At 48.2% G+C, this 48,525-nt stretch carries 41 protein-coding genes; 26 read left to right on the forward strand and 15 right to left on the reverse strand.

Going from position 1 to position 48,525, the window contains the following annotated elements; translation table 11 throughout:
- Positions 1-55 precede the first annotated feature (55 nt).
- From GON05_RS34100 to GON05_RS34125, 6 genes are all read right to left on the reverse strand, one after another.
- A complete protein-coding gene (locus GON05_RS34100) occupies positions 56-994 on the reverse strand; it encodes a YusW family protein (RefSeq protein WP_157325947.1) in 939 nt (312 codons plus the stop codon).
- Between the two features lie 63 nt (positions 995-1,057).
- Positions 1,058-1,966 carry an HPr(Ser) kinase/phosphatase gene (hprK, locus tag GON05_RS34105; protein WP_181646654.1) on the reverse strand — a complete coding sequence of 303 codons (909 nt, stop codon included), beginning with the start codon at positions 1,964-1,966 and terminating at the stop codon, positions 1,058-1,060.
- Between the two features lie 238 nt (positions 1,967-2,204).
- Positions 2,205-2,375 (reverse strand): hypothetical protein, encoded by a 171-nt coding sequence (locus GON05_RS34110; protein WP_157325949.1) that lies wholly within the window; start codon positions 2,373-2,375, stop codon positions 2,205-2,207.
- Positions 2,376-2,523: 148 nt separating this feature from the next.
- Positions 2,524-3,906 (reverse strand): DUF4129 domain-containing protein, encoded by a 1,383-nt coding sequence (locus tag GON05_RS34115; RefSeq protein ID WP_157325951.1) that lies wholly within the window; start codon positions 3,904-3,906, stop codon positions 2,524-2,526.
- Positions 3,869-5,020, reverse strand: coding sequence for a DUF58 domain-containing protein (locus tag GON05_RS34120; protein ID WP_157325953.1), 1,152 nt, complete (start codon positions 5,018-5,020; stop codon positions 3,869-3,871). The genes GON05_RS34115 and GON05_RS34120 overlap by 38 nt, the downstream gene beginning before the upstream one ends.
- 3 nt (positions 5,021-5,023) lie before the next feature.
- A complete protein-coding gene (locus GON05_RS34125; RefSeq protein ID WP_246239695.1) occupies positions 5,024-5,980 on the reverse strand; it encodes an AAA family ATPase in 957 nt (318 codons plus the stop codon).
- A 226-nt stretch (positions 5,981-6,206) separates the two neighbouring features.
- Here GON05_RS34125 and GON05_RS34130 point away from each other — a divergent pair, with 226 nt between their 5' ends.
- The 8 genes from GON05_RS34130 (at position 6,207) to GON05_RS34165 (ending at position 17,489) form a co-directional block, all read left to right on the forward strand.
- Complete coding sequence (locus tag GON05_RS34130) at positions 6,207-7,865, forward strand: response regulator (protein ID WP_157325957.1); 1,659 nt, start codon at positions 6,207-6,209, stop codon at positions 7,863-7,865.
- A gap of 114 nt (positions 7,866-7,979) precedes the next feature.
- Entirely contained in the window at positions 7,980-9,674 is a 1,695-nt protein-coding gene (locus tag GON05_RS34135) for a cache domain-containing sensor histidine kinase (RefSeq protein WP_157326007.1), read from the forward strand.
- Positions 9,675-9,686: 12 nt separating this feature from the next.
- On the forward strand, positions 9,687-10,673 hold the full coding sequence (locus GON05_RS34140) for a substrate-binding domain-containing protein (protein WP_157325959.1): 987 nt from the start codon (positions 9,687-9,689) through the stop codon (positions 10,671-10,673).
- Positions 10,674-10,783: 110 nt separating this feature from the next.
- Positions 10,784-11,872: a galactose ABC transporter substrate-binding protein gene (locus tag GON05_RS34145; protein ID WP_127458212.1), complete on the forward strand. Its 1,089-nt coding sequence runs from the start codon at positions 10,784-10,786 to the stop codon at positions 11,870-11,872.
- 137 nt (positions 11,873-12,009) lie between these two features.
- On the forward strand, positions 12,010-13,527 hold the full coding sequence (locus GON05_RS34150; protein ID WP_157325961.1) for a sugar ABC transporter ATP-binding protein: 1,518 nt from the start codon (positions 12,010-12,012) through the stop codon (positions 13,525-13,527).
- 18 nt (positions 13,528-13,545) lie between these two features.
- On the forward strand, positions 13,546-14,577 hold the full coding sequence (mglC, locus tag GON05_RS34155; RefSeq protein WP_127458210.1) for a galactose/methyl galactoside ABC transporter permease MglC: 1,032 nt from the start codon (positions 13,546-13,548) through the stop codon (positions 14,575-14,577).
- 97 nt (positions 14,578-14,674) lie between these two features.
- On the forward strand, positions 14,675-16,405 hold the full coding sequence (locus GON05_RS34160) for a methyl-accepting chemotaxis protein (RefSeq protein ID WP_157325963.1): 1,731 nt from the start codon (positions 14,675-14,677) through the stop codon (positions 16,403-16,405).
- Between the two features lie 307 nt (positions 16,406-16,712).
- Positions 16,713-17,489: a type II toxin-antitoxin system PemK/MazF family toxin gene (locus tag GON05_RS34165; protein WP_157325966.1), complete on the forward strand. Its 777-nt coding sequence runs from the start codon at positions 16,713-16,715 to the stop codon at positions 17,487-17,489.
- A gap of 478 nt (positions 17,490-17,967) precedes the next feature.
- Here GON05_RS34165 and GON05_RS34170 read toward each other — a convergent pair whose 3' ends face one another.
- A complete protein-coding gene (locus GON05_RS34170) occupies positions 17,968-18,432 on the reverse strand; it encodes a RidA family protein (RefSeq protein ID WP_157325968.1) in 465 nt (154 codons plus the stop codon).
- 33 nt (positions 18,433-18,465) lie between these two features.
- The gene (locus GON05_RS34175) at positions 18,466-19,623 is read right to left on the reverse strand and encodes an alanine racemase (RefSeq protein ID WP_157325970.1); all 1,158 of its coding nucleotides are present in this window, start codon (positions 19,621-19,623) and stop codon (positions 18,466-18,468) included.
- 281 nt (positions 19,624-19,904) lie between these two features.
- Here GON05_RS34175 and GON05_RS34185 point away from each other — a divergent pair, with 281 nt between their 5' ends.
- The 6 genes from GON05_RS34185 (at position 19,905) to GON05_RS34210 (ending at position 27,694) form a co-directional block, all read left to right on the forward strand.
- Positions 19,905-21,701, forward strand: coding sequence for a cache domain-containing sensor histidine kinase (locus GON05_RS34185; protein WP_157325972.1), 1,797 nt, complete (start codon positions 19,905-19,907; stop codon positions 21,699-21,701).
- Complete coding sequence (locus GON05_RS34190; RefSeq protein WP_157325974.1) at positions 21,698-23,260, forward strand: response regulator; 1,563 nt, start codon at positions 21,698-21,700, stop codon at positions 23,258-23,260. Before GON05_RS34185 ends, GON05_RS34190 begins: the two co-directional genes overlap by 4 nt.
- A gap of 128 nt (positions 23,261-23,388) precedes the next feature.
- Positions 23,389-24,738 carry an extracellular solute-binding protein gene (locus tag GON05_RS34195; protein ID WP_157325976.1) on the forward strand — a complete coding sequence of 450 codons (1,350 nt, stop codon included), beginning with the start codon at positions 23,389-23,391 and terminating at the stop codon, positions 24,736-24,738.
- A gap of 79 nt (positions 24,739-24,817) precedes the next feature.
- Positions 24,818-25,693: a carbohydrate ABC transporter permease gene (locus GON05_RS34200; RefSeq protein ID WP_157325978.1), complete on the forward strand. Its 876-nt coding sequence runs from the start codon at positions 24,818-24,820 to the stop codon at positions 25,691-25,693.
- Between the two features lie 35 nt (positions 25,694-25,728).
- Complete coding sequence (locus tag GON05_RS34205) at positions 25,729-26,601, forward strand: carbohydrate ABC transporter permease (protein WP_127458202.1); 873 nt, start codon at positions 25,729-25,731, stop codon at positions 26,599-26,601.
- Positions 26,602-26,629: 28 nt separating this feature from the next.
- Positions 26,630-27,694, forward strand: a complete 1,065-nt coding sequence (locus GON05_RS34210) for a Gfo/Idh/MocA family protein (RefSeq protein WP_157325980.1) — start codon at positions 26,630-26,632, stop codon at positions 27,692-27,694.
- Between the two features lie 336 nt (positions 27,695-28,030).
- Here the strand turns inward: GON05_RS34210 and GON05_RS34215 are convergent, their stop codons facing one another.
- Positions 28,031-28,873, reverse strand: a complete 843-nt coding sequence (locus GON05_RS34215; protein WP_157326010.1) for an SDR family oxidoreductase — start codon at positions 28,871-28,873, stop codon at positions 28,031-28,033.
- Positions 28,874-28,970: 97 nt separating this feature from the next.
- Positions 28,971-30,587 carry a long-chain fatty acid--CoA ligase gene (locus tag GON05_RS34220; protein WP_157325982.1) on the reverse strand — a complete coding sequence of 539 codons (1,617 nt, stop codon included), beginning with the start codon at positions 30,585-30,587 and terminating at the stop codon, positions 28,971-28,973.
- A gap of 257 nt (positions 30,588-30,844) precedes the next feature.
- Here GON05_RS34220 and GON05_RS34225 point away from each other — a divergent pair, with 257 nt between their 5' ends.
- Both GON05_RS34225 and GON05_RS34230 read left to right on the forward strand, forming a co-directional pair.
- Positions 30,845-31,519 carry a MerR family transcriptional regulator gene (locus tag GON05_RS34225; RefSeq protein WP_157325983.1) on the forward strand — a complete coding sequence of 225 codons (675 nt, stop codon included), beginning with the start codon at positions 30,845-30,847 and terminating at the stop codon, positions 31,517-31,519.
- Complete coding sequence (locus tag GON05_RS34230; protein ID WP_157325984.1) at positions 31,512-31,943, forward strand: toxin-antitoxin system TumE family protein; 432 nt, start codon at positions 31,512-31,514, stop codon at positions 31,941-31,943. Before GON05_RS34225 ends, GON05_RS34230 begins: the two co-directional genes overlap by 8 nt.
- Positions 31,944-32,011: 68 nt before the next feature.
- On the opposite strand, the gene GON05_RS34235 is transcribed toward GON05_RS34230, so the two are convergent.
- Entirely contained in the window at positions 32,012-32,809 is a 798-nt protein-coding gene (locus tag GON05_RS34235; RefSeq protein WP_157325985.1) for a Cof-type HAD-IIB family hydrolase, read from the reverse strand.
- 121 nt (positions 32,810-32,930) lie between these two features.
- Between GON05_RS34235 and GON05_RS34240 the strand changes: the two genes are divergently transcribed.
- The 7 genes from GON05_RS34240 to GON05_RS34270 all read left to right on the forward strand — a co-directional run bounded on the left by GON05_RS34240 (position 32,931) and on the right by GON05_RS34270 (position 39,973).
- Entirely contained in the window at positions 32,931-33,623 is a 693-nt protein-coding gene (locus GON05_RS34240; RefSeq protein ID WP_157325988.1) for a DNA alkylation repair protein, read from the forward strand.
- 325 nt (positions 33,624-33,948) lie between these two features.
- The gene (gene add / locus GON05_RS34245; RefSeq protein WP_157325990.1) at positions 33,949-35,001 is read left to right on the forward strand and encodes an adenosine deaminase; all 1,053 of its coding nucleotides are present in this window, start codon (positions 33,949-33,951) and stop codon (positions 34,999-35,001) included.
- Positions 35,002-35,463: 462 nt separating this feature from the next.
- Positions 35,464-37,707, forward strand: a complete 2,244-nt coding sequence (locus GON05_RS34250) for a heavy metal translocating P-type ATPase (protein ID WP_157325992.1) — start codon at positions 35,464-35,466, stop codon at positions 37,705-37,707.
- An 86-nt stretch (positions 37,708-37,793) separates the two neighbouring features.
- Complete coding sequence (locus tag GON05_RS34255) at positions 37,794-38,123, forward strand: metal-sensitive transcriptional regulator (protein WP_157325994.1); 330 nt, start codon at positions 37,794-37,796, stop codon at positions 38,121-38,123.
- A gap of 36 nt (positions 38,124-38,159) precedes the next feature.
- On the forward strand, positions 38,160-38,363 hold the full coding sequence (locus tag GON05_RS34260; protein ID WP_127458195.1) for a copper ion binding protein: 204 nt from the start codon (positions 38,160-38,162) through the stop codon (positions 38,361-38,363).
- 5 nt (positions 38,364-38,368) lie between these two features.
- Positions 38,369-39,172 (forward strand): hypothetical protein, encoded by an 804-nt coding sequence (locus GON05_RS34265; RefSeq protein ID WP_338114254.1) that lies wholly within the window; start codon positions 38,369-38,371, stop codon positions 39,170-39,172.
- A 39-nt stretch (positions 39,173-39,211) separates the two neighbouring features.
- Positions 39,212-39,973, forward strand: a complete 762-nt coding sequence (locus GON05_RS34270; RefSeq protein ID WP_157325997.1) for a (S)-benzoin forming benzil reductase — start codon at positions 39,212-39,214, stop codon at positions 39,971-39,973.
- Positions 39,974-40,002: 29 nt separating this feature from the next.
- On the opposite strand, the gene mscL is transcribed toward GON05_RS34270, so the two are convergent.
- Together mscL and hisC are read right to left on the reverse strand one after the other, a co-directional pair.
- On the reverse strand, positions 40,003-40,473 hold the full coding sequence (gene mscL, locus GON05_RS34275) for a large conductance mechanosensitive channel protein MscL (protein ID WP_127458713.1): 471 nt from the start codon (positions 40,471-40,473) through the stop codon (positions 40,003-40,005).
- An 84-nt stretch (positions 40,474-40,557) separates the two neighbouring features.
- Positions 40,558-41,655 carry a histidinol-phosphate transaminase gene (gene hisC / locus GON05_RS34280; protein ID WP_246239700.1) on the reverse strand — a complete coding sequence of 366 codons (1,098 nt, stop codon included), beginning with the start codon at positions 41,653-41,655 and terminating at the stop codon, positions 40,558-40,560.
- A 203-nt stretch (positions 41,656-41,858) separates the two neighbouring features.
- On the opposite strand from hisC, the gene GON05_RS34285 reads away from it, so the two are divergent.
- Positions 41,859-44,567 carry an ATP-binding protein gene (locus GON05_RS34285; RefSeq protein WP_157326001.1) on the forward strand — a complete coding sequence of 903 codons (2,709 nt, stop codon included), beginning with the start codon at positions 41,859-41,861 and terminating at the stop codon, positions 44,565-44,567.
- Positions 44,568-44,656: 89 nt separating this feature from the next.
- On the opposite strand, the gene GON05_RS34290 is transcribed toward GON05_RS34285, so the two are convergent.
- Both GON05_RS34290 and GON05_RS34295 read right to left on the reverse strand, forming a co-directional pair.
- The gene (locus tag GON05_RS34290; RefSeq protein WP_157326003.1) at positions 44,657-46,810 is read right to left on the reverse strand and encodes a 5'-nucleotidase C-terminal domain-containing protein; all 2,154 of its coding nucleotides are present in this window, start codon (positions 46,808-46,810) and stop codon (positions 44,657-44,659) included.
- A gap of 142 nt (positions 46,811-46,952) precedes the next feature.
- Complete coding sequence (locus GON05_RS34295) at positions 46,953-47,231, reverse strand: hypothetical protein (RefSeq protein WP_127458709.1); 279 nt, start codon at positions 47,229-47,231, stop codon at positions 46,953-46,955.
- Between the two features lie 156 nt (positions 47,232-47,387).
- Between GON05_RS34295 and GON05_RS34300 the strand changes: the two genes are divergently transcribed.
- Together GON05_RS34300 and GON05_RS34305 are read left to right on the forward strand one after the other, a co-directional pair.
- Positions 47,388-47,609, forward strand: a complete 222-nt coding sequence (locus GON05_RS34300) for a hypothetical protein (RefSeq protein WP_127458708.1) — start codon at positions 47,388-47,390, stop codon at positions 47,607-47,609.
- Positions 47,610-47,770: 161 nt separating this feature from the next.
- On the forward strand, positions 47,771-48,160 hold the full coding sequence (locus tag GON05_RS34305; RefSeq protein WP_157326005.1) for a VOC family protein: 390 nt from the start codon (positions 47,771-47,773) through the stop codon (positions 48,158-48,160).
- The last annotated feature ends 365 nt before the right edge of the window (positions 48,161-48,525 follow it).

The following is a 48,525-nucleotide window of genomic DNA, read 5'->3' on the forward strand; positions in this document are numbered from 1 at the left end:
ACCCGCATGTACGGTGGTGTGAGAGGTCAGGGGCTAGCCGCCCCTATCTACTCGATTATTCGTCGTGCTGGCTGTTGCCACGTGGCTTATCCTTGTCTTTACGCTCATCTTTGTGATCGTTTTTAGCTTTTGGCCCGCCTTTTGGCTCATCTTTGCGCTTGTCGTCTTGATTATCGTCATGATCATCGCCAGGTTTCTTTGGAGCCTGCTGCGGCTGTTGAGGCTGCGGTTGCCATTTGGTTTTCATATGGACATTCAATTTATTCGCGTCCAAGTTATAGTGCTGGGCAAGCAGCCCTGCAATTTTCTGCTCAGCATCGGATGATTTGAGGTCGATAGAAGCGAGCAGATTCTGAATCCACTGGGCAGCTTCCTCCCCTTTGAGGTGAATCATCCCGGAATCTTCAGGCTTAACGCTCAGATCATACGTTGTTCCTTTATCATCCTTGGATTGCCCGATGTGCAGCTTGAAATGCTTGCCGTCCACATTAAGATCAAAGCCCTGCAGGTCTGGATAACTGTTTTTATCCGCTGAGGCTGGCTTTGTGCTAGACTCCGGTTTTGGAGCGGCGGACGTAGGTGTCGGCGTCTGCGTTGGCACAACCGTTGCAGCCGGACTTTGTGTCGGCTCAACCGGAGCCGCAGAAGCAGTCGGGGACGGCGTGGGCTCATTGGCAACCGAAGATGATGCTTTGACATAGGCCGCCTGCTGCTTACTATTAAGGATTAACTCGATCTGATCCCCTGCGTGTAAGTCGGCAAGCTGAGCTTTTTGATCATTTTTGAAAACCCACACAGATTTCGCTAAGGGTAGCGTTTGGTCCCCTGTATCCGTAGTGACAGTGACGGCTTCTGAACTAGCAGATTTGAAAGTGCCGTTGACTGAAGTAGAGATGGCAGAGTTAGTTGAAGTTGATGCGTAGGCTGTCCACCCGCAAACCAACAAAGCCACCAGCGTAATAGAAATAATAATAAATGGTAATCTTTTGCGCATAAGAAAACACCTCCACTAACACCTTTCGGCATAGGGGGGTGTTTTGGGACGGTCTTAGGGCTTTTAGTCGCTTTGCAGACGCTGCATGAATTCTTCAGCTGCACTGTATCCCTGCTGGCGCAAATACCAGCTGTTCGCCGCAGCCTCAACAAGTCCTGCAACGTCGCGTCCAGGCTGCAGTTGGATTTCAATATGCGGAATTCGAATATCCATATATTCCGTAAAAGCAGGCTCAAGCTCCAAATCGTTATTGAGCGCATGCTCCTGCCACTTGGTCAGCTCGATGTCGAGCACGATCCGTGTTTCATCTTGGAACGCTTTGCGGCCATAGAGACGCGACACGTTAATAAGCCCGATGCTGCGCAGCGCAAGGAATTCCTTCGTTTTTCCGTTGTGCGTGCCTAGCAGAGTTTCCGGGCTGATTTTTTTCAACACCACGATATCATCAGCCACGAGGCGATGTCCTCGGCGGATCAAGGTGTGGGCGGTTTCGCTTTTGCCAACACCGGATTTGCCACGAAGCAAGATGCCGATTCCTGATACATTGACGCAGACGCCGTGAATCGCCATCTCTTGCGCCAAGGATTTGCTGAGATATAAATCAACGAGATCCTGGAATTTACTTGTGGCTGCAGCTGTACGGAGCAGGGGAATGCGTTCTTCTTCGCAATATTTCGTTAAATATTTCAAGCCTTCCTGGTTTCTTGTGACGACGAAACAAGGCGGATGATATTTGACAATATTACCGATGTGCAGATTTCTTTCTGTTTCGGTGAGCTTGTGCAGGTAAGTAATTTCTTTCCTTCCTAAGAGCTGTACGTGCTCTTGCGGGAAATACTCGAAATAGCCGACAAACTCAAGGCCGGGGCGGTGCGCCTTCGTTTTGGTAATCGGACGGTGCAGTTCCGAGTGTCCGGCAAGTACTTCGAGCGAGAAGCGCTCGACTAAATCTTTGACTGTGACGGGCTTCACAATCTGTCCCTCCTTTATAAATTCATGCTAATCTCATATCATTCGCTTATATCCTGCAAGATTCCTGCTATGAAAGCGCTTGAATGTTGCATTTTTGTACAGAATGTGTCAAATTATGCGTTGCTTTAGAAAGCTGCAGAGATGGTCCTCGAACAAATAGTGAAAAAAAACGCCCTATGCAAGAAGCGCACAGAGCGTAGGCCATGTTGGTCGTTTCGTATGTTTATGTAAAAGCAGCTTACCTGTTGTAGCCGCATTTTTTCGCAAGTGTTGGCCATGTTGAGAGAAACATGTTTTCCCACCGGTCTTCAGGCAATACCATGATCCATCTTGCAATTTGATCCAAGCCCATGTCACACAAAGTTTGAACGACTTCTTCTCTTTCACAGCTCGTTTTTAATGCTAACATCTCAAAACCACCTCATCACTTGTATTCAAACAATTATGCATATGCGGCGAAGAGCCGGAATGTGACGATTTTCCATAAAAAAGTCAAAGAGGCCATGCCGTTGAATGCGGCACAGCCTCTTTTTGGTTTACAAAGTAGATCGATTCGGCTATTTTAAGTGATTGCGAAGGCTAGGCTCGACCGCTTGCAGAACTTGACCCAGCTGAGCGTCGGAGACGTCGGTTTCACCGTACCGCACTTGATTATAGGCCGTTGTAATGGCATGAACGGTTTCTGGTGAAAGCTGCTTTCCTAAACTTAAATCTTTTTCCGTTTCATTAGGAGTTAGAGCATCCTTATACGTATACCCGTTCTGAGCGGCCCGCTCGATCAAGAGGCGGTAAAGATAGCGGACGCGCTCCCGATTGTTCGGTAAAAGCGCCCATTTCTTCGCATGGCTTCTCTCCTTGTTTCTTCCTTTTCTCACTTGCTGCCACCACAGGCGCGGAAGTCCTTTCCAATCGAGAAGCGCTTCTTTTTCATCAATGAAGCCTTCGGATTCTCCATCTTGCTTGCTGCTGAGAGAGCGGTTCATTAAACGTCTTAAGAAAGCATTCACTACGGGCAGGAGCTTGGTTACAATTATGTAAACAGCAAGAACGATCAGCGCGACAACGATCAGATATCCGAAGATAACCTGAATATAGTGAAACAAGGTGTCCAACCAGCTCGGTTCTCTGGCCTCAGCCGGAGGTAGGAGCGGCGGCGGTGCGGACGGATTGGGCTCAGGCAGCGTTTCTGGCGGCGGACCGGATTGCAGGAGAGACACCAGCCATGCGATGGCAGCGCGTAAACCGGCAACGATGCCTTGTCGAAGCTGCTGAAAGTAGGCAACGACGAAGATAAGGGCAATTAATACCGTTAACCAAATTCGGCTCGAGCGCTTCACGGTTTCCGATAAGGAGGAAGAGGCGGCTCTCTCATCGCTGGCAAGTGTCGCTGTTAGCAGGCCTGTTCGCTGCATAGCAAAGAAAAAGATAATGAGCGAGATGAAGCCCAGACCATTCAACCAGCCCATATAAGGCTGAAAGGAAGCCTGATGTCCCATGATCGGTACACCGATGAAGTATACCGCTCCTGCAACTGCAAACGAGGCTCCAGGAAAGATGGCAGGCCAGCCGTCCTTCGTACAGCGAATACCGCGATAGGAGAGCAGCATGCCGATAGCGGCACAAGTCCAGCTATGCCAGTTGTTCCCTTGGAACAGATAGGCTGCTGCAAAACCGACTAGTGCACATCCCAGAAGCTCATAAAGCGTGCGAGATAGCCAAGTAATGCGTCCCAATAAGCTGCCTGCTATGAAAACAAGCATGAACTGCACGATCAACGGCCAGAGAGATATCTCTGACAAATAAAGGTGCGTAGTCACGACAAGGGGGGAAAATAGAATAAGTTCAGCTCCCGCGAATACAAGCGAATTTCCGATAACTCGAAGATAAGTATACCTAGTCTGATTAACTTGCTGAGCTTGCCCCTGAAGCGGTGTTGACATCGGATGGACTCGCCTCCTTTTCATGAAGGGTTAATAGCCCATGCTGCAAGGGAACGATAAAGACGGTATGCCCCTGCGCTTCAAGTCGCTGAATGCTATCTTCAATGGCATCGGATACGAAAGCGGTCAGCAGAATAATATCCAGGGCGCTCCCTTCCTGCAGAGTGCACTCATCCAGAAAATCACTGCAGGAGCGGGTGTAGGAAACAGTTAGCTTCGCCATTGTTTCGAACAGATATTCCAGATGCGGGTGACCGCCGGCCGGAGGAACATGCACCGTGACACCGGGCTGTTGAGCTAGAGACCCGTTATAGCCGAAGCCAACAGGAATTCCTTGGCTAATCGCATATTCGGCCAACGTGGCGGCGTACGATAAGCCTTTCTCAACCAGCTCCGGATCGCTAACAGCGTCCCACATGGTTGCGGTTATTTGGGTATTGACGATGATGAGCAGCCTCGGGTCCGCTGTGAATTCCCGATTATAGACCTGCAGTCTCTGGCTGCGAGCCGTGGCTTTCCAATGAATGCTGTTCATTGTATCCCCGTAACGATACTCGCGTACGCCCGAGACAAGGAACGGATCGGGCATAATCCAACGCTTCACCGTAACATCTCCTTGCCAACGGCTGGATAGAAGCGGGATGTCATCCCGGCTTACCAAGCGCGGATACACGAGGAGCTCCAAATCTGTGCGCTGGCTCTTCGTTGCCGCATGCATGCCGACAAGATCCCCGATGGATGCGGATACGGTCTCCAGCTTATACCAGCCACGCTGTGCGCAATATACCTGATGGCGTCTGACGATTCGGGTATACGGCATCAGGCTGAAAAGACTGCGATGATTCTGAAACATCGCGCCGCTGCTTACGGCAAGATTGCTTTGCTTGGCAAAATGAAGCCCGGCATGAATCGTGGATTCCAAACGCAGCCAAGGAACCGGAGCGAGCTTGCGGTTCTGAATCGTTTCGATCATTTCGATGCGATCACCAGCATGGCAGTGTGCTGTATTAAAGGATCGTTTAATCGTAAGACCACGAAAGCCCCAACGGTTGAAAATGGTGTGTTGGACTAGGTAGACAAGGCCAGCGATGATGAGGATCCATGAGATACCCATCCGCTACCTCAGCTTGACTTCGGTCGGCACAGGCGTCGCCGCAAGAATGCCCGCCAGCAGCGTCTGCACCTGCTGGTCCTGCTGGCGCGACCGTGTCCGCAGCAGGATGCGGTGCGCCCAGACGGGCCCGGCCAGCGCCTTGATGTCGTCCGGCAGCACGTAGTCGCGGCCACGCAGCGCCGCGTACACCTGCGCCGCCTTCATCAAGGCGCGCACGCCGCGCGGCGAGACGCCAAGCGCGGCATCTGCATGCGTGCGGGTAGCTTCCGCGAGCTGCACGAGGTACTGCAGCAGCTCGTCGCTGAAGCGCACCTGCACGAACAAGCGCTGCGCTTCAAGCAGCTCAGCGCGCCCTACAACCGGCAGCAGCTGATCAAGCGGATCCTGCTGTTGGTAGCGCTTTAAAATCTGCACCTGCTCCGCGGCAGACGGATAACCAAGCGAGAGCTTCATCAGGAAGCGGTCGAGCTGTGCTTCCGGCAGGGGGAACGTCCCCTGATTCTCGACAGGGTTCTGCGTGGCGATCACGAGGAACGGCGCTTCGAGCGCGCGCGTTTCCCCGTCGATGCTCACTTGACGCTCCTCCATGCTTTCCAGCAAGGCGGATTGGGTGCGCGGCGTCGCGCGGTTAATTTCATCGGCGAGCACGATGTGAGCGAAGAGCGGTCCCGGGCGGAATTCGAATTCGCCGAGTTTTTGATTGTAAAAGTTAATGCCGCTAACATCCGAAGGCAGGAGGTCCGGTGTGAACTGAATGCGCTTCATCGTGCCGTCCAAGGAGCGGGCCAGTGCTTTAGCCAGCTGCGTTTTCCCGGTGCCCGGCACATCCTCAAGCAGTACATGTCCGGAAGCGATGAGGGCGATAACCATCAGCTCGACCGTCTCGTCTTTTCCTACAATGACTCTACCTACATTTTCCTTGATGAGCGTAGCGATTTGTCCTATTCGTGTGAAGTCCAACGGCTGTTCCTCCCAAATCATTAATGTGGTGAACAATATGTAAATCGGGACATAAGAGTTGTCTACTTAAGTTTAACAGACACTAGGTGATTTTTACCATTACTTCCTTAACGCCTGCTAATCCTGTTGTGTATTCGATAGGCAGTTAGTACAATATGGATAAATAGCTTAATTACTAATTACTTACAAATCAGCACTTTATATGTAAATGTTTAGGGGGACCCTGATGTACAAGCTAATTTTAGTGGATGATGAAGAGGATGTCCGTGAAGGTGTCGTTCGCGAGGTGGACTGGGAAGCCATCGGTTTCGAGGTCATTGAAAAAGCGGAGAACGGCAGAGAAGCGCTGGAAATGGTAGAGCGACTACAGCCGGACGTCGTTGTAACCGATATTCAGATGCCGTTTATGAATGGGCTGCAGCTGGCCGAAGCGATTCGAGAGCGATTTCCAACCATTAAGCTGATCATTCTCACAGGGCATGATGAGTTTGAGTATGCCCAGAGAGCAATTAAGCTGCATATCGATGAGTACGTGCTGAAGCCTTTTTCCGCGCAGGAGCTTATCAATGCCTTGCTGAAGGTGAAGGGACAAATTCAGGAGGAAGTGGCGCACCGGGAGAATGTGCAGCTGCTCATGGAGCATTATCGGAAGAGCATGCCTGTGCTGAAAGAGAATTTCCTGGCAACGCTCATGAACCGGAAGCTTCCGCGCGAAGAAGTCTACGAGAAAGCGGCAAACTACGGGATTGAAATAGGCGGTCAAAGCTTTGTCGCTGCTGCTTTGAGTATCGATGGCGTACTCATTCCTGAAGAGGAGCTGGAGAATCGGGAAGAGCTGTCCAAGTCCGTTTCCTTAAAATATTCGCCGGATCAAGCGCTGAAATACTTTGCCTTATTAAATATCACAGAAGAGATTGTGGATAAACATCGGTTTGGCCTTGTTTTTATGCATGACGATCATGTGGTTGTGTTATCCGTAAGGGAGAGTGAGAACAGGGAAATCGCGCTGCAAGAGACGATGAAGGTGTTGGAAGAAGTTCGGCAGAATGTGGAAAAATATTTGAAATTCACCTTAACGGTTGGTATTGGTACTGTCATGAAGGATGTGACCAAAATCAGCTATTCCTATGAAGACGCTGTATTGGCGCTGGACTACAGACTTATTCTTGGCAATAACCGCATTATTTCCATCGATGACGTGGAGATGCGTACCGTGGAGAAAGTTCGGTTTGACGATGTGAAAGAGCACGCTTTGACGCGTTGTATCAAGGTTGGGACGAATCAAGAGATCCGGGAGACAATGGACGAGCTTTTTCAGGGAATTGAAGGAGCTGTTTCCGTTAAGGACTATCAGATTTATTTGCTGGAAATTCTGACTTGCATCCTGAAGGCGGCCAAGGATTCGAATTTGAACGTGGACGAGGTTTTCGGCGACAACTTCATTCCTTTTACAGAGATCAATAAGTTTAAGTCGTTGGAAGAAGCTAAGCACTGGCTTGCCGAGCTATGCGCCTCGATGATGAACCATATCGCTACGGATCGCCAATATACTTACAAGAATCTGGTTGAGATGGCCAAAGATTATACCAAAAATCATTATCACGAAGGCGACATTACGATTAATAAAGTGTGCAGCCATTTGCATATTAGCGCAGGGTATTTCAGCAGTATTTTCAAAAAAGAAACGAAAATGACCTTCGTCAACTACTTGAACCATATCCGCATGGAGGCGGCGAAGGAGATGCTGCGCTCTACAGATATGAAGGCGCTGGAGATCGCTGAGAAGGTCGGTTATGCCGATGCGAACTATTTCAGCTTTTCGTTCCGAAAAAATGTTGGCGTTTCCCCAAAGGAATATCGCAATAACAGCAGCAAAGGGCAGTAGGGGTCAAGGAGCGGGGGGTTAGTTTTGATACGAAAAATAAGGGCTCTATTCAAGGCTTTGTACGAGGTGCTGCTCGATACCATCCGGGTGAAAAGCATCCAATTTGCGATTACGATGTCTTTTATTTTCATCACCGTGACCGTTATGCTGATCATTTCACTGGTGCTCTATAATAAGTTCTCCAAGACGGCGGAAGAAAGTGCCTTTCTAAATACACAGCAGATTGTAGAACAGGTCCAGTTTAACTTGGAAAATTATATAAAAGGCATGGCGGACACGTTCGAGGTGGTCGATGCCAAGATTGCCAAAAGCCGCGGCATCCCCTCCGACAAGCTGACGGAACAGTTGGAAACGATCGCAAGCACGCGCGAGGATATCGTCTCCATTAATTTATTTGCTGCGGATGGCGAGCTGATTACGGGTCTCCAGAATGCCGGCATGCGCAAAAATACGAGGCTGATTGAACAGTCCTGGTTTAAGTCCGCTTTGGACAATCCGAACCATCTTTCCTTTTCGCTGCCGCATATTCAGAACCTATTCAAAGATCCGTACCGCTGGGTTGTTTCGATGAGTAAAGGGGTTACCATTGAACATGGCGGGAAGTGGGAGGACGCGGTGCTTCTGGTGGATGTGAATTTTAAAACGCTGGATGACGTGTTCCGCACGGTTTCTTTAGGCAAAAAAGGTTACGTGTACATCATTGATGATTCGGCAGGCAACATTGTGTACCATCCCCAGCAGCAGCTTATTTATATTGGCTTAAAGTATGAAAATGTGGAGCAGGCGCTCAAATTCTCCTACGGCAAGTATATGGATGTCAGCGAGGGGGAACCCCGGCTTAATGTCGTTAGGACCGTTAATAATATCGGTTGGAAAATTATCGGGGTCTCCTATATGGATGAAATGATCACGACCCGCAAGGAAATCAGCACGTTTATGATTTGGCTGTTGGTCATTGTTCTTATTTTTATTTTGCTCATCTCCTCCTTCATGTCAGCGCGCATTTCCAAGCCGATCAAACGGCTTAAGAAATCGATGGAAATGGTCGAGAAGGGGCATTTTGACACGTACATACATGTTCGCGGCGCAGATGAAGTGGAGCAGCTTTCACGAAGGTTCAATCTCATGGTTTCCAGGGTGCGCGAGCTGATGGATCAAAATATTCATGAGCAAGAGATCAAGAGAAAAAACGAGCTTGAGGTGCTACAATCGCAGATTAATCCGCATTTTTTGTACAATACGCTCAATTCCGTGGTTCGGATGGTTGGGAACGGGAAAAACGAAGAGGTTGTTACGACGATTACCTCCTTGTCCAAGTTTTTTCGGATTTCGCTCAGCAAAGGGAAGAACATCATTACGATTGCAGATGAGATCGAGCATATTCGGAATTATTTAATCATCCAAAAGATGAGGTATAAGGACAAGTTCGATTATGACATTGAAGTGGATGAAGAAGTGCTGCCTTATAAAACGCTAAAGTTAATTTTGCAGCCGTTTGTAGAAAATTCGCTCTATCATGGCATCGAGTATATGGTGGACGAAGGTCATATTCACATATCAGCTAGGAAAATAGGCGATAAAATACAGCTCCAGGTCCAGGACAATGGTGTTGGGATGTCGGAGGAAACACTCAAAAACATTATGATTGGCTCTGTAAAAAGCGATAAGGGCTCAGGGGTTGGTCTGCGTAATGTGCATGAGCGGATTCAGCTGTATTTTGGCGCGGATTATGGCGTTAAGGTGGAGAGCGAGCTTGAAGAAGGAACGATCGTGAAAATCTGGATTCCAGCCATATTGGAAGATGAATAGGGAGGATCAGCGATGGATAAAACAATGAAACTTGGCCCCCTCATATTCGCCATCTTGGCCGCTGCCTTCTCCATGTCCTCCTGTATGCGCAATACGGAGACTGAGAGTACACCGACCGAGAAGAAGAAGCATTTGGAAGTGGTGTTAAGAAGCCAGAACGGGGACTATTGGAAAACGGTTAAAATGGGAGCGGAAGTCGCCGCGAAGGAATTTAATGTAACTTTGGATTTCAGGGCGCCGGACGATGAAGGGGATGTAAAGGGGCAGATCGCCTTAATGGAGCAATCCGTTAATAGCGGTCCTGATGCCATTGTGCTCGCGGCTAATGACTATAAGGAATTGTCGGGAGTTGTAGACGATGCTGAGGGACGAGGCATTCCTGTTGTCGCGATCGACTCTGAAGTGGAGTCACGCAAAGCGAGAAGCTTCATAGGCGCCAACAATTATGAGGCCGGTCAAATGGCAGGTCAGCAATTAATTAAGCTTGTCGGACCCAAAGGAAATATCGCGATTGTGAGCTTTAAACAAGGGGAGCGCAATACGGAGCTTCGGGAGCAAGGGCTTTTGGATGAAATATCGAAATATCCGACCATGAAGGTTATTGCCAAGGTATACACGATGACAGACCGGGGGACGGCGGATCAACTTACGCAAGGCATCATTGAGAAGTATCCGCATTTGGACGGGATTGTTGCCCTGAATGAAATCTCCTCCATTGGGGTTGCCGATGCGATTCAACGAATGAATCTGCAAGATAAAGTGAAAATCATCACATTTGACAGCACATCGGAAGAGTTGGAGCTGCTGCAGGAAGGCGTTATCCAAGCTACGATTATTCAAAATCCGTTCAGCATCGGCTATTTAGGGGTTAAAAATGCGGTCGAAGCCTCACATGGAAAGAAGATTCCGGGCCGTGTTGATACCGGGATTAAGGCCATTGACCTCAACAATATGTTCTGGTCGGATAATCAAAAATTGCTATTTCCGTTTATAAAGTGATGAGAATTTCGATAGAAGATATGAGGATATTGCATTTGTTTCGTAGTCCGCATGCCGTATATTTAGAAATGTAAATAAACAAACAACAACCTTTTAGGGAGGGTCTTACCTTGAAAAAATTGATTACCCTTGCAGTAGCGAGTGCTTTGGTTGCAACCGTAACAGGATGTGGCGCTAAAACAGAAAAACCAGCAGCATCTCCAGCAGCTAGCGCAGCAGCAAGCACTGGTGCAGCGGCAACAGCAGCTCCTGCTAAAACAGACGGCAAAAAACCAACAATCGGTGTAGCTATTTATAAATTTGACGATACATTCATGTCCGGTGTTCGCGCGGCGATCGCTGATGCAGCGAAAGACAAAGCAACTGTGGATATCGTAGACAGCCAAAACTCACAACCAACACAAAATGATAAAGTTGACCTTTTCATCACGAAAAAAGTAAACGCTCTTGCGATCAATGCGGTTGACCGTACAGCGGCAGGCGTTATCATCGATAAAGCAAAAACAGCTAACGTACCGGTTGTCTTCTTGAACCGTGAGCCGCTGGCTGACGATATGAAGAAATGGGATAAAGTTTACTATGTAGGCGCGAAAGCTGAGCAATCCGGAACCATGGAAGGCCAATTGCTGGTTGACTACTTCAAAGCTCACCCAGAAGCGGACAAAAACAAAGACGGCAAAATTCAATACGTTATGTTGAAAGGCGAGCCAGGACACCAAGATGCTGAGCTTCGCACGAAGTTCTCCATCCAAGCAATCACAGATGCTGGTCTGGGCGTAGAGAAAGTAGCGGAAGATACAGCTATGTGGGATCGTGTAAAAGGTCAAGAGAAAATGGCAGCTTTCCTAGCTTCCAGTGAAAACAAAATCGAAGCTGTTCTTGCGAACAACGATGATATGGCTCTTGGCGCTATCGAAGCTCTGAAAGCAAAAGGTTACTTCAAAGACAATAAATTCTTGCCGGTTGTAGGCGTTGACGCTACGGCTCCTGCGCTTCAAGCACTTAGCGATGGTACGTTGCTCGGAACTGTTCTGAACGATGCGAAAAACCAAGGTGCTGCAACAACGAACGTAGCAACTGCTCTTGCTAACGGTCAAACACCAAGCAAAGAAACGACAGGCTACGATGTAACAGACGGTAAATATGTTTGGATTTCCTACAAAAAGATTACAAAAGCGAACATGAACGAAGCGAAGTAATCTGAATAGAAGCGGGCAAGAGCAATTATCCGCTCTTGCCTTCTTATTTGGAAACCCGTGCAAAGATACAGAGAAAAAGGCTTAGAACAATGGCTTCACTTTGTGGGGATTATCGTGAGCTGGTAGGGGGAGTTACCATGACATTACATGAGTATTTACTGGAAATGAATCAAATCTCCAAAGAGTTCCCCGGCGTCAAGGCGCTGGATAACGTTACCCTGAAAGTTCGCCCAGGAAGCGTGCATGCTTTGATGGGAGAAAACGGGGCTGGTAAATCGACGTTGATGAAATGCTTATTCGGCATCTACAAGCCGGATGGCGGAGAGATCAAGCTGAACGGCGAGACCGTGTCCATCCTTAATTCCAAGGATGCGTTAGCAAACGGCATTTCCATGATTCATCAAGAGCTGCACCCGGTTCCTCATCGCAACGTGATGGAGAACATTTGGTTGGGCCGCTTCCCGGAAAAAGGGATCGGACCATTGAAATTAGTGGATCACAAGAAGATGCGCAGAGATACAGAAAAGTTGTTTGAACAGCTTCAAATGGATATTAAACCGGACACACTTGTTGGCACCTTGTCGGTTTCGAAAGTGCAGTCCATTGAAATTGCCAAAGCCGTTTCTTTCAATTCGAAAGTCATTGTTATGGATGAGCCGACTTCGTCATTAACAGGAAATGAAGTTGAACAGCTATTTCGCATCATTCGCGACCTGAAAAGTCGTGGCGTCTCGATCATCTATATTTCACATAAAATGGAAGAAATTCTTGAAATCTCGGATGAAGTAACGATTATGCGTGACGGAACAAAGATTGGGACGTGGCCATCGTCAGAGCTGACAACCGATATGATCATCTCGAAAATGGTTGGACGTGATCTCAAAGAGCGTTTCCCTGAACGAAGCAATGTACCGAACGGTGTATTAATGAGTGTGGAGGGACTGACGTCGGTCATCCCAAGATCCTTTAAAAATGTTTCTTTCGACCTTCGTAAGGGAGAAATTCTTGGCGTGGGCGGTTTGGTTGGTGCACAGCGGACGGAACTGATGGAAGCTTTGTTCGGACTACGCGGTGTTGCATCCGGCCAAATTTCGATCCATGGCAAGCAAGTAAAGCTTAAATCGCCGATTGACGCCATTAAGCACAAAATCGCGCTGCTTACGGAAGAGCGCCGCGTGACAGGGATTTTCCCGGTATTGTCCGTGCTTGAGAATACGGTCATTGCGAATTTAGGCCGATACATGAACCCACTCGGATTCATTCAAGAGGCGAAACGGAAAGTCGAAGTAGAGAAAAGCATTGAGATGCTTCGGGTGAAAACGCCGAACATGCATGCATTGATCAAAAACCTTTCTGGTGGTAACCAGCAAAAGGTGCTCTTGGCCAGATGGCTGCTTACAGAGCCGGACGTGCTCCTGCTGGATGAGCCGACTCGCGGAATTGACGTAGGAGCGAAGTTTGAGATTTATTCCATCATTGCCGACCTTGCGAAGCAGGGGAAAAGTATTATCATGATCTCTTCTGAAATGCCCGAGCTGCTTGGGATGTCAGACCGAATCATGGTTATGTGTGAAGGACGCCTTACGGGGATCGTAGAAGGAAATAAAGCAACAGAAGAAGAGATCATGCGCCTTGCTGCACAGCATATGGCATAAATGGGGGGCCAAGAAACCATGAGTACAAAAACAGAAACATTAAAATCTAGAGACATTAGTGGGTTCGTGACCAAATACGCAATCTACATCGTTTTGGTCGTGCTCGTTATTGGGATCGCAATTTATGATCCGCGCTTTTTATCCGTTAGTATTCTACGCGACATTTTGCTGCAGTCATCCACACGTGTCATCATTGCTTTGGGTGCTGCCTTCATCTTGATCACGGGAGGCACCGACCTTTCGACTGGACGGATTGTCGGTTTGACGGCCGTTATCTCGGCATCCATGCTGCAAACGCAGGATTATGGCCGCAGATTTTTCCCGGATCTACCGCACTTGCCGCTGCTTGTTCCAATTATCATTGCGATTGTAGCTGGTCTTTTGGTAGGTCTTATTAATGGAATTATCGTCGCTAAATTGAAGGTTCCACCTTTCATCGCAACACTAGGAACGATGGTTGCCGTATACGGTGCCAACTCCTTATACTTCGATATGAAACCGAATCAGTCCCAGCCTATCGGTGGTTTGAGACCTGATTTTAGTAAACTGGGAACAGGTTCTATTGGCTCTGATGCCACGTACTCATTACCTTATATCGTTATTATTGCTGTTGCTGTAGCGATTATCGTCTGGATCGTGTTCAACAAAACCAAGCTGGGTAAATACATGTACGCAATCGGCGGCAACATTCATGCGGCAGTTGTTTCGGGAATTAACGTTAACCGTTACCTGATTTATATCTACTCCATCGCGGGTGCTTTGTACGGATTGGCTGGGGTGCTGGAAGCAGCAAGAACCGGAGGCGCAACGAACAACTACGGAAACATGTACGAGCTTGATGCGATCGCAGCTTGTGTAGTCGGCGGCGTATCGACATCCGGTGGTATCGGAACGGTTCCCGGCGTACTTGCAGGGGTATTGATTTTCAGCGTAATCAACTACGGTTTGACGTTTATCGGCATCAGCCCTTACTGGCAGCTAATCATTAAAGGTGTTATCATCGTGGCTGCGGTAGCGTTCGATATGCGTAAATACATGAACTCTAAATAATAAAGCAAAAAGGATAGCAGGCTGTCGCGTAAAGGGGCAGCCTGTTATTTTACGAAGACAATTGAAAACGGTTGCTACATAAAAAGGGGGCCCATGTATGCAGGAAAAAAAGATTTCCGCTACGGAAAAAAAGAGGTTTTCAATTTCTTTAAGAGGCAAAATTGTGGGAACCTTCGTTATTGTTTCATTACTTGTTGCGGTGACTAGCGGCTTGTCATACACCTATCTGAATAAAGTTGATCGCTCTTATTCGAAGCTTTTGAACGATCATGTAACGATTCTTCGGCATGTTGCAGAGATTAAGGAGAAGACGCAAATACAGAACAGTCTGCTGCTAGGTTATGTGCTTAATCCAACGAAAGAGAAAGAGAAGTTTTTAACGGAAACGAATGCTGGGCTATCTGATATTATTGGACAAATGAGTGAGTTTGCCAAAAATGAGGACGAGCAGGGCGCGATCCAGTCCATGGCGGATTCTAACCAAACGTTCATGCGTCTGGTTAACAAAGTGGCGGAATACGCGGATAAAGGGAATGTCGATTTGGCTAAAGCCGAAGCGATGCAGTGGGCGATTCCCACGACAGAAACGTTAACGCAGTCTGCAGCGAAGATCGAAGAATTGGAAAGAGCTGTTCAGGAAGTGGATACGGCACGCAATCATGACGTCGTGCAATCGACCGTACGAACGTTGATTTGGGTTAGTGTAGCTGCATTTTTATTTGCGCTGGCGATTGGCCTCTTATTATCCCGGACGATTGTGAATCCGATCCGTTCCATGGTAAGAGCTGCCGAAAGGATTGCGGACTGCGATTTATCGACCGGCAGCATCTACGTGAGCAATAGAGACGAATTAAGGGATTTGGCTATGGCCTTTAATGGCATGAAAGCTAATCTCCACAGCTTAATCAGCCAGGTGGGCAGCAGTGCCCAGCACGTAGCCGCAGCATCTGATGCGCTAAGCAATAATGCTGAACAGGTTAGTGAGTCTTCGGAGCGGATCACTTATACGATTCAGGAGATTTCGACGGGGACGGATGCGCAGGTACGAAGTGTACAGCAAGGCGTTTCCATCATGGAAGAAATGTCCGCGGCTGTTATTCAAATCGTGGGTGTCACGCAATCGGCCAACCAGCAGTCTTCACTCGCCTTGGAAGCTGCTAGTGCTGGTAACACAGCCGTTGAGACGGCGATTACCCAAATGCAAGCCATCTCTCAGAAGATGAAGGTGCTTGTAGAATCTGTTCAGCGGCTCGGGGAGCGTTCTGAGCAAATCGTGCAAGCGAATGCCATCATTGCCGGTATTGCGAGACAAACGAATATGCTCGCATTGAATGCCTCTATTGAGGCTGCGCGGGCAGGGGCGGCCGGCAAAGGCTTTGCGGTCGTCGCCGACGAAGTCCGCAAGCTGGCTCTTCAGACGGGAGCAGCGGCTGAAGAAGTGACTCAGCTTGTTTCGAGTATACAAGAAGAAACAAGCGTGGTTATGAACTCCACCCAGGCGGGAAGCCAAGAGGTGGAGACGGGTCTCGAAGTTGTCGGCGTAGCACAGGCAACGTTCCTGCGCATTAGCGATGCGATGGACGATGTCGCTCGCCAGATTGCGGAAGTGTCCGCCAGCTCGGCCGCTATCTCTGCGAAAACGAGCACAGCCGTTGACGTGATTCGCGGTATTGACGAAGTCGCGGGACAGACCGCTTCCGGTGCGCGCAACGTCTCCTCCAATATCGAGGGGCAGTATGCGAGTATGGAGGAGATCGTCTCCTCGGCCTCCGTGCTGAGCAGCATGGCCGGGGATTTGCAGGGCTTGATTGCTCGATTCCGTGTGTGAGCGGTTTTAAATATACCGCTAGTAGTTAATATAAAACGCTTTTGAAAGTCCTTCTATGGGCTTCCAAGAGCGTTTTTTGTATTCCCCAGCTCGCCTGGTCTGGCTGTGAGCGCATCATTTCTGCCATAGCTGCAGCGTTATTGTTAAGTCTATCAAAATTAAGATTTAGATGATATAATTGGATATATTTTACTTTTTTCAAATTAAAGATGGTTGATGTTCAAAAGAAATAGAAAAAAAGCATGATTAGCGTTAAAGAAGCGACGTGCTGCAGGAGCAGCCAGAAATCAAACAACCAGGGGGTTACATGTTTCCAATCGATAGAAGAAATATAAAAATACATATTAAAGAACCCGAAGCTAAGAAGCTAAAGGGCATGGATAATAACGTTATCAGTGAACAATGGAAGCTTAAGATGTGGAATATTGTAGATAAAGTTCAAGAACTATCCGTTTATAATATGGGACAATGGGTTATCTTCCACGATCGTTGGCTAAAAAATTTAAGCGGTCCTGAGAATCAGAAAAAGTACAAAAATGGTGACATTGTTATGGCTGATTTAGGGGCAGTGAATTTTAAATATGAGCCTCAGTATGAACATCCATGCATTGTGTTAGTTAATGATTTCACTTCAGTATTTGTAGTTCCATGCAGCTCAAAAAAATATGGACAAAACTTTCCAGATATTATCGATGCCACGCCTAAGGATGGTTTTCAACTAAATACAGGTATCCAAATGAATGCAGCGCGTTGGATTAATAAGAATCGAATTACGCAGTCAAATGGTCAAATTACGAATCCCGTTCTTATGAGAACCATTGAAGAGTATATACTTGTACAGTTTCCTACGTACCAACAGCTATTAGTGGACCAAGCCCAGAATGTTGCTCAATTGCAAGTAAGCATTCATGATCTGCAGACTCAAAAAGAGAGTCTAGAAATCGAAATTTCACGTGCTGCTGCAGCATTAGAGATTTACAAGGGTATCCTTGAAGCGGCAAAAGGTCATCCAGAACTTTTAAGCTCTTTAGGGGAAGTTGCAGCATCAAATGGTTTAAAAGTAGACTTTGAAAAACTGCCATAAAATTAATAGATTTAAATAAGAGTTAAATTAAGTTAAGTTAAATTAAGTTAAGTTTTGCTTGATATATTACGATATAATATGGTATATTTTGTGTACGGAATTTGTTCGCAGTAATGCGATATCACGGATGAAAGAAGGCTGCTGTGTATACGGGGCCTTTTTTGCTTTATATGGACTTATATTATATAGCATGCTACTTTAGGTTTAGGGAAAACAGTTGGATAAGATCTAACTGTTTTTTTTTTTTGAATTTCCCAACGCTAATATGGATGATGCTTGGCCACGTTCACCTCCCCTGACGCTCCAGATATTTTTTCCATGTTGTTCCCGATCTTCTTCGACGGCTTTACCCAATTCCAATGTGTGTTCGTAAGGCGTTTGCTTCAAAAAAATAGATAAGACTGTCGAGACTTTCTCGACAGCCTGAAAAACTCCATCAAATGAAAATTGCTATGGCGATCGATTATGGAACTAGTGTCTAATCTCGCACTTCAACGATCAACTCAATCTCCACCGGCGTGTGAAACGGCAGATCGCTTGTGCCGATGGCGGATCGGGCATGTTTACCTTTTTCGCCGAACACATCGACTAACAAATCGGACGCGCCGTTGATGACATAGGGCTGGTCTCCGAAACCCGGTGCGCTATTGACGAAAGCGAGCATCTTCACGATTTTAACGACCCGGTCCAAATCTCCGAGATATCCCTTCATAACTGCTAAGCAGTTAATGATGGTTTGGCGTGCTGCCGCTTGTCCTTGCTCAATTGTCACTTCACGGCCAAGCTTGCCCTCATACATCAATTCTCCGTTAATCCGGCAGTCTTGACCGGACAAATAGATGAGATTCCCTGTTTGATTGCAAGGAATGTAGGTAAAACGCGGTTCAGGGGATGGAGGGAGTGTAATCCCTAATTCTTGCAGGCGCTGTTCAATGTTCGACATGCGATTGACCTCCAGTTTTTATGTGTATTAAGCTCACTCCAGCATTCCTCGAGCAAGCACAGGCGTACGAGTGTAAGTATGGCCATGCTGCATCATCACATGATTATGTAAGTTGACGGTGCTGCAAATATGATTGGGGATAATGCGCAGCTTATCGCCAATTTGCAGGTTGGCCGCTTGGGCTAGCGGTCCTAGCTCAATCATGCCGTGTTCTTCTGTTAAGCGGGCTAGCGTCGCATCCGCAAGCCCCAGGATGTGCCCAAAGCCCTTCAGCTGCAAGGGCTCGGTGCCCGGCTGAATGTCGGTGGCGAAGGTTTTGCTGCCGCCGTCGACAATTGCGAGGTCAGCCGAGGGGCGGCTAACGACGGTGACGAGCACGCTGCCCGCGCAGTCCTCCAAGCTGCAGACACCTAGCCGTGCCTGCATCCTGTCGTGGAACACGTAGGTGCCCGGGCGCACCTCGGTCACGCCTTCAACCGCCGCGGCATACGCTGCGGTTGGCGTTGAACCCACGCTGACATCCGTGATCGCGATGCCTTGCGTTCTGAGGTGCTCGGCGAGCTGCACCATCAACGCGCCTTCTTCCTTACCGGCTGCAGCCACGTCAAGCGTCGGCTTGCTGGCAAGCAGGGAGCCGCGGAAGGTGTAGATGCCGGTCAGCCGCAAGTGCGGCATGGCGCTAATTTCAGCCGCCAGAGCAGCGGCTTGTTCGTACAAAACGCCGGTACGGCGCAGACCTGTGTCAATTTCCAGCCGGACTTGCAAAGAGTGCCCATGGCGGCTGGCGATGTGCTCCAATTGCTGAGCGCCCGCCAAGCTATCGACACCAACAATGAGCTCGATCTGCTCGCTCAGACGAATGGCGCGTTCGATCTTGCTGGCGGTCACAAGCGGGTAAGCGACAAAAATGTTGCTAATGCCGTGCGCGGCCATGACTTCTGCTTCCGCTATTTTCGCCACCGTGATACCGACAGCCCCAGCTTCGATCTGCTTCAGCGCGATAGCGGGGATCTTATGCGTCTTCGCATGAGGACGCAGGTTCACTTGATGGATACGGGCCACATCAGCCATGGTCTCAATGTTGCGATCCATCCGAACAGCATCGATGAGGAGACTCGGGGTTTCTATTGCTTCTAATCCTTCTAATTTTTCCAACGTTTCCAATGTTTTAGTTGTTTCCAATGATTCCATCAAACATCACTCCCTTTTCGCTGCACTTTTACTTTCTTCCAAGTAGCTGTAGAGGGTATACTTTGAAATATTCAGATAGGCGCAAATCGTTTCGCAACCTTTTGGGTATACGTCGAGCCGGGTTTGTGCCAATTCGCTTGGTTTTGCTTTCTTGTCTTGAGAAAAATGGTAACATAAAAATTTCTAATATCAAACAAAAAGTTTGGTTACCTAAAGAAAAGTAAGATTTGCAAACGCTGCACATGCTACTATGTAAAAGTAAAAAGGAAGGAGGGGCGCCCATGAGACGCTGGTTTGCCAAGTCCCTGAAACGCAAACTGTCATTAATCATTTTACTCGCAGTCGTGTTGCCGCTGCTTTCCATGGGGACCGTTTCCTATCGCATTGCCACTTCAGTGACGGAAGATAAAGCGAAGCAGGCCGGAATGAACACCCTGAAACAAATAACGGATAAGCTGGATTTCGTTATTCAAGACGTAGAGAATATGTCGATTTTTCTTATTGGCCAGAAAGATATTCAAACCTACTTAAGCAACACAGAAGGGGACGTAAACAGCTATTCGCTGATCGTCGGAACTTTATGGAACTTATCCTATTCCAAAAAATACATTTCCAACATTACGATTACGCCGAAAAACGGCAATCCAGTACTATATACAACGACGATTACGAATTCGGGACTCAATCCGCTTTTACAACAGTATGAATCCGTTTACAAATCCACTTCCAAATGGTGGTCGCCGCTTTATGTGAACCAAACAACGGACGGTCCCAAGAGGGTGATTACACTCGTCAGACCGATTCGCGATGTCAGCACGTTTCGAACGATCGGAACGCTCGCTTTTTCCCTTGATCAAGCGGAGATTGAGCATTATTTGACGGATGCGGGTTGGGAAAGCAGCGGTTTTGTCATGCTGACTGACCAATACAACCAAATTATTGCTGGAGGCGAACCAGGCTGGTTGGCTCGGAAGGTCGGAGATGTATTTCCGAACTTGGACAAGCTGGGTGAAACCAATGGCGTGCTTAACGTGCCTAGAGGCGAATTGCCGCACACGGTTTTGTATAACTCTATGCCTCGCTTAGGCTGGAAGCTGGTCGGGTTCATCCCGACAGAAATCTACCAGAAACAAAATGGTTACGTGCTTACCGTAACCGCTGTGACGATTGTTATTGCGCTCATGCTTGCAATGGGGTTAGTGCTTTATTTCTTGCAATGGGTGACTAAACCGTTAACTAGGTTAACCAAATCGTTGAAAGATTTGAATCCGGATGAGGCGATCCCGACCTATGAGGTGAAAAGCGCCGACGAAGTCGGGCTGCTGGTCCACAGCTATAATAAGCTGAGCGAGCGGATCGGCCGGCTGAAGGATCAAGTCCAGCAGAATGAAGCAAAGAAGAAGGAAGCAGACATTATGGCCCTTCAGGCGCAGATTAATCCGCATTTTTTGTACAATACACTTTCTTCGATCCACTGGATTGCTCTGATGAATAAAGATCGTCAAATTGCCGAAATGATTGGGGCGCTTAGTGATTTCTTGCGTTTTAGCCTAAATAAGGGTGAGGAGTTCTGTTCGGTTCAGCAGGAAATCTCACATGCCCAGAATTATGCCTATATCCAGGCCATGCGTTTTCCCGATCAGTTCGAGATTGAGTTTTTTATTGTTCCAGAAATGCTGCAAACGACGATGCTGAAGCTGCTGCTGCAGCCGTTGATTGAGAACAGTCTTATTCATGGTATTCAGAAAAAGAAAGCCAAAGGGCATGTCTACGTCCATGGGGAACTGCGTGATAATCAGATGAAATTTGTCGTAGAAGATACGGGAATCGGCATGGACGAAGCGAAGCTGCGCGACATTCACGGTCAGCTGGTTGCGGCTAACCAACAATTGGGAATGCTAACCGAAGTCGCGAAGGAAGCGAAGCTGCCGGTGACCTCTTATGGACTTATTAATGTGCACAGGCGATTGCTGCTGCATTATGGCCTTGGGTCGGGCCTTGTTGTGGAAAGCACGTTAGGTATGGGAACTCGGATATCATTTTCAATTCCGCTTGGGACGGGGGAGCTGACGACATGAGAATTTTGATTGTAGACGATGAAGTGATAATAAGAACCGGTCTTTGTACGGTGATCGATTGGAAAGAGCTCGGGCTTGAACTGCTGCCTGCAGCATCTTCGGGGGAAGAGGCGTTAGAGCGGATTGCGGAAGAAAAACCTCACATCGTGCTGACGGATATCCGCATGCCGGGGATCGACGGGATTCAGCTGGCCCGTGAAATCAAAGCGCAATTACCGGATACCGAGATCGTGATCCTGACGGGGTATGATGATTTCTCCTATGCCCAACAGGCGCTCCGTGAAGGAGTGACCGATTATTTGCTGAAGACAAGCCGCCCGGAAGAAATTATTAAAGCTGCATTGAAAGCGAAGCAGAACGTCATGGATAAATGGGAAACGATGAAGCAGGAGAATCTCCAGCAGGCTGCGCTGCGCAATCAGTTGTTGGATCGAGCGCTAAAACGGGGCTTGCACGATGATGCGGAAGCAAGGGAGCAGCTGCGTGTCTGGTTCCACAGAAACGGCGTAGACGTTCATCCGGAATCCGGTTCGGCCGCGGCGATGCAAGTGATGCTCGTTTCCGTATCGGGATGGGAAGCGGGGCTTACGGAGCTGCTGCAAGGTGCAGCGCAGAATATCCTCTTCGAGCTGCTTCCGTGCGTAACGCTTATGAACAAGGAGCACTTGCTGCTTGTTGTCCGTTATGAAGAAAGCGGCGGCACGGAGCAAGCGGGGCTTAAGGGTGCGCTGAAGCGGGTAACAGAAACGCTGAAATGCACGGTATTTGCGGCGCTCGGAACCGTCGCTCGGGATTACGATAGCCTGAAAGATTCCTACCTGGCTGCCAAAGAGGTGTTTGCGTACCAAGGACTGCTCGGTTCGCAGGGTCTTTTCACATTGGCGGATATTCGGGAGCGAAGCGGTGGGCGTACTGTACTTACCGAGAAGGAGGAAGCTGAGCTTGCGGCTATTCTCATGAGCGGCAATGCGACGGACCTGCGGCATTGGGTGAACCAGCGGGTGCGAGCGTTGATGGAAGACGCCTTTGCTACGCCGATGACGGTGCAGGGTTATCTGCAATCGATGATTATCGCAGGCCACCGCTGGCTGGAGCGGGCGAATTCATCGGAGGCTTCGCTTAGCAAACTCCCCTCCTATGAAGGGGAAGGGCGCCCGGAAGAGGAGATTTTTAAGATCCTTACAGCGATTATGAATCTGTTCCACCAAGGGTTGGATCAGAATAAGTATGCTTATGTGTACAAGTCAATCGCCTATATCCGCGACAATTTGCATCAGCCGATTTCATTGCAGCAGGTTGCGGGTTTTGTTCATATCAATCCGAATCATTTTAGCGAAGTATTTAAACGGGAGACCGGATGCACCTATATTGAGTTCGTCACACAGGAGAGGATGAAGCGCGCGGTAGATCTGCTGCAAAGTACACAAACCAAAGTCAGCGATATTGCCAGAAGAGTGGGATACGAGGACATCAAGTATTTTACGCAGCAATTTAAAAAGCATACCGGGCAAACGCCATCCGAATATCGACAGGGTTCGACTGGAGTCGACAAAATCTAAAGACTGAAAAATGTCCCCCCTTGCGCCGAAGTCTCTCCCGTACCGTCTCCTACAGATGTCCCCTATACTAAAGTTGTAACAAGAGAGCTACAGATTAGTTTTTACGAAACTTTTAGGGGGTCCAACGAATGAAGAAGTCATTTATCGTTACATTGGCGGCCACAATGTCATTAGCGCTGTTAGCGGGTTGCGGTGCTGGTGGCACAACAGATACAGCCAAAAATAGCGCAGCACCTAAGTCGACAGAAGCAGCAGCTAAGTCTGGTGAAAAAGTTAAACTATCGATTTGGCACAACTATACAGGTGAAGATCTTCGCGCCAAATTGATGCGTGAATATATGGAAAAGTTCAAGAAAGACCACCCGAACGTGGAGTTGGATATTCAGGGGATTCCACCCGATGGCTACCGTCCGCGTCTTAAAACGGTTGCTGCAGCAAATGAAATGCCGGATCTATTTGTCATGTGGCCTGGTGTTATGACGAAGGAATTCGTCGGTGGCGACTTGATTCAACCGATCAACGAGCTGCTTGATAGCAAAACCGAATGGAAAAATGGCTTCATGCCAGGATCATTCGATGATTTCTCAATCAGCGGCAAAACGTATGCTGCGCCAATGGCCTTGTCCCCAACGTCGATCCTTTACTACAACAAAGAAATCTTTAATAAATATAATGTTCAGCCGCCAAAAACTTGGGATGATCTCATGAAGTTGGTGGACACGTTCAAAAAGAACAACGTAACGCCAATCGCACTCGGTAACAAAGCGGCGTGGGTAGCACAATCCAGTATCCTAAGCTCGCTGGCTGACCGCGTGACAGGAACGGAATGGTTCTTGAAAGCGGTAGATCAGAACGGAGCGAAGTTCACGGATCCGGAATTCGTGCAATCGCTAACGTATCTCCAGCAGCTTGGTAAAGCAGGCGCGTTCCAAGATGGTTTCAACTCCATCGATAATACACAAATGGAACAAATGTTTGCACAAGGTAAAGCCGCTATGATGATCGACGGCGGTTGGGCGCTTCCGAACCTGGCAGCGAATACATCCAAAGAGGCTTTGGCTAACATGGCTGTAACGGTTCTGCCATCTGTTCCTAACGGTAAAGGGGATCCAAACTCACTCTCCGGTGTAGTAGGTACAGGTCTTGGAATGAGCAAGAAAGTTACCGGCGCACAAAAAGCAGCAGCTTACGAGTTGATCTACGCATTGTCTGGTCCAGAAGCGCAGAAAGCTATTTTGGAAAGCAATCAGCTTGTGTCCTACAAAGTAGATTTGGATACGACAAAAGTATCCTCCTTGTTCGCAGAAGTGTACAAAATGATGAATACGGTTAAGAAAACTCCTGTATACGACGGCAAGCTTAGCTCCGCTAGCGCTGATGTTGTGAACAATGGTCTTCAAGAGCTCCTCATGGGCGGCAAGCCGGAGGATATCGCCAAGAAAATTCAAGATGCTCAGGCGAAAGCCGTCGGCAAATAACGTATGGCCATAGGACTCCAGCCAGGTTCGGCTGGAGCCCTTTTTTCAAAAAAAAGTTAGCAAGGGGGGAAATGAAGTCATGACCGTATCCGCAAGAATCAGAGGATTCATAACTATAGGGCTTCTTCCAGCCTTAGTGCTCTATCTGTTTTTTGTTATCGTACCGATTTTCTGGTCAGCTTACTATGGCTTTTTCGACTGGAAAGGGATCGGAGCGGCTAAATTTATCGGATTAGACAACTATGTAGAAGTGCTCCAAGATCCAATTTTCTGGAAGTCGTTCAAAAACAATATGCTTATCGTTGCAGCGTCCGTGTTCGGTCAAGTGCCGATTGCTTTGATTTTAGCGCTTTTGCTTATGAAGAGTACGTTTTTCCAACGTGTCATTCGTGCTTCCGTTTTTATGCCTATGGTGCTCTCCTCGGTTGTTGTCGGGATCATCTGGGGTTACATTTATCACCCGCAAATCGGTATTTTGAACTTCTTGCTCGATGGCGTCGGCCTGGACGGCTGGAAGAAAGCTTGGCTCTCCGATCCGAAAGTATCGATGTACGCACTCATGGTGCCGATCATCTGGAATTATATTGGACCTTATATGATTATGTTTATTGCCGCTTTACAAAATATTTCGCCAGAAATTGAAGATGCGGCTCAGCTTGATGGGGTGGGACCGGTTCGCAAATTGTTTGCCGTCACGCTGCCCATGATCTGGGATACCGTCAAAGTTGCTGTCGTCCTGTGTATCTCGGGAAGTTTGAAGGCATTCGACCTTATCTACGTCATGACAGGCGGGGGTCCGGCGCATTCAACCGAACTGCTGGCTTCCTACATGTATAACAGCACCTTCAATGTGTATCGTTTCGGCTTCGGAAGCGCGATTTCCACAGCCATTATTATTCTTAGCTTGATTTTGATTGTAGGCAGTCAACGTTTGATGAAACGGGATTATCGTTAAAATAAAGGAAGAGAGTTCTCTCAGGAGGGACATCTATGGAGCAGGTTGTATCGATGCAGACGGGTTTTCCCGCTGGAGGTAAGCGACGGAAAGTTTGGACGCGAGGCGTCGTTAATATTTTGCTTAGTTTGTACGCGCTAGTCACGTTATACCCGCTCATTTGGTTATTTATGAGTGCCTTGAAGTCCAATGAAGAGTTTTATTCACGGCCCTTTTTAATGCCGCTAACTTGGAAATGGGACAACATCGTCCGGGCCTGGAAAGTGTCCGGGATGGGGCTGTCGCTTTGGAATTCCACGGTCGTCACGATTGCTTCTCTCGTGCTGACATTAGTGTTGGGGGCTCTGGCAGCCTTTGTACTATCACGGTTTGAATTTAAATTAAAGCCGTTTTTCATGGGATTATTCCTGCTCGGGATGCTCATTCCGATTCATAGTACACTAGTTCCCCTATTTATTATCATGAAAAAAGTAGGCCTTTTGAATACGTACGGCGCACTTATTCTGCCTTATGCAGCTTTTGAGTTGCCGCTTGCGATTTTCGTTGTTGCGGCTTATTTAGTCACCATTCCCAAAGAAATTGAGGAAGCCGCTTTGATCGACGGCACAGGCTATTGGGGCATTTTCTTCCGCATGATGCTGCCGCTTAGCTTACCAGCGCTCTCGACGGTTGCGATCTTAGGGTTTTTGCGGTTTTGGAATGACTTTGCGTTTGCACTCGTGTTTATCAGCAAGCCTGCGTTGAAGACGGTTCCGCTGAGCTTGTCCGCTTTTGCTACAGGCTATATGACCGATTACGAGCTGACGATGGCTGCGCTTGCCATTGCTGTACTGCCGACAATTGTCGTGTTCCTGTTATTCCAAGAGCAAATTATGAAGGGTATGACGGCTGGTGCTGTAAAAGGTTAATGCCATTCATCATCTTAGGGAGGACATCATGACGAAATTAAAAGTGGCGGTGATTGGTGCCGGCTCCATCTCCGATGCCCATTTGACCTCATATATGGAACATCCTGAAGTGGAACTTTACGGTATCGTCGATATGAACGAGGAGCGGGCGCGCGCCGCTGTCCAAAAATATGGTGCGCAGGTTGCTTTTACCGACTACCGCGAAATGCTGGCTGACCCGCAGGTGGAGGCTGTGAGCATCTGCACGTGGAACAATACGCATGGCGCCTTGAGCATTGCCGCATTGGAGGCAGGCAAGCACGTGTTATGCGAGAAACCGCTCTGCACGACTGTTGAAGAAGCCTTACGCGTCGAGGAGGCGGTTCGCCGCAGCGGCAAGCTGCTGATGGTCGGCTTCGTCCGCCGCTTTGGCACGAATGCGCAGGTGCTGCGCCGCTTCTTGGATGCTGGCGAGCTTGGCGAGATTTACTACGCCAAGGCTTCGTACTTGCGCCGGTTAGGCAATCCCGGCGGTTGGTTCGCCGACAAGGAGCGCGCCGGCGGGGGTCCGCTTTTTGACATCGGCATTCATGTCATCGACTTGTGCTGGTACTTGATGGGACGGCCGAAGGTGAAATCGGTCAGCGGGAACACCTACAAGAAGCTGGGCAATCGCTCGAACATTAAGAACTTGAGCTTCTATAAGGCAGCGGATTATGATGCCTCTCAGAATACGGCGGAAGACATGGCAAACGCGCTTATCCGGTTTGAGAACGGCGCGTCGCTCATGGTCGACGTTTCTTTCACCTTGCATGCGAAGATGAAAAATGAATTCGCTGTGAAAATATTCGGTGATCGAGGCGGTGCCGAGATCGAACCGGATTTCTGCATCGTGAGTGAGAAGCATGACACGATCATCAACGTGACGCCGCAGATTGATCATCCTTCGTTCGAGTTCATGGATGGCTTCCGCAACGAAATTGACCATTTCGTGCAAGCTTGTCTAGGGCGCCAGGAGCTGATTTCACCGGTCCAAGACGGTGTGGAATTGACTAAAATCTTGTGCGCGGTTTATGAGTCGAGTGAAAAGGGGATTGAGATTCAGTTTGGCTGAGTAAGTCAGATCCTGTCAGTTGGTGGATATCAGGTCCGTTGTGGATAACTTTCAAGCCCCTAACCTTATAGGTTGGGGGCTTTTCAGCGCACGCTCGGAGGTGCTACGTGTAATTAACTCCGATTACTCCTGCTAATTTTCTCAATTGACCTGCTTTTGGGCAGAATAACTGGAAATTATACCGCTAATCAAACCTGATTTACCGTATTTTGGGCAACCGCCGACGATTTAGTTGGAGCTTCTACTGTTATTCCATTCCCTACGACAGAGCAGGGTAGAATAACGGTAGGATTTCCATCTATTCGACTAGGCGGCCAATAGCTGGGTGGGGAACCGCTACGATTTCCCCTTGCGCGTAATATCCGCAAGGTTAATCCACTCCTCGTCGGTCACCTCGAGCAGGTCATTGAACTGCCCGGCGCCCTGCAGCCATTCGCCGCCGTCGATCGTGACAACTTCGCCGTTGATGTACCCGGCGTAGTCCGAAATCAGATAAGCTGCGAGGTTCGCAAGCTCATCCTTTTCTCCAACCCGCCGCAGCGGTACGCGGTTCAGCAGCTTCTCCGACAGCTCGGGCGTCGGAGCCAGCCGGCTCCACGCGCCGTCGGTGGGGAACAGCCCCGGCGCGATCGCGACTTGCCGGATGCCATGGCGCGCCCACTCGACGGCAAGCGAGCGCGTCAAAGCGAGCACACCGGCTTTGGCGGCCGCCGACGGCACAACGAAGGCCGAGCCCGTGGAGGCATAGGAGGTGACGATGTTCAGCATCGTCCCGCCGGTGCCTTGCTCGATCCATCGTTTCCCCACTTCCAGCGTCGTGTAAAACGTGCCGTGAAGGACAATATTCAACACCGCATCCACCGCGCGCGAAGATAAATTTTCAGTCGGGCTGGCAAAATTTCCAGCCGCATTGTTAATGAGAACATCGATCCGGCCATAATGTTGTTCCACGGCCGAGACCATCTCCGCGATCTGCTGCGGGTCGCGCACATCACAGCTTTTATAGAACACATCACCATCCATCTCGGAAGCGGCCTTCGCCAATACTTCCTCACGTCGGCTAGTAATGGCAAGCTGCGCCCCCAACTCCAGGAAACGCTCCCCCATAGCACGGCCAAGACCCGTACCTCCGCCTGTGATGAGAATGACTTTATCCTTCAATAAAGATGCATCGAACATATCCATCCTGCCCCTCATCTTGATATTGCCGCATCGCTAATGAGCAGAAGCAGCTTCGATTTTGCTCGATCCAGCTCGCCAGATCCGCCGAACGAGTTCAGTCTCCTGTAAAATAGGTTTGATATTGCTCGCGAAGCTCGCGTTTCATGAATTTTCCAACCGAGGAACGGGGGATTTCGTGTAGGAAAACCACATCGTCCGGAATCCACCACTTGGCAAATTTGTCTTCAATGAACGTGAGCAATCCCTTTTTATCCCCCGCTTGCAAGGCAGCATCTTTAAGGACGACGCAAGCGAGCGGCCGCTCACCCCATTTAGGATGAGGCACGCCGATCACACAGGCTTCATATACGTTCGGGTGCGCCATCAAAGCATTTTCCAAGTCGAGAGAGGAAATCCATTCTCCGCCGCTTTTGACCAAATCCTTGGCTCGATCGACCAGTTTCACGAAACCTTCAGGATCAATGACCGCGATATCTCCGCTATGAAACCAGCCGTCTTGGAAGCCCTCGGCAGTTCGGGCGTCTTTGTAGTATTCGGTCGCTACCCAGGGCCCTCGCAGCCAAATTTCCCCCATCTCCTTACCGTCCCAAGCCACCTCGCCGCGCATTCCGACAATTTTCATATCAAGTCCAGGCACCAGCAGTCCTTGCGTGGCCCGGGTATCGTACTGCTCGTCAAGCGAAGCTTCTTCTTGATAGCTTTTTAGGCGGGCGACGGTAACGAGCGGACATGTTTCCGTCATGCCGTAAGCATGATAGAACGGAACATTCAGCCGCTGCTCGTAGCTCTCAATGAGGCTGCGCGGGGCAGCAGATCCGCCGCAGACTACGGCGCGCAAAGAGGATAAATCCAGCTGCAGCGCCTCTTGCGCTTGAAGAGCAGCTGTCCAAACCGTGGGTACGCCGGCTGCGATGGTGACCTTTTCGTCCGCGATTAAGCGGAGCAGAATATCTGGCGTAGGGGCCGGTCCGGGAAGCACCTGCTTGCTGCCGAACCAGACGGAGGCAAAGGGGAGCCCCCAGGCGTTAACGTGATACATCGGGACGATAGGCAGCACAGCGTCGCGTTCCGAAAGAGCTAGCGTATCCGCCAACCCAATGGATAACGAGTGCAGATAGATCCCGCGATGAGAGTACACGACACCTTTGGGATTTCCCGTCGTGGCCGACGTATAGCACATTCCCGCGGGAGCGCTTTCATTTATATATTCAGGATATGTATAAAGAGGATCACCACTCTCTATCATGTTCTCATACCCATAGACGGGCTGTAAAGAAGTAGGCGGAAGTTCCTTTTTATCCGTCATGATGATGTAGCCTTCGATGGTCGTCAGTTGATCCTGGATTTTTTCTATAATGGGCAGCAAGGTCTCATCTACGAAGAGGAAACGATCTTCCGCGTGATTGAGAATGTAAGCGATATGATCGGCGGGGAGGCGAATATTCACCGTATGGAGGACCGCTTCCATGCAGGGAATGGCGAAATAGGCCTCCAAATGCCAATGATGATTCCAGGCAAAAGTAGCAATGCGATCCCCGGGCTTTACCCCTAACGCTTGCAGCGAGCTGGACAATCTCTTCGAACGTCTGCCGAAATCAGCATACGTATAACGGTGAATGCCGGTACTTGTTCGGGAAACAACCTCTTTTTTGGGGAATAAGGTTTGGGAGCGTTCGAAGAGTGAGCGCAGCGTTAATGGGTAATTGTCCAAATGGAAGCACCTCCGGGGATTGGCTATTTCTATAGTAAATATATAGGGAGGAGGGACAGGATATGTCCGAAATAGGGCTTATGGGAGTAAAAGAATTGACTTTGCCCCCTTTGCATTGCCATATTCTTATAAATGATAAGGATTAAACTTACGTGGAATGAATATAATAAAGATTAAGGGGTTGGATTTAAGTTTGATTTGATTGTATTATAACTTAATATTTCATGATAGAATGGAGGTGAGAGGTGGTGTTGAAAATGTCAGTAATGGAGCAACATATATTGCAAAACAAATTAGAATCCGTCGCAAAACACATGTTCCCATTTGAGGCTGAAAATTTACACGAAGGTATCGCTTTGGTGAAAGTATTGTCTGCTGTTTTAGAAAGTGTTGGTTTTGCTCCTCGAATCATAGACGAAATGGATTTGCTTAAACAAGAATCTTTTGAAAAAGCTAAACAAGAAATTATAAGACAATTGACTCGTGCTGCTGTTCAAGGAGCGAGTATAACAGCTGAACAGAATAAGGTTTATAGCCCGACAGAAGTTGCTCGGATGATGGGTGTCAGCCATACAACCATAAGCAAATACATCGCAGCTGGTAGATTTCAAGGTGTTGAACGCCCTGAACCCGGAAAACACGTTGAAATAACCGGCAAAACGATATTAGAATATCCAAACGGTGAAACTAAAGCTGTTTATCAAATTGCCCTTGAATTTAAAGAGCGGATGCGTCGTGCAGAGGAAGAAGAACAGGAAAGTGAAATTGAATTTATTGAAAAAAAGATTCAAGCATACCAGGAACGGTATGGTTCTATCGAAGACCTAGAGAAAGAGTTGTACTCCGGAACTACACTTTCAAATACATCCGCTGCACTGGACCTCGATGTTTGGAAATATCTCCATGACAGGAGATTTGTACTTCTTGGCTAGCGTAACAAATCTGTTATTTCTAAGTGATGTAGGCTCGTTGCACATGAATTTTCCGGAAGTTGTTCTAAGTGCAAATCTAAAGCCAGGAAGTTCAGCAAAAACTCAAAAATTCACTCTGAAATTAACGTTTTCGAATTCATTTTTAGAATGCGAAGAAAGAGGAACGTTTAACGGTGATTTGTTGGAATATTTCTATAACTGGTACAACGAAGACAACTCACTTATTATGAAATTTCATTATCACGAACATCCAACGGGCACTGATGTAACAACAATTAAACAGTTCGACCCACTCCATATTCACAAAAAGCAAGACCAATTTGATAACGAAGGAAAAGTACACGACCATAGTCCTTTTCAAAGCCTGGATGATATTCTTAACTTCTTACACATGCTTAGTATTGTAGAAAAATATAAAAAATAAAAGAGACCCTCGACTAGGGGCTCTTTTTTTACGTAAATCTTATATTTCCTGCTGGTAATTAAAGCAGCCTACACATTCAAAATAAACTTCTCAATAACGTGTCTGACGCCGTCTTCGTTATTGCTTTTCGTCACATAATTCGCGAGCTCCTTAAGCTCCGGCAAAGCATTGTCCATTGCGACGCCAAGCCCCGCAACTTCCAGCATTTCGCGATCGTTCCACGCATCGCCGAGGGCAATGACCTCATCCAGCGTACAGCCGATATGGTTGGCAAGGAAAGCGATGGCGTGGCCTTTGGTGCCTTCTTTGTGCATGAATTCCAAGTAGTGCGGTTTGGATTTCGTAATGTGCATCTGGTCGCCGAGCAGAGGAAGCAGCTCCTCGCGAATTTGGTCGCAAACCTCCGGTTTGTCGACAATCAGCAGCTTAGGCTGCGGAATGTCGATCCATTGGCGAAGATCACCGATGATATAAGGCGTTTTGGACAGGCGCACGTAATTTTTAATTTTATCGTTATCTTCACCCGCATAAAGCTGGTCGCCATGGTAAAGCTGAAGATGGAGATTTCTCTTTTCGCAATAGTCGAGCAGGAAGCGGGCGCTTTCCACCGGCACCATACGCTCATACAGGACTTCCTCGTCGAGGAGATTTTTGATCGAAGCGCCTTGATACGTAATGATCGGTACGTTAAGCCCGATTTGGTTCGCGATTTTGGCTGCGGATGGGAAGCTTCTGCCTGTCGCAATCGTTACCGTCACACCTTGAGCAACTGCTTGATGCATAGCGTCAATCGTTTCCTGGGAAATCGTCAAATCATCACGCAAAAGCGTATCGTCCAAATCCGATGCTACTAACTTGTAAGTCATGTGTTCCTCTCCGTTCCGATAGGTAGTCTATATAAAAATTCTGCTTTAAGCATACCCGAATCAAAGCGGAATTGCTAGAATAAAGCGAGAGCTTTGTAGTTTACAAGGAGGCGCGTCAACGATGGCATCACTTTACACGGACAAGCTGGAGGCCTTGCTGAGAGCGCACAGCAGCGAGGTGGATGCAGCTGCAATGTCCACTTATATGCGCGACCAATTTCCATTCCTCGGTATTCGCAACCCGCAGCGCGTGGCTTTGACGAAAGCATTTTGGAAGGAGCAAGGCTATCCCAAAGGAGCAGAGGGCGTGAAAGTGGCGGAGGAGCTTTGGGCATTGCCGGAGCGGGAATTCCATTACACGGCGCTGCAGCTGCTCACTCAGCTTCGCAAAAATGCGGATAAAGAGCATATTGATTTGCTCGAACGCATGGTTGTAACGAATTCCTGGTGGGACACCGTTGATCCGATTGCTGACCATTTAATTGGTGTTCATCTACAGAAATATCCGGATCTTATCCCGGTCTATGTCGAAAAATGGCTCTCATCAAGCAATATGTGGCTGCAGCGGACAGCGATTTTGTTCCAGCTCAAGTATAAGCAGCGCACAGACGTGCAGCTTCTTTTTAGCTGTATTCGGCGTATGGCGGATTCGAAGGAGTTTTTTATCCGGAAGGCCATCGGCTGGGCGCTGCGTGAATACTCGAAGACGGATGCTGCGGCTGTGCAGGCTTTTGTCGCTGAGACCGAGCTTTCACCGCTTAGTGTGCGGGAAGCATTGAAGGTCATTCAGCAGAAGGAAGAGAAAGTGCGATAGACTAGTTGATATTTGGAGGAATCCAAAGGAACGAAACTTTTTTACCGCGCCATGATATTGTAAGCGAAGGGGCTGATTCGAAAGCGGCGTAAGCTACTTTTGGACAGCCCTTTTGGCTAACTTTCTTTACCAGACTGCTTTTTAGAAAAAAAGAAGTCAAGTCACAGTTGCGTCATAAAATATAACGCATATATTGTGAAGGTAAAATTATGTTATATATATTGACATATAAGTCACATTGTTTTAAAGTTAATAAAATTCTTTGCAGCGGCATACGGCCGTATGTGCTTGCTCTAACTCATATTTAAGAAGGGAATGATGGAAGATGGCATACAATCGGACGCATGATTGGCTAACGCGACTGCCCAAAGTTGATCTTCATTTGCACTTGGATGGGAGTGTGAAGCCGGAAACAATTCTGGAGCTCGCCCTGGATCAAGGCATTGATCTTCCCGTGTACAATAAAGAAGGCTTGATTCCACATATGCGTGTTGGCGACGAATGCGGCAGCCTCATTGAATACTTGAGTAAATTTGATTTTACGACTCGTTTTATGCAATCGGGTGAAGCTTTGGAACGAATTGCTTACGAGGTGGCTCAGCAATCAGCAGAGCATAATTGCAAATACGTGGAGGTGCGCTTTGCCCCGCAATTGCATCGGAATAATGGTTTGACCGTGGAAGAAACGATTCATTTTGTGGTTGAAGGGATGAAGCGGGGACAACGCGATTTTGGCGTAAAAGCCGGCGTCATTGCGATTTGCATGAGAAATCATTCCTGCGAAAGCAATTTGGAAGTGATTCGAGCGGCAGCCAAGTTTGTAGGTAAAGGCGTAGTCGCCGTCGACTTGGCTGGCGATGAGGCATCCTATCCGCCGGAATGGTTCCGGGAGGTTTTTGCGGAGTCAGGCCGACTCGGTATTCCGGTCACAATCCACGCCGGAGAAGCGGCTGGTGCTGTGAATGTGTACGAAGCAGTAACGAATCTCGGTGCGGTGCGCATTGGGCACGGTGTCAGGCTGAAGGAGAACAGTGACATTCTCGAGCTGGTCAAAGACCGCCGCATCCCTCTCGAAATGTGCCCGATCAGCAACATCCAAACAAAGGCCGTTTCCGGCTGGGATGCTTACCCGATCCGTGAATATTTGGAGCAAGGACTCCTTGTCACCATAAACACGGATAATCCGAGTGTCTCAGGAACGGACATTACGAATGAATACCGTGTGCTGTCCGATCGTTTTGGCTTTACGGAGCCTGAACTCGTCAGGCTTGTGATGAATGGGGTGGAAGCCGCATTTATGGACGAAAGCGATAAGTTGTTGCTGCGGCGGGAGATGGAAGCTGAGATTAACAGTTTAGGGATGGGGTTGCTGAACTGATGCGGTTCCTAACGCTTTTCTCTTGCTAGGCTCTGTCAGAGGGATCTACAGTACTCTATTTCACTGAAATTGCGCTTTTTTCATCTGGAGGGGAACTATGATCCGTTATTTTGTCAGATTTCACCCTAACAACGTGCATTTTGGTTGAATAAGAGCCTGTAGTTCCCCTCAGAAAGAAGATAGCTTGATTTCCTGTAAATAGAGGATACTAGTTCCTTTTCGTAAAGCATTTGGGGAATATCCAGCAGTGAAAGTTGGCAGTATGTAAGTAGAGTGATGGAGTATTTGAAAGTAGCCCAACACGAAAGCCTGACGGCACTGACCGTCAGGCTTTTTATTGATGAATATTTGCAACCTGCCATAGGAAGCTACCCAATTTACCCAAATCACTTGACAATATAGGGTAGGGGGGTATACTATACAAATATAAACAAATACCAATCATTGTGAGGTGACAATCCTATGAGCACCGAATCTGCAGGGCAGCAGCAACCTACCGGAGCAACTGCGACGGTTGATTTCGATATTACAGGAATGACTTGCGCCGCGTGCGCAACCAGAATTGAAAAAGGGCTGAGCAAGATGCCCGGTGTCGCACAAGCTTCCGTCAACCTGGCTATGGAAACGGCCCGAATTTCCTATCAGCCTTCGGAGGTAACACCGGAGGATATGCAAGCGCGAGTAGCCAAGTTAGGATACGAAGCAGCGCGCAAAACAGAACAGGCTGAAACCGGCGAGCATCGCGCCAAAGAGATACAGAAGCATAAACGTAAGCTGTGGATTTCAGCCATACTTTCTTTCCCTTTGTTATGGGCGATGGTTGGCCATTTCTCCTTCACTTCGTGGATTTGGGTGCCGGAGCTGTTCATGAATCCGTGGGTGCAGCTGGTTCTGGCAACACCGGTCCAGTTTCTCATCGGACGCCAATTCTACACTGGTGCCTACAAAGCACTCAGCAATAAGAGCGCGAACATGGATGTGCTCGTGTCGCTGGGAACATCAGCCGCGTATTTTTACAGCTTGTATCTGACGTTCCAGTGGGCAGGCCAAAGCGAGCATCACCATGCGCCTGAGCTGTATTACGAAACAAGCGCCATCCTCATCACACTCGTCATTCTCGGAAAATGGTTCGAAGTTCTCGCCAAAGGGCGCACTTCGGAAGCCATTAAATCGCTTATGGGCCTGCAGGCCAAAAGTGCCCTGGTCATCCGTGCCGGGCAAGAAATCAGCATCCCGCTGGAAGAGGTAGTTACAGGGGATGTCATCATCGTGAAACCGGGTGAGAAGATTCCGGTGGATGGCACCGTTTTGCAAGGCCATTCCTCGGTCGATGAGTCGATGCTGACTGGCGAAAGCCTGCCGATTGAGAAACGCGAAGGCGATACCGTGATTGGTGCAACGCTGAATAAGAACGGGGTTCTCCGGGTGCAGGCGACTAAGGTTGGCCGTGACACGGTGTTGTCCCAAATCATCAAAGTCGTTGAAGAAGCACAGGGATCGAAGGCGCCGATTCAGCGTGTGGCGGACGTCATTTCGGGAATTTTTGTCCCGATTGTCGTGGGGATTGCGCTTATTGCTTTTGTTCTGTGGTACTTCTGGTTGGATCCGGCTAACTTCGCAGGCGCACTCGAAAAAACGATCGCGATCCTCGTCATCGCTTGCCCTTGCGCATTGGGTTTGGCAACGCCGACCTCGATTATGGCAGGGTCCGGACGCGCAGCGGAATTAGGGATTTTGTTCAAAGGCGGAGAGCATTTGGAAGCGGCTCATCACCTGGATGTTGTAGTTTTGGATAAGACGGGTACAGTAACCAAAGGGAAACCACAACTTACCGATATCCAGACGCATGTGGACCAGACCACCTTCCTCCGTTTCGTCGGAGCGGCGGAGCGCAGCTCGGAACATCCGTTAGCTGAAGCGATCGTCCAAGGCATACTACCGTCCGTGCCATCCTTGCCGGAAGCCACGAGCTTTAAGGCCATCCCCGGTTTTGGACTGGAAGCTCAAGTCGAGGGCAGCCAGGTCCTCATCGGTACAAGGAGACTGCTAACCGAGAAGGGGGTTGATATTGGCGAAACGCTGCTTAAGGATATGGAACGTTTAGAGCAAGATGGAAAAACCGTGATGCTGGTAGCCTTTGACGGCGCGTACGCCGGATTCGTTGCTGTGGCGGATACAATAAAGGAAACTTCGCAGGAAGCCGTATCCCATTTGGAAGCAATGGGCATTAAAGTCATCATGATCACAGGCGACAATGCGCGTACTGCAAAAGCGATAGCCGAGCAAGCTGGCATCAAGCAGGTTCTAGCCGAGATTTTGCCGGAAGGGAAAGCGGCAGAGGTGAAAAAGCTGCAAGAGCAGGGGTTCCGCGTCGCGATGGTCGGCGATGGCATCAACGATGCGCCAGCCTTAGCTATGGCCGATACTGGCATGGCGATGGGCACGGGAAGTGATGTAGCCATGGAGGCGGCGGATGTGACCTTAATGCGCGGCGATTTGAACTCCATTGCAGATGCCATTGAAATGAGCAGACGGACGATGCGCAATATTAAGCAAAATCTGTTCTGGGCCCTCGGTTACAACACGATTGGCATCCCAATCGCCGCTTTTGGCTTGTTAGAGCCTTGGGTAGCAGGAGCCGCTATGGCGTTAAGTTCCGTTTCTGTCGTGCTGAATGCTCTTCGATTACAGAGAGTCAAACTTTAAGAGAGCGAGGAGTCTTCCAAAAGGATTGACAATATAGGGGATGGGGGTATGATAGGTAGTAAACAACTCTCAAAGGAGTGAGCCCAATGAACAAAGAAATGGACACGGAAGTAGACCACTGCGACTTGGATGGACACGAGCGGAAGAGTCATCATTCCGATAAACTTAAAGCGGATTTAACGAAGCGGTTGAACCGTATTGAAGGTCAAGTTCGCGGGGTCAAAGGTTTGATCGAGAAAGATACGTATTGCGATGACGTTCTGCATCAAATTGCCGCGATTCAATCGGCGCTGAATGGTGTAGGGAAACTGCTGTTAGCCGGCCACCTCAAAAGTTGTGTCGTCGAACGTATTCAAGAAGGCGACATGGATGTTGTCGATGAATTGCTCAAAACGATGAATACCCTCATGAAATAATCATAAAAAATCAAATCAAATGAAGGAGTGAATGCGATGTCCAGCATTATTTTAAAAGTCGAAGGTATGTCTTGTAATCACTGTGTGAATACCGTTGAGAAAGCCATGAAAGAGCTTGGGGCTGAAGGCAAAGTAAACTTGGCGGGTAAATTAGTGGAAGTGGAATACGACGAGAGCAAGCTGACTGTGGAAGCGATCAAAGAAGCAATCGAAGAGCAAGGTTATGATGTAGTGCAATGAGAATAATGAGTCTTATCGTGTTGTCTCTGGTCCTTGTGCTAAGCGGCTGTGGGAAGTCGCAGACTACGGATCATTCGGTACACAGCGGCGGTCATGAAGCGGGGAGTTCAGAGGAGCAGATTCAGGCAATATTTCAAGTAGCTTCTCCGCAGGCGAAGGCGAAAGCGAAAGAAGATACGACGTTGACGATTCAGATTCAAGATAGTGACGGAAAGCCGATAAACGATTTTGACCTGAATCATGAGAAAAAGATGCATCTAATCGCGGTGAGCAAGGATCTTTCATATTACAAGCATCTGCATCCGGAGTACAACGGAAAAGGTCTTTTTACGGTATCCACGCAGTTCCCTTCTGGTGGCGAATATAGGCTTTTTGCTGACTTTCTGCCTACCGGGAAAGAGAAAACCGTCAAAAGCTACTCCTTGAATGTACAAGGGGACCCCGCACCACCGGTGGCGATTGAACCGGAGAATGCATGGACGAAGACCATAGATGGCAATGAAGTTACTCTAAAAATCGATCATCTTATGGCAGGAATGGAGCTTAATCTAACCTATTCCTTTAAGGACGCAGCCTCAAAAGCGCCTATTAAGGATTTGCAGCCCTACCTTGGGGCAGTGGGGCACGTAGTTATTCTGGACGCGAATGCGGATCAATACCTGCATGTTCATCCGACAGACGAGAAATCAACAGGTCCGGAAGCCCAGTTTATGACGACATTCCCCAAAAGCGGCGTGTATAAAGTCTGGGGAGAATTTCAGCGTGGCGGCAAGGTGTTCACGGTCCCCTTTGTTGTTAAAGTCCCTTAACTTACCCTCTATATCTATATAAAAAAGGAGCCGATCACCATGCCTGCCTATATCATCACGGGAGGTTCCAAAGGCCTCGGAGCTGAGCTGGCGAGGCAGCTCCTGCACCAAGGCGCCGCGGTCCACTGCGTGTCGCGCGGCGAAAGCCAGAGCCTCCGCCAAGAGGCGCTAAGCACGAAAGGTGACTACACCTTTCATGCTTACGACTTGGCGCAAACCGACGGCCTGGATTCGCTGATGGAGCGAATCCTTGGCCTGGTTGATCGAGCGGATGCCATCACGCTGATCAACAACGCGGGCCAGCTCGAGCCGATGACGTTCATCGGTCGAGCTGGCCAAGAGGACCTGCAGATGAGCCTGCAGGTCAATCTCGTCGCGCCCACGTTGCTGACGAACAGCTTCATTCGGCAGACGCAGGCGCTGCCGATCAAGAAGCGGGTCGTCCACATCTCCTCGGGCGCGGGGAAGAAGCCCTACCCCGGCTGGGGGGCGTATTGCACCGCCAAGGCCGGGCTTGATATGCTGACGCGCTGCATTGGCGTCGAGCAGATGGAACAGCCCTACCCGGTGGAGGTCATCTCCGTCGCACCGGGGGTGGTGGATACGGATATGCAGCGGGAGATTCGCGCTGCATCCGAAGAGGACTTCCCGCAGCTAAGCCGGTTCGTGAAGCTGCATGCGGACGGCGAGCTGCAATCGCCAGAAGCAACGGCGGCGCAGCTTCTGGAGCTGCTGCAGCGAGATGCTTTCACGCAGGGCGAGATCGCCGATCTGCGCACAAAAAAGGAGTTAAGCAGCTGAGAAGCGCTTAACTCCTTTTATTCTATGTACTACTGAATGCTTCCTGACACAGACGGTCCGGATGACAGCTCAGAGGTACAAAATTTACAGCGGGTCGCTTGCGCCGGAATATCCGACAAGCAATGCGGACAAGATTTGGTCGTAGGAGCTTTCTCCTTCGGCTCTTCTTTCTTGCGGAACTTGGACAATTGTTTAACAACGATAAAGATGACGGCAGCAACAATTAAAAAGTCTAAAAAGGTAGAAATAAATGCTCCGTATTTCAGAACTGGCGCACCCTTATCGGCTGCAGCGTCAGCAAGTGTATCGTAGTGTTTGCCATTCAAAGATATGAAAAGTTCATTAAAGTTCACTCTGCCCAGCAGTAACCCGATAGGCGGCATGATCACATCGTTGACGATCGATGTAATGACTTTCCCGAATGCTCCCCCGATAATAACCCCCACCGCTAGATCGACCATATTTCCTTTAAAAGCAAAATCTTTAAATTCCTTTAGCATAGCGAACCTCCAACAAACTGCATTTTTTGCATTGTAGCATATTTTGTCGTTGTCAAACAATGAGTTGGATGCTCGTTTGGTTGTTTAATCCTTCAGAGCAGATAAGAGTGGCTGTTCCTTGGATTCCTGCAGCACCTCGCGCAGGGCGCTGATGAATGCTTCATGATCTTCAGGAGTTCCTATTGAAATCCTTACATGATTAGGGAGGTTCCACGCGCCTGCATAACGCAGGATAACGCCTTTTCGCATCAATTGATCATAGATCGCTTTCGCATCAGGGCCAAGTTCCACAAGTACGAAATTACTCATGCTGCGCGTGAAATTGAATCCCAATTCCTGCAGACTGCTGTAGAGCTGTTCTCTGCCGAGTTTATTCATTTCCCGCGTTGCTTCAAGATGAGCATCATCCTGAATGGCGGCGGTAGCCCCGACTTGTGCTAAGGCGTTTACGTTAAAAGGTTCTTTAACCTGACGAATATTGCGCAGAATGCTTGCAGAAGCAATGCCATACCCAACACGGATGCCGGCTAGGCCGTAAATTTTGGAAAAGGTTTGCGTAACGATGATGGGATATCCCTGACGCACCAGCTCAAGCCCGTCGCAGTAATCATCTGCAGTTACAAAGTGACTGTAAGCCCCATCAAAAATAACCAGTACATGAGGAGGGAGCTTATCCATTAGCGCATGTAAGTCCTGTTTTGTCATATAGGTGCCAGTTGGATTATTTGGAGAACAAATATATAACAGCTTCGTTTTCTCGGTTACCGCTGCCAAAAGATCCGCGATTTCATAACGGTAATCCTCACGGAGCGGCACCTGTACGACGGATGCGCCCATCAGATTAGCGCCGAATTCATATTCGCTGAAGGTTGGAGAGGGCACGATGACCTCGTCGCCTTCCTCCAAAAACGTTTCGGATAGGAGTGTAATGAGCTCATCGGCGCCATTCGTGACAAGCACTTGTTCCGGCAGTACCTCCAACTTGCCGGCAATAGCGCTGCAGAGATCAATCGTGTCCGCATCAGGATAACGATGAATATCAGTCAGATAGGATTGAATGGCTTGGACAGCGAGAGGGGATGGACCAATTGGATTTTCATTGGAAGCAAGCTTGGTCACCTTGTCGATACCTAATTCCCGCTGGACTTCCCAAATGGGTTTGCCGGGAGAATAGGGCTTCATGCGAGACAGGACGCCGCGTGGACGGATATGGTCAGTTGTACGATTGCTCAAAAGAATCACTCCTTTAAAGATAATTGCTTTAGTTAAATAATACATTAACTTGGTAAAGTAGTAAAGTATAAAAATCCCATATCCCAACTTTTAGGAGAGTAGTATAATACGTAAAGATGCGTAATTCGACTTAAGGAGAGGACACTGCGCGGATGGGGAAAAAGAAGAGATTTGGTATCCGATCCAAAATCATGCTTGGCTACATTTTCATTTTCGCTTGTATAAGTGTTGTATTCACGCTAGTGATTAATCAAGTGAAATCGATGCAAACGGATAGAAATTATATCATTGAGCATGATTTTGCCGTCCATAGCGAAATCAACAACATCGAAAAATATGTGATGGACATGGAAAGCGGTCAGCGGGGATATCTGATAACCGGAGATTCTGCCTACCTGGAACCCTACCACTCCGCAGAGAACAACTGGCGGCAGTCCTACATGAAGCTAAGTCAGCTTACACGTGAAAATGAGGTCCAGGAACAAAGTTTACAATCGATTAAAAAGGCCATAGAGCACTGGATCATGCAGCTCGACGGGACACCCGGTCCAGTCATGAAAAGGGATCAAGGTGCAGGGACATATACCGTCAATCCTTATGATTTTTATTTGGGCAAGCAAAATGTGGAGGATATCCGCTCTCAGCTCGATCGTTTCCGGAATATTGAGATAGCGCTTACCAAAGATAGGGCCAAGCTCTTGGACGATCAGAACCGGATGTTCACAAGATCCTTGTTTGTTATGTTGACCCTGCTGCTTATTTTCTCGTTAACAGCTGCACTCTTGATATCGCAGTCGATTGTTGGGACGATCAAGCAGGTTACCAAAAGTATTTTGAAATTAAGCTCCTTCAAGAGAGACTATACACAGCGCATCCAAGTCACAATGAACGATGAAGTAAAGGATCTCGCTGATGCAACGAATATGCTTTTAGAGAACCAAGAGGAAATCGAATGGCAGCAGCGCAAGCTTGCGGAAGTGGTTCATATGCTTCAAGGCATATCGGACATGGAGACGCTAGGTTCTTCCTTTATTAGTAAAGCCGCTGAGCTTTTTGGTGCGTCCTTCGGACTGCTTTACCTCCGATCCACCCACAAGGGCAAGGTTACGATGGAGAAAATAGCAGCCTACGCCATGATGATGGATAACGAGAATGACGTCGGGATTCAGCGGTTTCATCTGGGGGAAGGGCTCGTCGGTCAATGCGCGCTGGAGAAGCGGATGTTCCATTTCATGAATGTGCCTGATCATTATCTCAAAATAACGTCCGGACTCGGCGCTGTAAAAGCGCAAAGCGTACTGATTGTGCCGATTTTACATCATCATGAAGTTATTGCCGTTATGGAATTAGCCAGTTTAAATAAGTTTACCCATCAACAGATGGAGCTTCTTGAAGATATTCTCGACGTTCTCGGAACCATCGTGCACAGTGTGCAATCGCGCGTTGAAGTGGAGCGTTTGCTTCGGGAATATCAACTGATGACGGAAGAGCTGCAGATTCAAACGGAGGAGCTCCAAAGCCAGCAGGAAGAGCTGCACATGACGAATGAACAGTTAGAGGAACATAACCGATGTGCGGATGAAAGGTCCAAGGAACTTGAACGCATCAAGGTGGCTCTCGAAGAACATGCGGTTCAGCTGCAGCTAAGCTCCAGATACAAATCGGAGTTTCTGGCTAATATGTCGCATGAGTTTCGTACCCCGCTTAACAGCGTGCTTATTTTATCCCAAATGCTGCAAGAAAATAAGATGGGGAACTTGAGTAGTGATGAGCAGGAATACGCCCGTGTGATTCATTCCTCAGGGACAGATCTGCTGCTGCTTATTGACGATATTCTCGATTTATCCAAAGTGGAAGCCGGCAAGCTGGATATCCATATCGGAGCGTTAAATGTAAGAGAGCTTCCTAAGCTCATTCGAAGTCAATTTTCCAAGGTGGCTGAACAGCGCAATCTGACTTTGAACATTGACCTGGAACTCCCGGTGCCGGAGCACTTTTATACGGACGAGCAGCGTCTCAGTCAAATTTTGAAAAACTTGTTGTCCAACGCGTTTAAGTTTACGCATGAGGGCGGTGTTCACGTGAGTATCAAGCGTTGTGAAGCGGATCAAGTCACCCAGCTGCTGCCTTCCGCTGACCCTAGTCAAGAAGTTCTGGCCATTTCGGTTAAAGATACGGGGATCGGTATTCCTCTAGACAAGCAGGCGCTTATTTTCGAGCCCTTCCGGCAAGCTGATGGCACGACCAATCGGAAATACGGGGGAACGGGCCTTGGCCTCTCCATTTCTCGCGAACTGGCGGGACTGCTTGGCGGGGACATCGGCATGAGCAGCGAAGAGGGGGTTGGAAGCACTTTCACGGTCTACCTCCCATCCTTGGAGCCGGGGATCAGTGAGTTTCAACCGGCATGGGAGGAAGCCGCAGCAGCCTATGACGCCACTCCGGCGAAGCTGGAAGAGCCTTCTCTCCCATTGGCTGAACCAAACTTTCTGCGAGGGAAGGTTGTGCTGGTCGTTGACGATGACGTGCGAAATGTTTTCGTGCTAAGCAACGCTTTTGAAAATGAAGGGATGACCGTCATCATTGCACACGATGGGCAGGAATGTCTGGCTATTTTGCAGAAGGAGCCGCAGATTGATATCATCCTTATGGATATGATGATGCCCGTAATGGATGGCTATGAGGCCATGCGTACGATTAGAAAAGACGAGCGCAACGAGCATCTGCCCATTATTGCCATAACGGCGAAAGCGATGAAGCAGGACCGTGATATTTGCCTGCAAGCAGGCGCTTCCGACTACATCAGCAAGCCATTGAATTTAAACCAGCTGCTTTCGCTTATGCGAGTTTGGCTGGCATAATCAAAAAGGTCTTTGATTTCTCCCGCGAGGGATTGATCAAAGACCTTTCTTTTATTAGTTAATGGGATTAATAAATGGATAAGTGCTTTTTATTTAAGATCCAAACGTACGTCGCGCCCGTCATCCTGAACGGATAGCTCTTTACCCGCCGCTTTCAAGGAGTTCGCGTAACTGACCCAAGCATCGAGCATGATGGCGCCATCTTTCCAATCCTTCACTTCACCGAAAACGGTAAAGCCATCGCCGCTGCCTGTTGCCATAAAATCATTCGTCGTCACTTTGAACGTGCGGTCTGTGTTGAACTTGCCGTCCACGTAGATCGGCGTACCATCTACCAGCGTGATTTTGGAATATTTCTCGCCAAGAGGTTTAGTGCTGTCCCACTCGACTTTCAGACCGGAGAATTGAATAGCCGGAAGATTCGTATACTTGTCCGTTACTTCCAAGGCTTTTTTGATTTGCTCAGCCGTCATTGTGCCTGTCACATTGTAGTTGCCGAAAGGGAATACTTCAAACATTTCACCATAGGTTAGATCGCCTTTATCTACATCTGCACGGATACCGCCGATATTTGTGAAGGCGATGTCGGATTTCTCGGCAGCGCGCATAGCGTCCGTGATGCTGTTGCCCAGCTGTGAAGCGCCATCGCGATCTACGCCGCCATTTTTATCGAAACGGAATGATTTACGTCCAAGCGGTTCAGCGGCAACGACTTCAACTTCACTGGATTTCGTTGAAATTTTCGCCTTGTAGTCTTCTACCGTTTGGTGAATTTTCTCGTCAGCCGTGGTCAGGTTCGTGTAGGTTTCAAGTAAGCTGGCGTTCGATGAAACAACCTGTTTAGTCGTTTTATCTACAAATAATTGAATGTGGCCAACCGCGTACAACCAGCTTTGCGCTTCTACAACTGGGATGCCGTTCACAATTCCGGAAACACGCAAATGGGAGTGTCCACCGACGATTGCATCCAGTGTGCCGTTGCCTGTGCCTTTGGCCAGATCTGCAAGCTCGCTGATGATTTCAGCGGATTTTTGGTTTTGCTCACCGGGCAGGTGGGAAGTGACCATAATGATGTCAACGCCTTTGGCGCGCAGTTCAGCTGACAATTCTTTGGCTAAAGGGACTGGATCCACGAAGGAAAGTCCTTCGATGTTCGTTGATTTGGTCGTTGACGTTGTTTGCGGAGTCGCGAAGCCGATGATGCCGATTTTTAGTCCATCTTTTTCAACGATCACGTAAGGTTGTGTCCAATCTACGCGTTCGCCTGTTTTTGTGTCGATAATATTAGCGCCTAGAATAGGGAACTTCGCATTCTTAATGTTATTAATTAAAACGTCACGGCCAAAATCGAACTCGTGGTTTCCGATAGCTGCTGCATCGTATTTCACTTGAGCCATGGTATCCATGACGGATTGACCATTGGTTGTATTCGAAATAAGCGTGCCCTGCCAAGCGTCTCCGCCGTCTACCACAACAGTGCCTTCCGGATTCACAGCACGGAAATCGGTAACGATTCCGCCAACGGTTTCAATACCGCCTTGGCCTTGGTTGCGTTTTTTATCGAAGCCAACTTCGATTTTACCGTGAATATCATTTGTAGTTAGAATATCAACGACCTTAAATAAAATCGGCTTAAGCGCCTTGGCAACTTCATCACGCGTAACGGCTGCTGTCGGATTGAAGTTTCCATCCAGTGTCGGGCTGAAAATTCCGCTGATGACGGCATACGCGACATAAGGGCGGGACTCTTTTGCAATGGAATCGGAGTCTTTGAAGTAGTTCAAAACATTCTCATTCACGCTTGGCAGCTTACCGCCCGTTACCACTTTCACGATCAACTCGGCTAGCTCTTGGCGAGTAACCGCAGCATCCGGGTGGAACGTTCCGTCAGCGAATCCGCTGATCAGCTTCGCTGCAACCGCATTGGCAACCGCTTGTTTCTGCCAATTTGCGAGATCAGTGAACGTGACAGAAGCGGGATCTGCGCTTTGCAATTTCGCTGCACGGTTGATCATGGTAGCAACTTCAGCACGTGTTGCCGGGTTTGCACCGCGGTAGTCGGTATCTCCGTAGCCTTCGATTGCGCCGTTATCAATGGCAAGACGCATATCTGATTTCATCGCAGTCTTAGTGGTAGATGCTGGTGCTGCTGTGTCGGCAAAAGCGATACTGCCGGTAAAAGTGCCTGTAAGAGCGGTTACAAGAGCGAGGGCTGTAAGTCGAGTTTGGAATGTTTTTTTCATGTGGTAGAAAGACCTCCTTCATAATAATAGAACATAGGTTAATTAACACGTCTATTAGTATAAAGGAAATTGGTAGTTTTTGAGAAGTGAAGAAATTATTATTATAAAAATCAACAAAAAAAGCCCTTATCCCTCCAAGGGTTTAAGTGGCTTTGTAGTCATTATGAACTTCAAAATGATAGATTGTATTGCGAGTAAGTACGCGAAAATCCAATCCGTCTCTATCTATGGCTTGAACTCTAGTTGTTTTGAATGGAATATATCGATGTATGCCGGATAAGATCATCGGTGACCCGACTTCAGTTGGGTTCATCTCACGAAAAGTCTGCCCTTGAATCTCATCAAAATCAAAACGTTCAGATCGATGTTTGGGCGTAATCCCATCCACCTCGTAGATTTGAAGAAGCTTTAGCAATCTCATGTTGTTACCCTCCCATCTAACCTTCCTAGCATCAGTATACAACGTCTAAGGTATCTAAGCGAAATTTTAAACCTAACACTTAACTAATAATGTTCTCACACTTTCCTTATTTCCAAAATATACAATTGAAACATTGGAATTGGGGGGTGGCCTTGTATGATACATACGAGAGTGCGTGTCGAGGAAAAAGAAGTTCTTATGTTTTATGAATCCAAGCATCAGGATCATTTGCATGTTGCAGTTGAAACGATTCTCAAGCATTTATCTAATGAGAAAATCCGCAGAGTGTTTGATGACCTTGGCTTGGTCAATATTACGAATGAGGAAGTTACGTTGTTTTCGCTTAATGGCGAGATTGAAACACTTTGCATAACTTAGATGCCTTTCGCTAATCTATTCCTATGTGGTTTAAATTATGACTGATCAGGTGTAACGATATAGATTTGTTATTTTGAAATTACTAGTAGGATGTTCTAGCCCTCATTTGCTATTTTCGTTACAATAATAGGAAGTAGGAGTTTAATAGGAGGTTATGAACAATGGCAGTTTTGAAAATGGAGCACGTTGGTGTGATGGTGGCAAATCTAGAAGCGTCGATACGTTTCTATGAGGAAGTAATTGGGCTTAAGCACAAAGGGACGTTGCTTCACACAAATGGCGTCATCCGCCTTGCCTTTCTGGGCTTTGAAACGTTGAATGAAACGGAAGTTGAGCTCATCGAAGGTTACAATGCAGGTTTGCCGCAAGAAGGGAAAGTTCATCATTTGGCTTTTACCGTTGACGACGTTGAAGCGGAGTTTACGCGGATTCAAGGACTGGACGTTCAGCAGATAGATGAAGAAATTACGACGCTGCCTAATGGCTCCAGGTATTTCTTCTTTAATGGGCTAGATGGTGAGCGCATTGAGTTTTTCCAAACGACTCGTTAATTAAATGTACATCTAATAACATACGCGAATGAGACGGGTGCATCTGATGCATCCATTTTTTATGTATGAATAGAACAAAACATTCAAAAGAGTGGCAATTGTGGAACATTTCCAAAGGGGTTGTAATTGGTTATCGAGCGTGGTACATTATACCTCGTTGCTTCGGACGGCGAATCACTTAGAACGATAAAGTGAATTTGCTTCGAAGGGCGACATGTGGTAGTATTAATTTCCCAACAGAGAACGACAGAAATTGACAAGAAAAAAGTGCTTGCAATTGATGAACGAGCTGTGGTATATTACTTCTCGCTGCTTCGGTAACACGGCAGTGAGCGAAAGAAATTGATCTTTGAAAACTGAACAAC

Origin of the sequence: Paenibacillus anseongensis, assembly GCF_009757995.1 — a bacterium.
Classification (GTDB): domain Bacteria; phylum Bacillota; class Bacilli; order Paenibacillales; family NBRC-103111; genus Paenibacillus_E; species Paenibacillus_E chondroitinus.

Bases quoted from the DNA above. Each gene is read 5' to 3' on its own strand.
- GON05_RS34175 (WP_157325970.1), bottom strand. From the start codon at position 19,623: ATGGAATCATTGGAAACAACTAAAACATTGGAAACGTTGGAAAAATTA.
- GON05_RS34270 (WP_157325997.1), top strand. From the start codon at position 39,212: ATGCCTGCCTATATCATCACGGGAGGTTCCAAAGGCCTCGGAGCTGAG.
- GON05_RS34100 (WP_157325947.1), bottom strand. From the start codon at position 994: ATGCGCAAAAGATTACCATTTATTATTATTTCTATTACGCTGGTGGCT.
- GON05_RS34205 (WP_127458202.1), top strand. From the start codon at position 25,729: ATGGAGCAGGTTGTATCGATGCAGACGGGTTTTCCCGCTGGAGGTAAG.
- GON05_RS34165 (WP_157325966.1), top strand. From the start codon at position 16,713: ATGTTTCCAATCGATAGAAGAAATATAAAAATACATATTAAAGAACCC.
- GON05_RS34215 (WP_157326010.1), bottom strand. From the start codon at position 28,873: ATGTTCGATGCATCTTTATTGAAGGATAAAGTCATTCTCATCACAGGC.
- GON05_RS34285 (WP_157326001.1), top strand. From the start codon at position 41,859: ATGGGGAAAAAGAAGAGATTTGGTATCCGATCCAAAATCATGCTTGGC.
- GON05_RS34225 (WP_157325983.1), top strand. From the start codon at position 30,845: ATGTCAGTAATGGAGCAACATATATTGCAAAACAAATTAGAATCCGTC.
- GON05_RS34200 (WP_157325978.1), top strand. From the start codon at position 24,818: ATGACCGTATCCGCAAGAATCAGAGGATTCATAACTATAGGGCTTCTT.
- GON05_RS34255 (WP_157325994.1), top strand. From the start codon at position 37,794: ATGAACAAAGAAATGGACACGGAAGTAGACCACTGCGACTTGGATGGA.
- mglC (WP_127458210.1), top strand. From the start codon at position 13,546: ATGAGTACAAAAACAGAAACATTAAAATCTAGAGACATTAGTGGGTTC.
- GON05_RS34170 (WP_157325968.1), bottom strand. From the start codon at position 18,432: ATGTCGAACATTGAACAGCGCCTGCAAGAATTAGGGATTACACTCCCT.
- GON05_RS34265 (WP_338114254.1), top strand. From the start codon at position 38,369: ATGAGTCTTATCGTGTTGTCTCTGGTCCTTGTGCTAAGCGGCTGTGGG.
- GON05_RS34235 (WP_157325985.1), bottom strand. From the start codon at position 32,809: ATGACTTACAAGTTAGTAGCATCGGATTTGGACGATACGCTTTTGCGT.
- GON05_RS34260 (WP_127458195.1), top strand. From the start codon at position 38,160: ATGTCCAGCATTATTTTAAAAGTCGAAGGTATGTCTTGTAATCACTGT.
- mscL (WP_127458713.1), bottom strand. From the start codon at position 40,473: ATGCTAAAGGAATTTAAAGATTTTGCTTTTAAAGGAAATATGGTCGAT.
- GON05_RS34135 (WP_157326007.1), top strand. From the start codon at position 7,980: ATGTCTTTTATTTTCATCACCGTGACCGTTATGCTGATCATTTCACTG.
- GON05_RS34305 (WP_157326005.1), top strand. From the start codon at position 47,771: ATGGCAGTTTTGAAAATGGAGCACGTTGGTGTGATGGTGGCAAATCTA.
- GON05_RS34195 (WP_157325976.1), top strand. From the start codon at position 23,389: ATGAAGAAGTCATTTATCGTTACATTGGCGGCCACAATGTCATTAGCG.
- GON05_RS34290 (WP_157326003.1), bottom strand. From the start codon at position 46,810: ATGAAAAAAACATTCCAAACTCGACTTACAGCCCTCGCTCTTGTAACC.
- GON05_RS34210 (WP_157325980.1), top strand. From the start codon at position 26,630: ATGACGAAATTAAAAGTGGCGGTGATTGGTGCCGGCTCCATCTCCGAT.
- GON05_RS34240 (WP_157325988.1), top strand. From the start codon at position 32,931: ATGGCATCACTTTACACGGACAAGCTGGAGGCCTTGCTGAGAGCGCAC.
- GON05_RS34160 (WP_157325963.1), top strand. From the start codon at position 14,675: ATGCAGGAAAAAAAGATTTCCGCTACGGAAAAAAAGAGGTTTTCAATT.
- GON05_RS34115 (WP_157325951.1), bottom strand. From the start codon at position 3,906: ATGTCAACACCGCTTCAGGGGCAAGCTCAGCAAGTTAATCAGACTAGG.
- GON05_RS34190 (WP_157325974.1), top strand. From the start codon at position 21,698: ATGAGAATTTTGATTGTAGACGATGAAGTGATAATAAGAACCGGTCTT.
- add (WP_157325990.1), top strand. From the start codon at position 33,949: ATGGCATACAATCGGACGCATGATTGGCTAACGCGACTGCCCAAAGTT.
- hisC (WP_246239700.1), bottom strand. From the start codon at position 41,655: ATGAAGCCCTATTCTCCCGGCAAACCCATTTGGGAAGTCCAGCGGGAA.
- GON05_RS34185 (WP_157325972.1), top strand. From the start codon at position 19,905: ATGAGACGCTGGTTTGCCAAGTCCCTGAAACGCAAACTGTCATTAATC.
- GON05_RS34295 (WP_127458709.1), bottom strand. From the start codon at position 47,231: ATGAGATTGCTAAAGCTTCTTCAAATCTACGAGGTGGATGGGATTACG.
- GON05_RS34140 (WP_157325959.1), top strand. From the start codon at position 9,687: ATGGATAAAACAATGAAACTTGGCCCCCTCATATTCGCCATCTTGGCC.
- GON05_RS34150 (WP_157325961.1), top strand. From the start codon at position 12,010: ATGACATTACATGAGTATTTACTGGAAATGAATCAAATCTCCAAAGAG.
- GON05_RS34250 (WP_157325992.1), top strand. From the start codon at position 35,464: ATGAGCACCGAATCTGCAGGGCAGCAGCAACCTACCGGAGCAACTGCG.
- GON05_RS34110 (WP_157325949.1), bottom strand. From the start codon at position 2,375: ATGTTAGCATTAAAAACGAGCTGTGAAAGAGAAGAAGTCGTTCAAACT.
- GON05_RS34300 (WP_127458708.1), top strand. From the start codon at position 47,388: ATGATACATACGAGAGTGCGTGTCGAGGAAAAAGAAGTTCTTATGTTT.
- GON05_RS34130 (WP_157325957.1), top strand. From the start codon at position 6,207: ATGTACAAGCTAATTTTAGTGGATGATGAAGAGGATGTCCGTGAAGGT.
- GON05_RS34120 (WP_157325953.1), bottom strand. From the start codon at position 5,020: ATGGGTATCTCATGGATCCTCATCATCGCTGGCCTTGTCTACCTAGTC.